This window comes from Loigolactobacillus rennini DSM 20253, assembly GCF_001436505.1.
Taxonomy (GTDB): Bacteria; Bacillota; Bacilli; order Lactobacillales; family Lactobacillaceae; genus Loigolactobacillus; species Loigolactobacillus rennini.
In genome coordinates this window covers 1-57,671 of record NZ_AYYI01000103.1, presented here as the reverse complement: position 1 = coordinate 57,671, position 57,671 = coordinate 1, and the positions used below count along the sequence as shown (strand labels likewise).

At 40.7% G+C, this 57,671-nt stretch carries 57 protein-coding genes, 2 tRNA genes, 1 pseudogene and 1 other annotated feature (1 of these 61 running past the window's edge); of the genes and pseudogenes, 47 read left to right on the top strand and 13 right to left on the bottom strand.

What is annotated here, in order from left to right; all coding sequences use genetic code 11:
• From FC24_RS10665 to FC24_RS10650, 4 genes are all read left to right on the top strand, one after another.
• Positions 1–1,243, top strand: partial view of a putative polysaccharide biosynthesis protein gene (locus tag FC24_RS10665; protein ID WP_057874838.1) — the 3' portion only. It extends 389 nt beyond the left edge of the window; the window shows 1,243 of its 1,632 coding nt (coding positions 390–1,632); its start codon lies off the left edge, out of view; the stop codon is at positions 1,241–1,243.
• Complete coding sequence (locus FC24_RS10660; protein ID WP_057874837.1) at positions 1,243–1,977, top strand: pseudouridine synthase; 735 nt, start codon at positions 1,243–1,245, stop codon at positions 1,975–1,977. Before FC24_RS10665 ends, FC24_RS10660 begins: the two co-directional genes overlap by 1 nt.
• Before the next feature lie 21 nt (positions 1,978–1,998).
• Positions 1,999–3,315, top strand: coding sequence for an MATE family efflux transporter (locus FC24_RS10655; RefSeq protein ID WP_057874848.1), 1,317 nt, complete (start codon positions 1,999–2,001; stop codon positions 3,313–3,315).
• Positions 3,316–3,464: 149 nt separating this feature from the next.
• Positions 3,465–4,238, top strand: a complete 774-nt coding sequence (locus FC24_RS10650) for a trypsin-like serine peptidase (protein ID WP_057874836.1) — start codon at positions 3,465–3,467, stop codon at positions 4,236–4,238.
• 239 nt (positions 4,239–4,477) lie between these two features.
• Here the strand turns inward: FC24_RS10650 and FC24_RS10645 are convergent.
• Positions 4,478–4,548: transfer RNA gene (locus tag FC24_RS10645), tRNA-Gly, on the bottom strand.
• A gap of 169 nt (positions 4,549–4,717) precedes the next feature.
• On the opposite strand from FC24_RS10645, the gene FC24_RS10640 reads away from it, so the two are divergent.
• The gene (locus FC24_RS10640; protein ID WP_057874835.1) at positions 4,718–5,164 is read left to right on the top strand and encodes a universal stress protein; all 447 of its coding nucleotides are present in this window, start codon (positions 4,718–4,720) and stop codon (positions 5,162–5,164) included.
• 65 nt (positions 5,165–5,229) lie between these two features.
• Here FC24_RS10640 and FC24_RS10635 read toward each other — a convergent pair whose 3' ends face one another.
• The 5 genes from FC24_RS10635 to FC24_RS10620 all read right to left on the bottom strand — a co-directional run bounded on the left by FC24_RS10635 (position 5,230) and on the right by FC24_RS10620 (position 8,053).
• Complete coding sequence (locus FC24_RS10635; protein ID WP_057874834.1) at positions 5,230–5,712, bottom strand: TspO/MBR family protein; 483 nt, start codon at positions 5,710–5,712, stop codon at positions 5,230–5,232.
• A 106-nt stretch (positions 5,713–5,818) separates the two neighbouring features.
• Positions 5,819–6,463, bottom strand: coding sequence for a hypothetical protein (locus FC24_RS10630; protein WP_057874833.1), 645 nt, complete (start codon positions 6,461–6,463; stop codon positions 5,819–5,821).
• A 20-nt stretch (positions 6,464–6,483) separates the two neighbouring features.
• Complete coding sequence (locus FC24_RS10625; protein ID WP_057874832.1) at positions 6,484–7,413, bottom strand: serine hydrolase; 930 nt, start codon at positions 7,411–7,413, stop codon at positions 6,484–6,486.
• Between the two features lie 123 nt (positions 7,414–7,536).
• Positions 7,537–7,695: a hypothetical protein gene (locus FC24_RS11545; protein ID WP_157059130.1), complete on the bottom strand. Its 159-nt coding sequence runs from the start codon at positions 7,693–7,695 to the stop codon at positions 7,537–7,539.
• 274 nt (positions 7,696–7,969) lie between these two features.
• Positions 7,970–8,053 (bottom strand) — tRNA-Leu (locus tag FC24_RS10620).
• Between the two features lie 105 nt (positions 8,054–8,158).
• Between FC24_RS10620 and FC24_RS10615 the strand changes: the two genes are divergently transcribed.
• The 3 genes and pseudogenes from FC24_RS10615 to FC24_RS10605 all read left to right on the top strand — a co-directional run bounded on the left by FC24_RS10615 (position 8,159) and on the right by FC24_RS10605 (position 11,994).
• Complete coding sequence (locus FC24_RS10615; RefSeq protein WP_057874831.1) at positions 8,159–8,992, top strand: NAD(P)H-hydrate dehydratase; 834 nt, start codon at positions 8,159–8,161, stop codon at positions 8,990–8,992.
• A 227-nt stretch (positions 8,993–9,219) separates the two neighbouring features.
• A pseudogene (gene abc-f, locus FC24_RS10610) lies at positions 9,220–10,710 on the top strand (ribosomal protection-like ABC-F family protein).
• A gap of 126 nt (positions 10,711–10,836) precedes the next feature.
• A complete protein-coding gene (locus tag FC24_RS10605; RefSeq protein WP_057874830.1) occupies positions 10,837–11,994 on the top strand; it encodes a pyridoxal phosphate-dependent aminotransferase in 1,158 nt (385 codons plus the stop codon).
• Positions 11,995–12,073: 79 nt separating this feature from the next.
• Here FC24_RS10605 and FC24_RS10600 read toward each other — a convergent pair whose 3' ends face one another.
• Together FC24_RS10600 and FC24_RS10595 are read right to left on the bottom strand one after the other, a co-directional pair.
• Positions 12,074–12,667: a TVP38/TMEM64 family protein gene (locus FC24_RS10600; RefSeq protein WP_057874829.1), complete on the bottom strand. Its 594-nt coding sequence runs from the start codon at positions 12,665–12,667 to the stop codon at positions 12,074–12,076.
• Positions 12,668–12,877: 210 nt separating this feature from the next.
• On the bottom strand, positions 12,878–13,537 hold the full coding sequence (locus FC24_RS10595) for an endonuclease III domain-containing protein (RefSeq protein ID WP_057874828.1): 660 nt from the start codon (positions 13,535–13,537) through the stop codon (positions 12,878–12,880).
• Positions 13,538–13,747: 210 nt separating this feature from the next.
• Between FC24_RS10595 and FC24_RS10590 the strand changes: the two genes are divergently transcribed.
• From FC24_RS10590 to argR, 4 genes are all read left to right on the top strand, one after another.
• Entirely contained in the window at positions 13,748–14,611 is an 864-nt protein-coding gene (locus tag FC24_RS10590) for a ParA family protein (RefSeq protein WP_057874827.1), read from the top strand.
• A 439-nt stretch (positions 14,612–15,050) separates the two neighbouring features.
• On the top strand, positions 15,051–15,761 hold the full coding sequence (locus tag FC24_RS10585) for a VIT1/CCC1 transporter family protein (protein ID WP_057874826.1): 711 nt from the start codon (positions 15,051–15,053) through the stop codon (positions 15,759–15,761).
• Positions 15,762–16,042: 281 nt separating this feature from the next.
• Positions 16,043–17,734, top strand: a complete 1,692-nt coding sequence (gene argS, locus FC24_RS10580) for an arginine--tRNA ligase (protein ID WP_057874825.1) — start codon at positions 16,043–16,045, stop codon at positions 17,732–17,734.
• Positions 17,735–17,947: 213 nt separating this feature from the next.
• Positions 17,948–18,406 carry an arginine repressor gene (gene argR, locus FC24_RS10575; protein ID WP_057874824.1) on the top strand — a complete coding sequence of 153 codons (459 nt, stop codon included), beginning with the start codon at positions 17,948–17,950 and terminating at the stop codon, positions 18,404–18,406.
• Positions 18,407–18,446: 40 nt separating this feature from the next.
• On the opposite strand, the gene FC24_RS10570 is transcribed toward argR, so the two are convergent.
• Entirely contained in the window at positions 18,447–19,349 is a 903-nt protein-coding gene (locus FC24_RS10570) for an RluA family pseudouridine synthase (protein WP_057874823.1), read from the bottom strand.
• Between the two features lie 177 nt (positions 19,350–19,526).
• On the opposite strand from FC24_RS10570, the gene FC24_RS10565 reads away from it, so the two are divergent.
• The 5 genes from FC24_RS10565 (at position 19,527) to FC24_RS10545 (ending at position 27,233) form a co-directional block, all read left to right on the top strand.
• The gene (locus FC24_RS10565) at positions 19,527–21,668 is read left to right on the top strand and encodes a PBP1A family penicillin-binding protein (RefSeq protein WP_083485696.1); all 2,142 of its coding nucleotides are present in this window, start codon (positions 19,527–19,529) and stop codon (positions 21,666–21,668) included.
• Between the two features lie 101 nt (positions 21,669–21,769).
• Positions 21,770–22,114, top strand: a complete 345-nt coding sequence (locus tag FC24_RS10560; RefSeq protein WP_057874822.1) for a YlbF/YmcA family competence regulator — start codon at positions 21,770–21,772, stop codon at positions 22,112–22,114.
• 208 nt (positions 22,115–22,322) lie between these two features.
• Positions 22,323–23,540 (top strand): metallophosphoesterase family protein, encoded by a 1,218-nt coding sequence (locus FC24_RS10555; protein WP_057874821.1) that lies wholly within the window; start codon positions 22,323–22,325, stop codon positions 23,538–23,540.
• Positions 23,530–26,205: an ATP-binding protein gene (locus tag FC24_RS10550; protein ID WP_057874820.1), complete on the top strand. Its 2,676-nt coding sequence runs from the start codon at positions 23,530–23,532 to the stop codon at positions 26,203–26,205. Before FC24_RS10555 ends, FC24_RS10550 begins: the two co-directional genes overlap by 11 nt.
• A gap of 77 nt (positions 26,206–26,282) precedes the next feature.
• Positions 26,283–27,233: a 3'-5' exoribonuclease YhaM family protein gene (locus FC24_RS10545; RefSeq protein WP_057874819.1), complete on the top strand. Its 951-nt coding sequence runs from the start codon at positions 26,283–26,285 to the stop codon at positions 27,231–27,233.
• 60 nt (positions 27,234–27,293) lie between these two features.
• Here the strand turns inward: FC24_RS10545 and FC24_RS10540 are convergent, their stop codons facing one another.
• From FC24_RS10540 to FC24_RS10530, 3 genes are all read right to left on the bottom strand, one after another.
• Positions 27,294–28,220: a peptidylprolyl isomerase PrsA gene (locus tag FC24_RS10540; RefSeq protein ID WP_057874818.1), complete on the bottom strand. Its 927-nt coding sequence runs from the start codon at positions 28,218–28,220 to the stop codon at positions 27,294–27,296.
• Between the two features lie 119 nt (positions 28,221–28,339).
• A complete protein-coding gene (locus tag FC24_RS10535) occupies positions 28,340–28,690 on the bottom strand; it encodes a YtxH domain-containing protein (RefSeq protein ID WP_057874817.1) in 351 nt (116 codons plus the stop codon).
• Between the two features lie 12 nt (positions 28,691–28,702).
• The gene (locus FC24_RS10530; RefSeq protein WP_057874816.1) at positions 28,703–29,143 is read right to left on the bottom strand and encodes an HIT family protein; all 441 of its coding nucleotides are present in this window, start codon (positions 29,141–29,143) and stop codon (positions 28,703–28,705) included.
• Positions 29,144–29,360: 217 nt separating this feature from the next.
• Between FC24_RS10530 and FC24_RS10525 the strand changes: the two genes are divergently transcribed.
• From FC24_RS10525 to trmB, 4 genes are all read left to right on the top strand, one after another.
• The gene (locus tag FC24_RS10525; protein ID WP_057874815.1) at positions 29,361–30,095 is read left to right on the top strand and encodes an ABC transporter ATP-binding protein; all 735 of its coding nucleotides are present in this window, start codon (positions 29,361–29,363) and stop codon (positions 30,093–30,095) included.
• Positions 30,092–31,297 carry an ABC transporter permease gene (locus FC24_RS10520; protein ID WP_057874814.1) on the top strand — a complete coding sequence of 402 codons (1,206 nt, stop codon included), beginning with the start codon at positions 30,092–30,094 and terminating at the stop codon, positions 31,295–31,297. Before FC24_RS10525 ends, FC24_RS10520 begins: the two co-directional genes overlap by 4 nt.
• A 122-nt stretch (positions 31,298–31,419) precedes the next feature.
• Positions 31,420–32,208, top strand: coding sequence for a phosphotransferase family protein (locus FC24_RS10515; RefSeq protein WP_057874813.1), 789 nt, complete (start codon positions 31,420–31,422; stop codon positions 32,206–32,208).
• 222 nt (positions 32,209–32,430) lie between these two features.
• A complete protein-coding gene (gene trmB / locus FC24_RS10510) occupies positions 32,431–33,069 on the top strand; it encodes a tRNA (guanosine(46)-N7)-methyltransferase TrmB (protein WP_057874812.1) in 639 nt (212 codons plus the stop codon).
• A gap of 18 nt (positions 33,070–33,087) precedes the next feature.
• On the opposite strand, the gene FC24_RS10505 is transcribed toward trmB, so the two are convergent.
• Entirely contained in the window at positions 33,088–33,408 is a 321-nt protein-coding gene (locus tag FC24_RS10505; RefSeq protein ID WP_057874811.1) for a hypothetical protein, read from the bottom strand.
• A gap of 55 nt (positions 33,409–33,463) precedes the next feature.
• On the opposite strand from FC24_RS10505, the gene FC24_RS10500 reads away from it, so the two are divergent.
• The 26 genes from FC24_RS10500 to rpmF all read left to right on the top strand — a co-directional run bounded on the left by FC24_RS10500 (position 33,464) and on the right by rpmF (position 57,564).
• Positions 33,464–33,889 carry a universal stress protein gene (locus FC24_RS10500; RefSeq protein ID WP_057874810.1) on the top strand — a complete coding sequence of 142 codons (426 nt, stop codon included), beginning with the start codon at positions 33,464–33,466 and terminating at the stop codon, positions 33,887–33,889.
• Between the two features lie 14 nt (positions 33,890–33,903).
• Positions 33,904–34,563 carry a YtpR family tRNA-binding protein gene (gene ytpR, locus FC24_RS10495; protein ID WP_057874809.1) on the top strand — a complete coding sequence of 220 codons (660 nt, stop codon included), beginning with the start codon at positions 33,904–33,906 and terminating at the stop codon, positions 34,561–34,563.
• A 27-nt stretch (positions 34,564–34,590) separates the two neighbouring features.
• Positions 34,591–37,056: a DNA translocase FtsK gene (locus tag FC24_RS10490; protein ID WP_057874808.1), complete on the top strand. Its 2,466-nt coding sequence runs from the start codon at positions 34,591–34,593 to the stop codon at positions 37,054–37,056.
• A gap of 44 nt (positions 37,057–37,100) precedes the next feature.
• Positions 37,101–38,432: a UDP-N-acetylmuramate--L-alanine ligase gene (gene murC / locus FC24_RS10485; RefSeq protein WP_057874807.1), complete on the top strand. Its 1,332-nt coding sequence runs from the start codon at positions 37,101–37,103 to the stop codon at positions 38,430–38,432.
• Positions 38,433–38,523: 91 nt separating this feature from the next.
• The gene (locus tag FC24_RS10480; protein ID WP_057874806.1) at positions 38,524–38,958 is read left to right on the top strand and encodes a MaoC/PaaZ C-terminal domain-containing protein; all 435 of its coding nucleotides are present in this window, start codon (positions 38,524–38,526) and stop codon (positions 38,956–38,958) included.
• A 40-nt stretch (positions 38,959–38,998) separates the two neighbouring features.
• Complete coding sequence (locus tag FC24_RS10475; RefSeq protein ID WP_057874805.1) at positions 38,999–39,706, top strand: Bax inhibitor-1/YccA family protein; 708 nt, start codon at positions 38,999–39,001, stop codon at positions 39,704–39,706.
• A gap of 220 nt (positions 39,707–39,926) precedes the next feature.
• Entirely contained in the window at positions 39,927–42,596 is a 2,670-nt protein-coding gene (gene polA, locus FC24_RS10470) for a DNA polymerase I (protein ID WP_057874804.1), read from the top strand.
• A gap of 8 nt (positions 42,597–42,604) precedes the next feature.
• Positions 42,605–43,453 carry a DNA-formamidopyrimidine glycosylase gene (mutM, locus tag FC24_RS10465; protein ID WP_057874803.1) on the top strand — a complete coding sequence of 283 codons (849 nt, stop codon included), beginning with the start codon at positions 42,605–42,607 and terminating at the stop codon, positions 43,451–43,453.
• Positions 43,450–44,049, top strand: coding sequence for a dephospho-CoA kinase (gene coaE / locus FC24_RS10460; RefSeq protein ID WP_057874802.1), 600 nt, complete (start codon positions 43,450–43,452; stop codon positions 44,047–44,049). The genes mutM and coaE overlap by 4 nt, the downstream gene beginning before the upstream one ends.
• Positions 44,050–44,237: 188 nt before the next feature.
• On the top strand, positions 44,238–44,729 hold the full coding sequence (nrdR, locus tag FC24_RS10455) for a transcriptional regulator NrdR (RefSeq protein ID WP_057874801.1): 492 nt from the start codon (positions 44,238–44,240) through the stop codon (positions 44,727–44,729).
• 22 nt (positions 44,730–44,751) lie between these two features.
• Positions 44,752–46,113: a replication initiation and membrane attachment family protein gene (locus tag FC24_RS10450; RefSeq protein ID WP_057874800.1), complete on the top strand. Its 1,362-nt coding sequence runs from the start codon at positions 44,752–44,754 to the stop codon at positions 46,111–46,113.
• Positions 46,113–47,042: a primosomal protein DnaI gene (gene dnaI, locus FC24_RS10445; protein ID WP_057874799.1), complete on the top strand. Its 930-nt coding sequence runs from the start codon at positions 46,113–46,115 to the stop codon at positions 47,040–47,042. Before FC24_RS10450 ends, dnaI begins: the two co-directional genes overlap by 1 nt.
• A 331-nt stretch (positions 47,043–47,373) precedes the next feature.
• A complete protein-coding gene (gene thrS / locus FC24_RS10440) occupies positions 47,374–49,368 on the top strand; it encodes a threonine--tRNA ligase (protein ID WP_057874798.1) in 1,995 nt (664 codons plus the stop codon).
• A 20-nt stretch (positions 49,369–49,388) separates the two neighbouring features.
• Positions 49,389–49,520 (top strand) — a sequence feature (ribosomal protein L20 leader region).
• A gap of 24 nt (positions 49,521–49,544) precedes the next feature.
• Positions 49,545–50,069 (top strand): translation initiation factor IF-3, encoded by a 525-nt coding sequence (infC, locus tag FC24_RS10435; protein WP_083485695.1) that lies wholly within the window; start codon positions 49,545–49,547, stop codon positions 50,067–50,069.
• Positions 50,070–50,193: 124 nt separating this feature from the next.
• Positions 50,194–50,394, top strand: coding sequence for a 50S ribosomal protein L35 (gene rpmI / locus FC24_RS10430; RefSeq protein WP_057874796.1), 201 nt, complete (start codon positions 50,194–50,196; stop codon positions 50,392–50,394).
• Positions 50,395–50,485: 91 nt separating this feature from the next.
• On the top strand, positions 50,486–50,845 hold the full coding sequence (gene rplT, locus FC24_RS10425; protein WP_057874795.1) for a 50S ribosomal protein L20: 360 nt from the start codon (positions 50,486–50,488) through the stop codon (positions 50,843–50,845).
• A 187-nt stretch (positions 50,846–51,032) separates the two neighbouring features.
• Complete coding sequence (locus FC24_RS10420; protein WP_057874794.1) at positions 51,033–51,563, top strand: YqeG family HAD IIIA-type phosphatase; 531 nt, start codon at positions 51,033–51,035, stop codon at positions 51,561–51,563.
• The gene (gene yqeH / locus FC24_RS10415) at positions 51,556–52,677 is read left to right on the top strand and encodes a ribosome biogenesis GTPase YqeH (RefSeq protein WP_057874793.1); all 1,122 of its coding nucleotides are present in this window, start codon (positions 51,556–51,558) and stop codon (positions 52,675–52,677) included. The genes FC24_RS10420 and yqeH overlap by 8 nt, the downstream gene beginning before the upstream one ends.
• 12 nt (positions 52,678–52,689) lie before the next feature.
• Positions 52,690–53,007 carry a YhbY family RNA-binding protein gene (locus FC24_RS10410; protein WP_338037834.1) on the top strand — a complete coding sequence of 106 codons (318 nt, stop codon included), beginning with the start codon at positions 52,690–52,692 and terminating at the stop codon, positions 53,005–53,007.
• Between the two features lie 140 nt (positions 53,008–53,147).
• Positions 53,148–53,753, top strand: coding sequence for a nicotinate-nucleotide adenylyltransferase (locus FC24_RS10405; protein WP_057874846.1), 606 nt, complete (start codon positions 53,148–53,150; stop codon positions 53,751–53,753).
• Positions 53,754–53,775: 22 nt separating this feature from the next.
• The gene (gene yqeK / locus FC24_RS10400) at positions 53,776–54,336 is read left to right on the top strand and encodes a bis(5'-nucleosyl)-tetraphosphatase (symmetrical) YqeK (protein WP_057874845.1); all 561 of its coding nucleotides are present in this window, start codon (positions 53,776–53,778) and stop codon (positions 54,334–54,336) included.
• Between the two features lie 57 nt (positions 54,337–54,393).
• On the top strand, positions 54,394–54,753 hold the full coding sequence (gene rsfS, locus FC24_RS10395) for a ribosome silencing factor (protein ID WP_191980388.1): 360 nt from the start codon (positions 54,394–54,396) through the stop codon (positions 54,751–54,753).
• The gene (locus tag FC24_RS10390) at positions 54,750–55,487 is read left to right on the top strand and encodes a class I SAM-dependent DNA methyltransferase (protein WP_057874790.1); all 738 of its coding nucleotides are present in this window, start codon (positions 54,750–54,752) and stop codon (positions 55,485–55,487) included. Before rsfS ends, FC24_RS10390 begins: the two co-directional genes overlap by 4 nt.
• A 14-nt stretch (positions 55,488–55,501) precedes the next feature.
• Positions 55,502–56,659: a nucleotidyltransferase gene (locus FC24_RS10385; protein ID WP_057874789.1), complete on the top strand. Its 1,158-nt coding sequence runs from the start codon at positions 55,502–55,504 to the stop codon at positions 56,657–56,659.
• A 126-nt stretch (positions 56,660–56,785) separates the two neighbouring features.
• Positions 56,786–57,340, top strand: coding sequence for a YceD family protein (locus FC24_RS10380; RefSeq protein ID WP_057874788.1), 555 nt, complete (start codon positions 56,786–56,788; stop codon positions 57,338–57,340).
• A 38-nt stretch (positions 57,341–57,378) separates the two neighbouring features.
• Complete coding sequence (gene rpmF, locus FC24_RS11390) at positions 57,379–57,564, top strand: 50S ribosomal protein L32 (RefSeq protein ID WP_083485694.1); 186 nt, start codon at positions 57,379–57,381, stop codon at positions 57,562–57,564.
• The last annotated feature ends 107 nt before the right edge of the window (positions 57,565–57,671 follow it).

The window sequence follows — 57,671 nt, the reverse complement described above, 5'->3', positions numbered from 1 at the left end:
GATTCCAGTTATTCGTTCTTTGGCTTGGCCGTTATTGATTATTCCAGTGATGAGTCTATTTCGGGGCTTTTTCCAAGGGTACCAAAATATGGCGCCATCTGCAGTGTCTCAATTTGTTGAGCAGGTTGCCCGGGTTGTTTATTTATTAGCGGCGACTTATTGGATTATGAAGGTTATGCACGGCAGCTATGTAACAGCGGTAGCGCATTCGACTTTTGCGGCGTTTGTCGGCGCTTTAGCCAGTTTATTGGTGTTAGCTTGGTATTATTTACGTAAGCGTAAATATTGGGACCAATTAGCGGAAAATAGTGCTGCTGAATTGAACGTTTCTACGCGCGATATGCTGTTAGAAATGGTTTATCAAGCCATCCCGTTCATTATTTTAGATGCTGGGATCACTATTTTTCAATTAGTCGATCAGTACACCTTCTTCAGTATGATTGATGACTTTGTTATTGGCACACGGGCCACATTCAACGCGTTATATGCCTTATTTGCTTTTAATGCGAATAAATTAATTATGATTACTGTTTCATTAGCCTCTTCGATGGCAATCACCTCGATCCCATTACTATCTGAAGCCTACACAAAACACGACTTTCGCGATGTGCGAGATCAAGTTGATAGTACCATTGAATTGTTCTTTTTTATCATGATTCCATCAGCAGTGGGGATGGCGGCAGTTGCTAAGCCTTTGTACACAATTTTTTATGGTTATGATTTTACCGGTACTTTAGTACTGGAATTTTCTTCATACATGTCGATTGTCTTAGGATTATTTACTGTTGTTTCTGCCATGCTGCAAGGACTGTACCAAAATCGTTTAGCGATTGCTTACTTTATAGTGGGATTGTTAGTTAAAATTGGCGTGCAGTACCCGATGATTTATCTTTTTAAAGTGTTTGGACCATTAGTTGCAACTGCAATTGGGTTCATTGTCGCCAGCTATTTGATGCTGCATACTATGAATAATATGTTCCACCTTAAAGTGGCCGAGTTGGTTAAATTTTTCTCGGAAACATTATTGTTCGCGTTGATTATGTATGCTATTTGTGTTGCCTTACAACAAGGCCTGTACTTATTCTTGAATCCAGCTAATCGGTTGCACAGTATGTTAGTTTTAGTGTTAGTAGCCAGTGTGGGTGCCATTGTCTACGGCTACTTAATTTTAAAAAGCCGTGTTGGCGATCAATTATTAGGTAGCCGCATGGCCGGATTACGGCGCCGTTTGGGGATAAAATAATGCGATTGGATAAATTATTAGTTCACGCGGCTTATGGCAGCCGTAAACAAGTTCAACAATTAATTCGGCGCAAACAAGTACAAGTGAACGGCAAAGTTGCCGTAACTGGTAAGCTAAAAGTGACGCCACCCCAGGATCAAGTTACTGTCGCAGGTCAGTCAGTTCATTACCAACAATTTTATTATTACATGCTAAATAAGCCGGCAGGTACGTTATCCGCAACGACTGATAAACACCAAAAGACGGTCTTAGCTTTATTAAGCACTGCAGATTGGCGGCAAGATTTATTTCCAGTCGGTCGCTTGGATAAAGATACCACTGGGTTATTATTGCTAACTAATGATGGTCAAATGGCGCATCAATTACTCAGCCCGAAACGACAAGTGGCAAAAATTTATCAGGCAATCATTGCTGGGCTAGTGACAGCAACCGACCAGCAAACTTTTAAACAAGGCATCACGACTAAGGCGGGTTATCATTTTCAACCTGCTGAGTTAACCATTCTTAAAACTGACCCACAACAACAAAAAAGCTGGATTCAAATCACGTTACGTGAAGGAAAATACCATGAAGTTAAACGGTTATTTCAAGCAGTGGAAAAAGAAGTTCTGCAGCTTAAACGGTTGCAGATGGGGCCGTTAACCTTAGACCCGGCTTTAAAAGCTGGGGAATACCGACCATTGACGAGTTCTGAAATAGAAGCATTAAAAACATCATTGTGCAATTCAAAGTGATGTGGAGGCTCAATTGTGAAGATCGAACAATTATTTGAACATGAATCAATTCCTAAAGTTTACATGCAATTAGCCTTACCAGTAGTTTTGGGCATGGTTGCTAGTATGATATACAATTTGGCAGACACCTTTTTTGTTGCTAAAACTGGAAATGCTAATTTAGTAGCAGGAATTGCGCTAGGTACGCCATTATTTTCATTTATGTTAGCAGTGGGAGATATTTTTGGACTAGGTGGTAGTGCCATAATTTCCCAGTTACTGGGTAAAAAACAGCATTTAGACAGTGCGCATCTCAGCAGTTTTTGTTTTTACGCGGCCATTATTTTCAGTTTATTACTAACGGTTTTGATGTTAGTATTTGAGCGGCCACTACTGAAGCTTTTAGGTGTGACCGCGGCAACTTATCCTTATGCCGCGGGTTTTTACCGGATGATGGCGCTTGGTTCAGTTTTTATCATTGTATCATTGGTTCCAGGTAACATTATTCGTACAGAAGGGTTAGCCACTAAATCAATGGCAGCAACTTTAGCGGGAACGATTTTAACCATTTTGCTAGATCCGCTTTTTCTTTTTGTTTTTCATTGGGGTGCAACTGGTGTTGGCCTAGCTAATGTTATTGGGTATGCACTCAACACGAGTTTGCTAGTTTATTTTATGGTAAAAGATTGTCAAATTTTGACGCTATCACCGCATCAGTGGCGAGTGGCACCACCAGCTGTGCGAGCAGTTTTAAAAATCGGTATTCCGGCTTCACTAACAAATTTCATGCAAAGCTTTGGCGTGATGTTATTAAATAATTATTTAGCACGTTATGGGACCACTGCAGTTGCAGCAATGGGAATTGTGCTAAAAATCTACATGGTGGTCATGCTGATTATGGTTGGTTTTGCCTTTGGGGCTCAGCCTTTAATTGGTTATAATTATGGTGCTAAAAACAAAGCGCGTTTTCATGCCATTTTGCGGTTTGATTTTTTAATTGAAGTAGTTTATGCCTTGGGATGTGCATTAGTGCTGATGATTTTTGCGCCCCAGTTGGTTGCTTTATTTATGAATCAGGCTGCAATCGTGGCTTTAGGCACAAAAATGCTACGCTGGTTATTGATTACCGCCCCGTTTGTCGGTGCAATCTTGGTCTTTACCACAGTTTTCCAATCATTAGGTAAAGCTACTGGCGCTTTAATTATGGCGGTTTCACGGCAAGGCATCATTTTTGCTGCTGTCATTGTGTTGTTAGCTTGGTTGTTTGGCCTGCAAGGCGTTATTTTAGCGCAACCAGTTGCTGACATTTTGACATTTTTAATTGGGTTTGGGTTATACCGCCGTTTGGTCACACTTTAGCGCTATAAAAGTATTAAAAAACACAGCCGATGTACTGCCCTCAAAAAATTAGATTTTTTGGGGTCGGCACAAAAGGCTGTGTTTTTTTTGACAATTAAGTTGATTTTTTCGTAAACTGAAAAAATAACAAAATGAAAAGAGGCGAACCTATGCAAAAGAAACGTTTTTTACTCAACATCGTGGTGAGCGGTGCCTTATTGTTAGTTAGTAGTATTGGTCTATGTAGTTTGCCATCATTAGTTGCTGCAGAAACAGTGACTCAAAATAGATCGATTATTGATGAAGATAATCGAACTGAAGTAACAGAGACGACAACTGCACCATATGCGAGTATGACTTACATTAAAACTGGTAAGTCGTGGGGTAGTGGTGCTGTGATTGGGAAAAATACGGTTTTAACTGCTGGTCATATTGCGGATAATATTGTGGACGATTTCGCATCAGAAAATATTTACGTTGCACCAGGACGGAGCGGTGCTAAGTATCCATATGGTAAATTTAAAATTACGGCAATCCATTTTCCTGAAGAATATGCTGCTGATCCAAATTCTGATAGTGATTTGGCTGTGATCAATATTGCGCCTAATGCAGCAGGTGAAAGTATTGGTGATGTTGTGACGCCACTAGCTTTAAAAGTGACCAATCATGCTGAAATTGGCACACCGATTACGGTGACTGGCTATCCCCAAGACAAAGCTCATGCAACGATGTGGACGGATACTGGCAAAGTCGTCCAGCATATAGGTAAACGGTTATTTCATGATGCAGATACCATTGGTGGGCAATCAGGTTCGCCAATCTATAATAATCAACATGAAATTATTGCAGTTCACACCAATGGTAATGCGAATAATGATTATGGGAATTATGGGGCTATCATAAATGATGAGCATTATCAATTTATTCAAGCACATATGAAATAGTTAAGCTAAATAATTAGCAAGCACATGTTGTTTACTGGTACAACTTTAATCGGCCATTTGCTAACGTTAATTAAAATATTGTTAACTAGGCTAAAATTGATGTATATTGAGTGGAGTCAGCTAGCATTAAGAAGTTTGTGCAAGAAATTGTGCCAACAAGCGTGGTCGATTACTTGTTGATACGCAATTTAACAAAAAAGAACGGCGATAATTATCGCCGTTCTTTCTTAATCTAATGAAGCGGGTGACGGGAATCGGACCCGCGACGCGAGCTTGGGAAGCTCGAATTTTACCACTAAACTACACCCGCAAAATTTCAACTATTACAGTATAGCATATCCATTTTTATCATGCCAGCCTTAATTTAAGACGAATGTCATTTGTAAGTGCGCAGAATGTGAAATTCAATTAATTGCATATTTCTTGTGGAATGACTGTTAAATCAGCATACTTAACCATAAATTAAATGAGGTGATGCGATGTATCAACGAATCCTAGTGCCAGTTGACGGCAGTCATCAATCTGCTGTTGCTTTAGAAAAGGCCATTCAATTAGCACAACAATTTCAGGCGGAATTGTTTATTGCCACTGTAATTGACCAGCGTAATTTTTTTACTTATAATCGCCACGGCGTTTTATCAGCTGACTTTTATACTGGCGTTGCTTCTTATGCGCAACATTTATTAAATCAAGCTCAGATTAAAGCTAAAACTAATGGCGTACTGGCGACAACCATTTTAGCTAAAGGTATTCCTAAAAAAATTATTGCGCATGAATTACCGCACCAATATAATATTGATCTGGTAATTATTGGTAAAAGTCAGCGAGATGTTTTAGCTAAATTATTATCTAGCTCGACTTCAAATTATGTTATTCGTTACGGAAAGTCTAAAGTTTTAGTAGTTAATCACGAAAATTCCTATTGAGTTGCATAAAAAAGCCCCGACCAATTTTTGGTCGGGGCTTTACTAGTAGTCGTTTATTGCCAAAATTAATTTAAAAGTGCGACACCGACAGTGAGGTAAGTAGCGAATAATAACCAAATTAGATAAGGGACTAAAAGCCAAGCTGACCAGCGGCTATTTTTACTAAACTCACGTATACACGCAATCACGGCTAAATCAAGTACAATAATGATGATCAGGCCGAGCCAATACCAGTTGAAATGAAAGAAAATAATGCTCCAAATGAAGTTTAGCAGTAGCTGGCTTCCAAATAACGTGTAGCCCCACGTTTTACCATTTGCTTTGAAATAGAGATAGCCAGCGATAGCGATCATAAGGTAAAGTAGCGGCCAAACAATGCCGAATAGGCTAGCTGGTGGGGAAAATTGCGGTAGTGCGAAGTGTAAATAAGTTACTCTAATATTACCTGCTAAAAGTGCGGATAACATCCCTAATGCTTCGACAACAATAATAATGGCTAGAAGGTGCTTCCAATTAAATGCGCGCGGTGCGTGAGGTGACTTTGACATAGGACTCATCTCCTTAGTAAACTAATTTTAATTGATTTTTAGCTTACCATAGGCTAAGTTTAAAAAGGAATTTTAATGCTTTAAGTCACCAATAAATTGGAATTACTCAATTATAATCTGAGTGTCTAAATAGTGGCCAGTTTTGTAATTGTTTAAATTGCACCAAATATTGTGCCTGACAGAATTGTAGCCAAGCTTGGGCAAAAATAGTACTAGTGAGTAGCGTTGATACTGTAGCAGTTTTAGTTTTTAACAACGTGACAATCAGCCAAAAATTAACTATCCACAAACTAACTTTTAATACGCGCTGTTTATTAACTTGCCGAATTAGCGGTGATAGGGCAGTCATTAAGCAGCTACTGATGATCGTTAAAATGAGTACCCGCTGATTAATGATCGTGGTGGTAATTTGAAGCGGCAAGACTGTCATTGTTTTTTGGAGGAATAAACCAACTGCAGTGCCGCCCAGATAAGTTAATAAAACCCAAGCAGCAATGAGTTTGTGTTTAAATCCCCAAAGAAAAAACCATAAGATTAAGGCGTAAAACAACCCCATAGACCAGTGGCTGGCAAATAAACCTAATCGATTGAGCCAGCTAGGTAAAAGGATAAAAGTAGCAATTAGCTGGCCAATCTGGTTAATTAAGTGAAGTAGCGCTGATTGAAACTGCATAAGTGTGATTAAAATGAGTTCTACAAGCAACAAGATGATTAGGTTAAACTTGCGTTCTGGATTAATTGCAATGTACATTTAACCACCTTCTTTTCGTATTACTGTTTGCTGTAAACAATAGTTTGCACATGTTTTGTGATATTAGCAATCTTTTTGAAGCCACTGAAGTCGTGCTGGTGGTGTCCATGGGTGAAAATAACTAAGATGTAGTGCTGGCCATTGGGCAACGTGACAATGCCAGCATCATTATTGGTGTCTTTTAAAAAGCCAACTTTATCAGCGACGGTTGTACCAGCTGTTGCTTGAGCAGCACCTTTGGGAATCCCAGCACGGTATTTTTGCTGACGCATTAATTTCAATAACGTATTGCGATTAGCAGTATTAATAAAAGCACCGCGTCCTTTAACTAAATCCATGAGTAGCAATTGCAAACTATAGGTAGTAGTTTTAGAAATTTTTTCTGATTGAAAAACAGGAGCGTACCATTGCTGATCTTTAATGAATTGATTAATGGAATCCAACCCATAATGTTTTAACATGGCTTCTGGGAAATCATTTGCACTGTAGACAATCATTTCGCGAAAACCGGCTTTAAGCTCTGGGGTCCAAGTAAAATCTTGGTAGACTGCGCGTCTAAAAAGGTAAGCGGCAATAAATAATTTATAGGTGCTTGCTGCAGTTTTAGGTTGACGTGCATGGTATTCAGCTTGTAGCTTCCCAGGTTGATAGGTTGCCGCCAACTTACTTTTCGCAGCAGGACTGTTTTTTAACGGACCTAAATTATAGAAACTGACGCTGACAGTTTTATCCCGGGTAACCCTTTTTAAATAACGGTTTAAACGTAGTTGAATGTCTTGGCGCTTTTTCACGGCCTGGACGTTATTTGCCAGTGGTTGTGTTGCGTTAAAAAGCGAAGTGCGATGTTGTCCGTTACCAACTGCAAAATGGGCTAATAAAAGGACTAATTCAAGTATTATTAAAACAATAATGCAGATTTTCTTGAGAAATAATCGTTTATTAATCTTCATAATAAAACTCATTATATACCTGAAATTTAGTTTGGCGGTAGCTAGTTTGAAAAAGTTCAACCTGATTTAAATGAATTTGCACATATTTAAAAACCGTTTCAGCCGTTTTTCAGTAAATTAATGTCATGCTTTGTGTTGCTGCCTGGAGACGATGAAAAATAAGATAACAGCTAGATTGGCCAGCGCGCGAATAGTTTCAATCATGGGAATTTTAATTAAAAAGCCGATTAAACTGATAATTGCTAGTAAAAGTGCGACAATTGCCAAAATGTTGCGTATCATTAAAATGATCTCCTTTAAATTAGATAATTTTTAAATGCCATTACTTACTATTATAATTTAGCAGTATTAAAAGCACATGACTAAATATTAATCTTATAAAGAAATAGTAATTACTTTAAATTTAAGTTACTTAAAAAGTAGCGACCGTGCACCAACCGTGCACCATTTATTTATTTTTTGGTCCTTTTTAGTTCATTCTAAAAAAATAGAATCCCACTAAACGTTGGTTTAACAGGATTCTTAAAAACAAAATTTTCTTTTAATTCATTCTAAATGCCGCTGGCAGGGATCGAACCTGTACTTCCCGAAGGAAACAGCACCCTGAATGCTGCGCGTCTGCCAGTTCCGCCACAGCGGCAATGCACTATTAGCACCTAAATAGTGTAGCATTGTCGCACCAGTCTGGTCAAGGATATTTTGTTATACTGAACTTAGTGTTAATTGTGATAAAGGAGTGTTGAAGATGCAGCAAATTACCGAAGAAATTGTTCGCCACGTGATTCAGCCACGGCAACAGGAAAGTCATAAAGGGACCTTTGGCCGTGTGATGACCATTGGTGGCAATACACATTTTGGCGGGGCGATCATTATGAGTACCAGTGCAGCAGTTTATAGTGGTGCCGGGTTAGTGACCTGTGCCACTGCACCACAGAATTTTGTGAGTTTACATGCGCGGTTGCCTGAAGCCATGGTAGTGGATTATCAAGACTATGCCGCGGTTGCAGCGCTGATGCCACAGATGGATTGCATTGTGATTGGTCCTGGTCTGGGAACGGATGCTACTGCCTTAGCGGTTTTAAAATTTGTTTTTAGTCGGGTGCAACCCCAACAAAATTTAATTATCGATGGTTCTGCAATTACCTTAATTGCAACACATCAACTAGCTTTACCACATGCAAAATTGATTTTTACACCGCACCAAATGGAGTGGCAGCGTTTGTCTGGGATCAAATTACCTCAACAGACGCCAGCACAAAATCAGCGTGTCCAGCAGCAATTGGGAGCCGACGTTATTGTCAAAGCCCACCGGACTGAAATTTATTTGGCAAATTCAAGTACGGTTTGGCAGAATCCAGTGGGTTCAGCTGCAATGGCAACCGGCGGGATGGGTGATTGTTTGACTGGCATTTTAGCTGGCTTTTTAGCGCAATTTACCCAAAATCGGGGGCAAAGCATTTTAGCAGCAATTTACAGTCATAGTAAAATTAGCGACAATTTAGCAAAACAACAATATGTAACCCTGCCAACTCAAATTATCACGGCGCTGCCGCATTTTATGGCGCAGATGGCAGGTTAGGTTGCAATGTTAATTAGATCTGCTATAATAACGTTATTCACTTAAGGGAGGCATCTGTGCATTGAAAAACTAAGCTAAGCTGTTAATTTTGTCGTTATTCATCTCTTAGTTAAAGGGGATGAGTGCGCTTGTTTTCAGGATTGGCTTAGTGATTCAATGTGCAGGTGCTTTTTGCGTCCGCACTTTTTGAGCTGATTTTGAAAGCAGTTCATCAGTGAGGTGAGTGTATGTCTAAAATAGAAATTAAACGGTTAACATTTGCCTATCCCGGGCAAAAACCGTTATTTGAACAAGCTGATTTTAATTTGGATAGTCAGTGGCATTTAGGTTTAGTTGGTCGTAACGGTCGGGGCAAAACAACATTATTACGTTTATTGTTGGGACAATTACCTTATCAAGGCAGTATTGATCAGCAGCAACAGTTTAATTATTTTCCTCAAGCTATTTCTGATAAAATCCAATTGACCGACGATATTTTATTGGCGTTAACCCATGTGCCACAGTGGTAAATTGAACGGGAATTCCGGCAGTTGCAGTTGACACCTGATTTATTGTGGCAGCCATTTGTTACTTTATCGGGTGGTGAGCAGACTAAAGCGTTACTAGCGGCGTTATTTGTGGTTCCTGGACGTTTTCCGTTACTGGATGAACCTACCAATCATTTGGATCTTCGCAGTCGCCAGCAAGTTGCTGCTTACTTGCAACAAAAATATCAAGGCTTTATTGTTGTTAGTCACGATCAATCATTTTTAAATCAAGTGACTGACCACACACTAGCAATTGAAAAAAATAAAATTAGCTGTTATCAGGGGAATTTTGCCGTTTATCAAAAGGAGAAACAATTAAGCGATCAATTTGAACAAGCACAAAATGATAAACTTAAAAAAGAAATTTTGCGACTGCGGCAAACCGCAGCGAAAAAAGTGCAGTGGTCACAAAGTCGTGAGAAAGATAAGTATGGTCACCCACAGCAAAGAGGCAGTGGGGCAGTGATGGATACTGGGTTTATTGGTGCACGGGCAGCACGGACAATGAAGCGGGCAAAACAGTTACAACGACGCTTGTCCGTTGAAGTGGCGCAAAAACAACGGTTATTAAAAAACGTTGAACAAGTGGTGCCGTTGCAGATGAATTTTCAGCCTAGTCGTCACCAACAACTATTAAATGTCCAACAGCTTCGATTAGGTTATCAACAAAAATGGCTCTTTAAGCCAACATCCTTCACTTTGGAAAATAAACAACGTGTGGCATTAGTTGGACCAAATGGCAGTGGTAAAACATCATTAATTCAATATTTAAAGGGTCAATTTACTGGTCAGGTACAAGGTAATGTTCAACAGCCAGCCCAGCTGGCGATCAGTTATGTCAGTCAAAATTATGAAAAAAATAAGGGTAAACTAGCAGACTTTGCAATAGCACAAAAATTGGATTTACAAGCTTTTTTAAATAATCTGCATAAATTAGGATTGCCGCGAGCAGCATTTAATCTACGGATTGAAGATCTCAGTATGGGGCAGCGGAAAAAAGTGGAGTTGGCTAAATCATTATCTCAACCGGCAGCTTTATATGTTTGGGATGAGCCGTTAAATTATTTGGATATTTATAATCAAGAACAACTTGTCCAATTATTACACTCGATACGGCCCACTTTATTGTTAATCGAACATGACCAAAGTTTTATTAATCGGGTAGCGGCGCAAATTGTGTCGCTAAGGTAACTTTAAATTAGACGCTAGGTTAAGTATTCCCTTAACCTAGCGTTTTTAGTATTCACAAGCAGCAGGTAATCATTGTACAATGAAGGGTAATTAAGTGGCTAGGTCATCAGAAAGCAGGGGAAATCAATGCGAACAGATTTTAACCAAACAGTCAAAAAGATCGCAGTATCGGACATTCGCCAATTTGATGGGGAAGTTAGCCAGATTTCAGGGATGATTAAATTAACTTTAGGAGAACCGGATTTTAATACACCAGAACACATTAAACAAGCTGGAATCAATGCGATTAAAGCAAATCGTTCTCATTATACGCCAAATGCCGGGACACCAGAATTACGAGCAGCTGCGGCAGCCTATTATAACCAAAAATTTAATTGGCATTATCAAGCAAAAAACGTGATTGCTACAGTTGGTGCGACGGGAGGAATTGCGGCAGCTTTACAAACGTTAGTTAATCCAGATGATGTGATCTTGATTCCCACTCCGATTTTTCCAATTTATATTCCGGATACATTGTTAAATCACGGGCAAGTCGTTTTATTGGATACTAGTGCTGATCACTTTATGCTCACACCGCAACGACTTGAAGCAGCAATTAACGCACAGCAAGGTAAAACGGTCAAAGCAGTGGTGCTGAATTATCCCAATAATCCAACTGGTGTGACTTATAATCATGCTGAACTCGCTGGCTTAGCTAAAGTAATTGCAAAGCACCAACTATGGGTAATCAGTGATGAAATCTATGCTGAATTGTCTTACAGCCAGACACATGAATCATTAGCTAACTTTATTCCGGAGCAAGTCATTGTGATTAATGGTTTATCTAAATCACATGCGATGACAGGCTGGCGGATTGGTTTTTTGCTGGCTCCTGAGCTAGTAACTCAACAAATGATCAAAGCACACCAATACATGGTAACGGCACCGACAACTATGGTGCAAGATGCGGCGTTAGAAGCGCTGCAAAATGGGCAAGCAGACAGTCAACAAATGGCGCAAGCCTATATTCAACGACGTGATTATTTGTTAAAAGCATTACGCCCGTTAGGATTTAAGGTGGCACGACCAGATGGGGCTTTTTATTTGTTTGCTAAAATTCCAATAAATTGCGCTCAGAATTCTTGGACGTTTGTCCGTGATTTAGCCAAAAAGCAAAAATTGGCGTTGATTCCTGGGGCTTCATTTGGTCCTGGTGGTGATGGCTATGTGCGGATTAGCTATGCGGCAAGTATGGCAACTTTACAGGAAGCCGTTCAGCGCTTACGTGCCTATGTTCAAAAATAGTTTAGTTAACTAAAAGAAGCAATTGTATCATCAATTATGACACAACTGCTTCTTTTTAATGCTATCAAGTCAATGTTTATCATAACAACTGGCTTAAAAAGGTACCGCCGTAGACTAATGCATAACTATAAAGAAAAATAGTTGCCGGTTTAGCTAACAAAATGATTAGCGTGAAAGTTTTAAAAGACATTTTAGTTAATCCGGCCAATAAACACAAGACATCATCTGGTGCAACGGGTAAAAAGATCGCTAAAGCAAATAATTTGGTGAATCGGTTTTGATTATCTAGCCAGCCAATATAACGTTCATAAGTTTTTTGACTAATCAAATGATGAATTAATGGTTTACCAAAGCGCCGGCCTAAAATGAAGGCTAACATTGAGCCTAAAACAATCCCGATATAGTTATACATAAAACCCGTGATGGGTCCAAAGATCAGTACACCGGCAGCTAGGCTAATTCCACCGGGAATAATTGGGACGACGACTTGCACAATTTGTAAGGCGATAAATAATAATGGGCCAAAAAAGGCAGCTTGTTGGACTAAACTTTGCAAAATAGTTGTATCGTGAAAAACGCCTAAATGGAAGCAATAGACGATAAACCAAATTGAAACTCCTAGTCCAGCTAAGGAGATTAAGTTAAGTAAACGGCGTGACGTAACTGTCTTCATCGGCAACCCCTCCGTAAAATTGTGCTTGATTGATAAGTTTATACCATATTCTAAACAATTTGCCTAGTAAAATACTTCAGTCAGAAGGCTGAATTTTAATTTACTTAAGGCGGATGGCTAAGCTATCGTTATTTTAAATTTAGCCATTATTATAGCGTAAAAAAACTTATCAGGGTTGATAAAAACCATTTTTTAAATAAATTTAATTTATTAAGTGGTTATCGGTGTTAATTTAATTGTCGCGTGCTGCTGTGCCAAAAAACTGGTTTGCCAAGCATTAGCAGACTGCAAATAGCGCTTGCCAAATTCATCGATTAAACCGTGAAATTCTTGGGCTTCTGCCGCACTAAAATCAGCTGGCAGTTTAACTTGCCGGGCTAATTGTTGATAAGTTGTACTAGTGATGCCTAAACAGTTGAATAACCGGCGGGCATAACTGTCTGCGATAAAAATGGGCACATCAAAAACGTAAACTAAGAAGACATCAGCCGTTTCCGCACCAATACCCCGGATGTTTAATAAAGCCGGCCTTAGTTTGGATCCCAATTTAGTTTTAATGTGGGTTAAGTCATAGTTATACTGGGCCAGCCAATTAAAAACCGCAGCGATTGCTTTACTTTTATTACGATAAAAACCACTTGAATGGATTAATGGCGCTAGTTGGTCAGCTGTTAACCCGTGTAGACGCTGTGGCGAAAAGGCGGTTTGCTGTTTCAACTGATCTAAGGCAGGAACAACATTGCGCCAATTTGTGTTTTGTACTAAGATGGCCCCTAAAATAATTTCCCATTTAGAATCAGCGGGCCACCAACCTTGAGGCCCCATTGTTTGATACATGGTGTCATAAAGTTGTCGGATTGTTAATTGCATTTAAAAACTTCCTTAATCAATCTCATCATTATCTAATTCTATCATACGCAAAATAAAGTGAGATTTCGACTGATCTGTTGTGGTATTGCTGTTGAATTAACAAAAAACTGAATTAAATGTAGGGCGGCTAATTAAATTTAAACCCGTAGTCGGTGTTTTTTTAAGTTATAATGGAAGTTGTAATGAGTATGAAGAATAGTAGGTGATTTTATGGGACAAGTGGTCATGTTTGCAGGCTCAAAAGCTGGGACTGGTAAAATAACTGCAAGTATTATGACGGCTTTAGTCGCGAATAAATTATTTAAACAACGTGTATTGGTGATTGACGCAACAACGGATTTAGTAGCAACGAAAACGCTGTTAGCGTTGTTTAAACAACGAACACAAGCTAAGCTAACAACCGGATTAACGGTCAAACAGTTAGGTACGGTAATCACCCCCTTGCGGCCGCAATTAGATTTAATCCCGGGCGCCCCGGAAATCGAAAGTTATTTTGAAACGGCAGTTGAAGCAGAGGCAACAACACAAACACAGCGGACAACTAGCTTAATGCCCCCTTTAGTTGCTGAGCTAAAACAGCAATATGATTATATTTTGATTGATACCGGGGCAACTTTTGCTTTGACGTTTAATAACTGCTTAGCCAGTACAGATTATGTTGTCGTCATGCAGCCGACTGGTTCTGCTGGATTTCATGCGACTGATCGGCTCTTCTATTATTTGAAGCAGTTAAAAGAAATTCAAACCAATGTTACTGCAGAAATTGTGGGGCACTTGTCATTAGATTTGACCAATCCCACACCTTTTTATGCAGCTGAGCCAGTTTCTTCTTTTGATGTTGCCGACTCTTTCCATACTGTGATTACTAAAAATGATTGGCTAGCTGCTAACGCACCATTTACAGCAGCAATGCAGAAAAAATATGCTGGTGCGTGCCAATTAGCTGGTGTGATGTATAGCGAAATCTTCAATGAGTTGCGGGCACGTATTGAGCTGCAACAAAAATTGGGTCAATTTGCAACGCCCGCAGGATTAACCGCTAAAGGCAAAGCGATTAAATTATTTTCTGAATGATGGATAAACTGTCAATATTATTGTGATCGTAAAGCAATCAGTTTTAGGGTCAAACGGTAATGCGACGTAAGCTACTTCAAGTGGGTTACGCCGTATTTTTTTACATTAGACCACCAGTACCGTTTCTTATTTAGTGAAAAGTTTTGCAAAGGTAGGCTGTACTTGATTAACATTTGATAGAAATAATGTAGTTAACAGCTTTTTATTAAAGATCAACACCTAGGGCTTTTAATGGTGGCTGACTGCAATCAATAAAAAATTATTATCACCCCTGTATTCGTTTTCAATTGCGTGCTATAATTGAGAAGGAATTTCAATTAGCTCAACATTAATTTGTACGGTGCTCTCATGTGAAATATCTCCTTAAGAGACATCCTCACAAATTAATTGCTACACATAGATTGCATGTCGTTGGAAACGACAGAAGGGACGATTTATTATGCTTGATTTACATCTTCATCGGTCACAGGCCAAGCCATCATTACGTTTATCCGAGTGGCTCAATGTTTTACGTGCTGGTGTTTTAGGGATGAACGACGGTATTATTTCAACCGCTGGGATCGTTCTGGGTGTCGCAGGCGCCCAACAGAGCTCGTTTGCTTTATTTATTGCTGGTGTTTCGGGCATGTTGGCTGGTGCATTTTCGATGGGTGGCGGCGAATATGTTTCAGTTAGCCAGCAACGCGATATGCAGGCCATGACAGCACACCGACAAAAACAAGCCATTGCAAAAAACTATCCCAAAGAATTAGCCGATTTAACGGCTGTTTATACCGCTAAGGGAATTTCAAAAGAATTAGCGCAACAAGTGGCCACAGAATTAATGCTAAAAGATGGTTTAGGGGCGACTTGTCGTGAGAAATATAATATTGAATTAGGTAATTATTTTAATCCTTGGCATGCGGCAATTTCTTCCTTTTGTTCTTTTTTTGCCGGCGCAATTTTACCATTATTAACCATTACGCTAGTACCAGCTAAGTGGAAGGTTTCGGTTACAATGTTGGCAGTTGCCTGTGCGCTATTATTAACTGGTTATGCCAGTGCGACTTTGGGAAAGACAAAACGCAAACGGGCCGTTTTGCGTAACCTTTTAGTAGGACTTTTAACCATGTTTGTTACTTATGCTGTAGGCCATTTATTTGCCATTTAGGTTGCATCTAGGCTTGAATTAACCTTTTAGATAAGGTATAGTAGCTACCGAAGTTGCTCCGATGAGAAAATTAATCAATGTCAATTAATGGCCAGCGAATCTAGATTTGGTGGAAGCTAGATGATTAACACATTGAGTCGCCCTTTCGAGGAGAAATTAAATATTGAGTGGATAATCATCAAAAAGGGTGGTACCGCGGGTTTGACTCGTTTCTTACAGTTATTTGGCTGTAGGAGATTTTTTATTTAGTTTAAGCATTAAATTGATAAAGGAGTATGATTATGAACGAACAAGAACTTGTTGTACAGGCTTTATTGCCAGTTTTAAAGGATCATTTAGATGCAGCGGCGATTGCTAAATTAATTGAAGTGCCAAAAACATCTGATTTAGGGGACTATGCTTTTCCGACATTTACCTTGGCAAAAATTTTTCGGCAGGCGCCACAGCAGATTGCTGCTGATCTTGCACCGAAAATCAATGCTGATAATTTCGAAAAAGTTCAAGCGGTCGGTCCCTACATTAATTTCTTTTTAGATAAGGCTCAGTTTAGTCATCAGTTGTTGCAGACTATTTTGCAACAAGCTGAGCATTATGGTGACGCTAATTTAGGTCAGCAAGGACAGGTGCCGATTGATATGTCCAGCCCTAATATTGCTAAGCCGATTTCAATGGGGCACCTACGGTCAACGGTGATTGGGAATTCATTGGCTAACATTTTGACTAAAGTTGGCTATAAGCCAGTTAAAATCAATCATTTAGGTGATTGGGGAACTCAGTTTGGTAAATTGATTGTTGGCTATAAAAAATGGGGTAGCGAGGCAGCTGTTAAAGCTGATCCCATCACGAATTTATTGAAGTATTACGTTAAATTTCATCAAGAAGATCAAGCACACCCAGAGTTAGATGATGAAGCCCGCGATTGGTTTGTTAAACTGGAAGCTGGCGACGATGAGGCAATCAAACTTTGGACTTGGTTCCGTAAAGTTTCGTTGCAAGAATTTATGAAAATTTATGACATGTTGGATATTCAATTCGATTCTTATAAAGGCGAAGCATTTTACAATGATAAAATGGCTGAAGTTGTGCAAATGCTAGAAGATAAAAAATTGCTTAAAAAGAGTCAAGGAGCAGAAATTGTTGATTTATCGGCCTATAATTTAAATCCGGCTTTGATTAAAAAAAGCGATGGTGCCACACTTTACATCACGCGTGATTTAGCTGCAGCGATTTATCGGAAACGGACTTACCATTTTGTGCAGTCGCTTTATGTTGTGGGTAATGAACAACGGGATCATTTTAAACAATTAAAAGCCGTTTTAAAAGAAATGGGCTTTGATTGGGCCGATGACATTCACCACATTCCATTTGGTTTGATTACTGAAAATGGTAAGAAATTGTCTACTCGGCAAGGTCGTGTGATTTTATTAGAAAATGTGTTAAACGATGCAGTGGATCTTGCTCACAAACAAATCGATGCGAAAAATCCAGATTTAGCAAATAAAGATCAAGTGGCCAATGATGTCGGAATTGGTGCCGTTGTGTTTCATGATTTAAAAAATGAGCGGTTAAATAATTTTGATTTTAATTTAGAAGATGTTGTTCGTTTTGAAGGTGAAACCGGACCTTACGTTCAGTACACCAATGCTCGGGCACAAAGTATTTTGCGTAAGGCTGGTGTTGATTTAAAGCAACAAACTGATTATACGTTAGCTGACCGTTCAGCTTGGGATGTTTTAAAGCAATTAGCTGAATTTCCTGACATGATTATTCGTGCTAGCAAGGAATATGAGCCATCCGTTATAGCAAAATATGCATTACGTTTAGCCAAGAACTTTAACAAGTATTATGCCAATACTAAAGTGCTGGTTGCAGATGCAGAAAAACCAGCTCGCTTAGCGATGGTTGCAAGTGTCAGCCAAGTTCTTACTCAAAGTTTAGCGTTATTAGGTGTTCACGCCCCAAAAGAAATGTAAGTTGAAAAACGACTAGTAAAAAACGTCACTGGATTTCTCCAGTGACGTTTTTATATAAATAAATGAATGATTATTCGCAGAATTGGGTAATTTTACCTGAATTTGGTATAATCAAGCTAATTAGATACTGAAGGGCTAATAATTTATAAACCAATCGTTGTGTTCATTTCAAGGTCCGCCGGTAAATTTTAACTTTGGTTGAGGTGACTATTTTTGAAAAAAAACAAGCGCCAAGCAAAAATTGAACAAATTATTCAACAACAAACAATCGGAACACAGGAAAAGCTGCTTGCAGCGTTAGAGGCCGAGGGCATTCATGCCACACAGGCAACCGTTTCGCGTGACATTCGTGAAATGCAAATTGTGAAAGAACGTGATTCACAAGGACAATTACGGTATACAATTTATCATAATGGTGAAAAAACAGTCGCTGAGCGCTTAGATGACACAATTGCTGAGGTGGTCGTGTCAATCCAGCAAGTTGAATTTGTTAATGTGGTGACAACAGCACCTGGTAATGGCAATTCGTTAGCAGCAATCATTGATGAACTCACTTTTCCACAAATTGCAGGTACTATTGCGGGTCATGATACGATTCTAATTATTAGCCCAGATCGGCAAAGCGCACGTGACATTCATGATTATTTTACTCAAAGGTTATTGGTTGAATAATGTTTTGGTAAGCGAATCAAGTTAAACCACGATAATTTAGTTATCGTGGTTTATTGTCATTGATTGACAGCGGATAAAAATCAGTCGGTGTCGGTGCTTTAATATTGATGGGCTGCAGACTAAAGGGTAGCAGTAGATGCATTTTAGCCGAATGTAACAATAAACGTGAAAATTGCAGCGCTTTGGGATCATATAAAGGATCACCAATTAACGGGTGATCATAATAACTGAAATGAACGCGAATTTGATGCGTGCGGCCGGTTTCCAGCCAAACTGCTAACAATGTGGCGGTCGGGGTTTGTTTAATACTTTGGTAGTGGGTGACGGCGTTAACCGCTTGAATACCGGCGACTTGGCGTTTTCGTTTATCTGCAATATCGCGGCCAATCGCTAAATTGATGGTTCCTTGGCTCGGTAGATGGCCGTGTACCCAAGCAAAATATTGGCGGGTAATTTTCTTTTGACTTAACAAACGATTCAAAATAGGTACAACTACTGGATTTTTCGCCACTAAAATAGCGCCACTAGTGGCCATATCTAAGCGATGCACAATGTAAGGCGCTTGTGCTAGATAAGCTGTTAAATAGTTCATCAATGTACCAGTTTCATAAGGTTGATTGGGGTGAGTTTTGATCCCCGCTGGTTTATTAGCCACTAATAAATCTTTATTTTCATATAATATGGGAATTTGGCGCGTATTATCAGGAACATAATGGGGCTGTCGCTTGTTAAAATCTGCGGCAGTGAAAGTTAGATTAATTTTGTCACCAGTATGGACCACGTTATTCACCGACTGGTAATGTCCGTTTAACGTCATTGCACGTTGAACGCGTAACGCATGATAGATTGTTTTAGGAATTAAAATGTCATTGCGCATGTATTGACGTAAAGTATGACCGTTTTGTGATGCGTTAATGATTGTTTGATAATGCCAGCTTTGCATGAGCAACTCCCTTTGCAATGTTCTAGTAAGGTTAGTGCCAATTGACTGAGTTATTTTTGCGACTAAAGTCGGTGGTTGAGGGCACTAGCTTTGTTTAAACTTAAAACAGGCTTAATTTTTTACCTATGCTAAGTATGCTACAATAAAATAGCAATTTACCAGTAAACGAGGATTTTTATGCAAAAATTTTTAACAATTATGCGCCAAATGTTTGGGGCAATCAAGCGTTTTTTAGCGCCAGTTGGGCATTTTATCGGTCCCTACTGGTTGGCTTTTTGGCATTGGTTACGGCGGATTTGGCGGCGCTATTTATTGACGCGTTGGTTAATTTTAATTTTACTAACGTTATTTTTATTTGTCAGTGCTTACCTCACATTTTTGGCTAAAACGGCAGATGTTGAGCATTTAAAGGCAAATTTGCAAGCGACCACGACAGTTTACGACCATAAAAAACAAAAAGCGGGTTCCTTGTATGCACAAAAAGGAACCTATATCAGTTTTGATAAAATTTCACCACAGATTCAAAATGCTGTGATTTCAACTGAAGACCGCTCGTTTTGGTCTAATCCAGGCTTTAGTATCAAAGGGACAGCCCGGGCTGCGGTCAGCTATATCATTCATCGTGGCCAGATCAATGGTGGTGGGAGTACCATTACGCAGCAATTGGCTAAAAATGCGTTATTAACGCAGCAGCAAACCTTTCGTCGCAAAGCAGAAGAACTCTTTTTAGCCATTGAAATCAATAAAGTCTACACTAAGAAAGACATTATGACCATGTACTTGAATAATGCCTATTTTGGTAATGGTGTTTGGGGCGTTCAAGATGCTTCAGAAAAATATTTTGGCAAAAACGCTAGTGAACTAGATGCAGCTGAAGCCGCTAGTATTGCGGCAATGTTACGGAGTCCAAGCTTTTATAACCCGATTGAACATCCGAAAAATAATTTATCCCGGCGAAATTTAATTTTAGGGTTGATGACGGATAATCAAAAGTTAACGTCTAGTCAGGAAACAACAGCTAAACAAAAACCATTGAATCTTCAAGATAATTATACGCAATCCAACGGGTATCGCTATCCTTATTATTTTGATGCTGTGGTAAATGAGGCCATTAATCGTTATGGCTTATCTGAAGAAAACATTATGAACAAGGGTTATAAAATTTATACGTCATTGAACCAAACTTACCAACAGAAAATGTCGCAGGCGTTTCGTTCAGATTGGGCTTTTCCAGCTAATGCTAGCGATGGGACACAAGTTGAAGCAGGTTCGGTCGCATTAGATCCACAAACAGGTGGCGTTGCTGCAGTGGTTGGTGGTCGAAATGAGTCACCTGCTTTTCGGAGTTATAATCGGGCTACACAAATTAAGCGGCAACCAGGTTCAACCATGAAGCCTTTAGCTGTTTATACGCCTGCGTTAGAAAATGGCTATCACTATGATTCGCAATTGACGGATAAAAAACTGTCTTATGGCTCTAATCACTATACGCCAACGGATTATGGCGATAATTATAAGGGTAAAGTTCCGATGTACACAGCCTTAGCGCAAAGCCTTAATGCACCAGCAGTGTGGTTATTGGACCAAATCGGTGTGCAAAAAGGTGTTTCCACAGTGAAAAAATTTGGCATTAAACTGCCAAAAAGCGATCAGAACTTAGCAATGGCGCTAGGTGGATTAAATGTTGGTGTTTCACCATACCAGATGGCTGGCGCCTACACTGCTTTTGCTAATCAGGGTGAAAAACCAGAAAGCCATTTTATTACTAAGATTGTTGATGCTAGTGGCAATGTGATTGTTGATAATACGCAAACAAAACATCAGCGAATCATGTCGGCTAAAACTGCTAAAGAGATGACTAGCATGATGCTGGGTGTATTTGATCATGGTACGGGTACTTCTGCCAAACCTAGTGGCTATGATGTTGCAGGAAAAACTGGTAGTACGGAAGTGCCGGACAGCTATGGCTATGGCACTAAAGATCAGTGGATTGTGGGTTATACGCCAGATGTAGTGGTTGCCACTTGGATTGGCTTTGATAATACGGATAGCAATCACTTTTTGCAAGGCATCAGTGAAGAAGGCGTCGCAGGAATTTGGAAATTAGAAATGGAAAATATTTTGCCAAACACACCAGGGACGAAATTTACGACTCAAGATGCGCAAAAACGAGCTAGTGCAGAACAAAAAACAAATTCTTCAGACGTTTGGAATAAAGTGCAAGATGGTGCTAACAAGGCTAAAGAAAATCTAGATTCAGCAGCAGGTAAAGCAAAAAATTGGTTTAATTCAGTGAAAGGGTTATTAGGTGGCAATTAGTATTAGGAACACATGTTCGCAAACCACTAGGAAAAACACTTGAAACATGCTATACTGAGAAATATATGCTAGGGCATAAACTATATTAACGGAGGCACAACATGGCAGTAAATGTGTACGATACAGCAAACCAATTAGAAGGCGAACTACGGCAAACCGATGAGTACATGGCGCTTCAGGCAGCGTATGGTAAAATGAAACAAAACGAACTTGCTTATACAATGTTTAAGAAATTCCAAAAACTCAACATTGAACTGCAACAAAAACAAATGCAGGGTCAAGAATTAAAAGATGATGAACTCAAAAATGCTCATGACTTAGCTGAAAAAGTGGGTCAATTCAAAGAAGTTCAAGAATTGATGGAAAAAGAAAAAGGCATGAGCCAAATGATGGATGATTTAAACCAAATAATTACAAAACCAGTGCAGGAATTATACACTGATTAATTGAAGTATTGGGTAACGTTAAGTTCATAACGCCTAAGCATGCAATGCATTACCCTTAAGCTTTTAGCCGTAAGCGATTAACGGTCAACATTATTTAGAAAAAGTAACAAGTCGGTCCGCGCGGGACGATGGTCGGAGCAGTATACTGACGATTAACCGCGTACCGACTTTTTTACGTCACAGCGATAGGAAGGATACGGATCCCATCATGAAATTTATTCATGCGGCTGATTTACATTTAGATACGCCATTTCTTGGTTTGAAAACGGCGCCTGCTGATTTATGGGAGCAAATTTATCAGTCAACGTTTACTGCTTTTGCTAAAATTATCGACGCGGCACTACAAGAAAAAGTTGATTTTGTTTGTTTAGTTGGTGACCTCTATGACCGGGCTGAACGAAGCATTCAGGCACAATTGTTTCTACAAAAACAATTGCAACGATTAGCGGATGCGAATATTCCAGTTTATTTAAGTTATGGCAACCATGATTATGTTCAAGATACAACTGCTGAATTACCATTGCCGACTAATGTTCATGTTTTTCCTAGTGCAGGGGCCACATTTACCTTAATTACGCATGACCAGCAAAAAGTGGCTTTAAGTGGGTTTAGTTACGCCCAGCGGTGGGTAGAAAAGGATATGACGCCGATTTATCCAGTAAAGGCAGCGGCTGATTTTCACATTGGTTTATTACACGGTAGTCAAAGCGGTGTGAACAGTCCGCATGCCGTTTATGCGCCCTTTAGTTTAACTGAATTAAACCAAAAACATTATGATTATTGGGCATTAGGTCATATTCATCAACATCAATTATTACAAAAACAGCCACCGATTGTTTATGCGGGCAATCCGCAAGGGCGAAATCCCAACGAAGCTGGTGAACGGGGGTATTACCTAGTCCGGCAAAATGGCCACCAATTACAGCCAGAATTTCGCTCAGTAGCGCCACTACAATGGCAAACTTGTTTTGTATCTGTAGCTGGTGCTTCACGGCTGACAACGATCATTAATGCGATAACCAAAGCATTGGCGGCGTTTAAACAACCGCAATCCTTATTATTAAAAGTCGTTTTAACGCACAGTCAACAATTAAGTCCAGCACTGGTTCAGCGAATCGAAAACGGTGAATTACTAGACTATTTTCAAAAGCAGCCGCAACATCAACCCTTTCGCTGGCTTTATGCTTTAGCATTAGCGCATGATGATGGCGTGGCTTTTAGCCAGTTAGATCAAGCATATTGGCAAAAAAGTGCAGTGGAAGTATTTAACGCAAAAAATGTTCAGACTGCGGCTCAACCGCTAGCTCAGGCTAACTTTTTGGCTGAAGCATTAAAACAGGAGTCGTTGCCGGCGGATTTACAAGCACAAGCCATCAATTTACTACGGGAAAATAAAGCAATAACGGGTGATGAGCATGCAGATTGAACAAGTAAACATTTTTGGTTTTGGTAAATGGACCGATCAGCAATTTGCATTAGATTCACATTTTCAGGTGTTCTACGGTCAAAATGAGGCTGGGAAATCAACCTTGAGCGCTTTTATTGATGGTGTCTTATTTGGTTTTGCAACCAAAAAGCAACCTTACGCCCAGTACATCCCAAAAACTGGTCATAGTTATGGGGGTGAGCTGACACTTGTACAAGGTCAGCAACGCTACCTGATTAGGCGAGTCGCGGGTACGGCTGGTGGAACGGTGACTGTCACGACAGCTAATGGGACACAGCATGGTGAAAAGCTTTTACAAAATTTACTCGCACCCATTGATAAAACCTTATTTCGGCAAATTTTTCGTTTTGATCAGCAAGATTTAACCTCAATTTTTCAACTACGTAAGGCGGCATTAGAGCGCCATTTACTGACTGTGGGTGCTGCTGGTAGTCATGATTGGCTGACACTGGCGCAAAAATATCGGCGTGAAGCTGCTCGCCTATATAAACCTCGTGGTCGTGTCTGGCCGCTAAATCAAGCTTTTACGAAATTAAAGGATCTTAATGCAAAATTGGCTGCTGCCCAAGCCACTTTACCGGCTTACTTGGCTAAACAGGAAAAGGTTACGCGACAAAAAGCGATGGTAGCGACATTGACTACTAAAGTAACTTCTGTACGACAGCAGTTAACGGAATTGGAACGTTTGCAAGCTGCTTGGCCAAATTATCAGACTTTGCAAGCTTTAGAACAAAAATTAGCCCAACAACCGCAAGCTTTAGCAACTGAGCTTTACCAAGACTATCAGCAATTACAACAACAGCGTCAAAGTAAGGCCACTGAATTGCAACAACTGTCGACTAAGCTAAATGCTGCAACCGGTGGTCAGGAATTAGCACCGGCATTGGTATTTTATCAGCAGCATCAGGCTGAATTTGAACACCAACTGGCTAGTACTGCGCAAGTTCAAGCTATGATACAAGAAAAACAGCAATTGCAAGAGCAACAGCAAGCTTTAATCAAAGAAAGCCAGCAATTACAGCAAACCTTAGGGGTTACAGCACCAGTACCACCTTTAAGCGATTTAGATTTGAAACAGGCACAGGCTAACTACAAACACAGGCAAACATTGCAGCAACAACAAGTACAGTTACAAGCTACACAGCAACAACAGCAACGACAAATTGAGCAATTGACCCAGGAGGTGACCACGTTAGAGCAACAGCTTCAACAGCCGCCATCACGAACTCAGCGGCATCAGCAGCAGTCACATTATTTAGTTTGGGGCTTGGTTATCATCATCGGATTGTTACTGCCCAGCTGGGGGAAACTATTAACTTTAGTCGGTGCTGGCGGTTTAATTTGGCAATTTTTCAATAATCAGTCAGTCGGACAGACATCACCGCTCCAGCAACAATGGCAGCAAGCACTAGCGCAATTAGATCAGCAGCAAGAAAAGGCAGTGCAGCTTAAACAGCAGTTAACGGCTGTTCAGGGCAGTTTAGCAGCGCAAAATGCCGCCTGGGAAACTTTGAAAGCCCGTTATGATTACCAAACGTTGCCGACGGATGTGATTTTGAATCATCAGCATGATTTTAAACGGTTGCTAGCTTGTCAGCAGCAAATTAAGCAGTTAAAGCAACGACAGACCACTTTACAGGTGCAATTAGATCAGTGGGTAGCTGGGTTTAAATTCGCCCAGTCCTGGGTACCTTTAGCTGCTGCCACGCCAGCACAAGTATTGCAGCGTGCAAAAGATTTTGCAACGGCACAAGCGGCTAAATTAAAAGCGTTGCGCGATCAAAATCAAAATTACGCCTATTATCAACAACAAGCTACTCGTGTGCAGCAGCAACTTGCCCAGTTGGATCAAAAACAACATCAGTTATTGGCAGATCATCAGTTAGTCAGTGAACATGAGTTGCAAAAGCACCAGCAAGCGGATCAAAAGCGCCGACAATTACAGGAGCGTTGGCAAGTTTTGCATAATCAATTGCAGCCTGATTTACCGGCATTAAAACAATATGCTGATTCAATGGCGCTACAGACTAAGGTCACAACTTGCAAGCAAACCTTAAAACAGCAACAACGGCAACTGACAGTTGCTCAGCAACAATTGACCAAATTGCAAACTCAGCTGGCACAATTGGCTAGTGATGGCAGCTACCGAGTGCTACGTCAGCAGGTTGCGCAACAGCAAACAGAAATCACGCAATTGGCTCAAAAATGGCTGACTTACCAGTTAACTGCTCAATGGATTGAAACCACACTTACCCAAGCGTCGCAACGCCGTTTGCCACAAATGCTAGCTGCTGCCCAGCAAAATTTTGCCATTTTAACACAGCAGCGCTATGTTAAAATAATTCTAACGGCAAAAACAATTAAAGTAGTCCGTTTTGATCAGCAACAATTTTTAGTTGGCGAACTATCACAAGGCACTGCGGAACAGCTCTATGTTGCACTGCGATTGGCATTTGCACAAACTGTCAGTGATGTTCAACGAATGCCGTTAGTCATTGATGATAGCTTTGTCAATTTTGATAGCCCACGACGGCAACAAGTATTAAACTTGTTAGCTAAACTGAGTCGGACAACCCAGGTTATCTATTTCACAGCACACCCGGTTAAAATGTCAGTGGGTCAGCAAACAAATTTAGCAGATTGATCGGCTGAACAATATGGTTGTGGATTAGGATTGACTATTTACTTGTTGTCAGTGGTGATTGAAGGAGGTTGAGTGACGTGGCAGATAAAAAGCTATATGATTATCAAAATAATGAAACCGTCGCCTTGTTTGTTTTGGTTAAAACGGCGGATGTTCGCTTAGCAAAAAATGGGAAAAAATTTATTGCGTTTACGTTTCAAGACACTTCTGGTGAAATTACCGGGAAATTTTGGGATGCCAGCGATAATGATATTCAGTTGTACCAAGCAGGTAAAATAATTTATCTCAGTGGTAAGCGGGAACTTTATCATGGCAAACCACAGATTAAAATTTATAAAATTCGTTTGGCAACTACAGCTGAAAACCAGCAAGTTGCAGCTTTTTTACCTCAAGCACCAGTAAGTGAACGCCAGTTACGTGATGAGTTAAACCAAATAATGTTTGATATTACCAATGCCAGTTGGAATCGGGTCGTACGTTGGATTTTGCAGCGGCATCAGACTGCTTTTTTTACTTATCCAGCAGCTAAAACTAATCATCATGCCTTTAAAGGGGGATTAGCTTACCATACGCTGACCATTTTGCATTTAGCTAAGTCGGTTTGTCATGAATATACGACTTTAAAGCGGCCATTGCTTTATGCTGGCGCCATTTTACATGATATGGGGAAAACACTTGAGCTTTCCGGCCCTGTTGCGACACAGTACACGACTACGGGGAATTTGTTAGGCCATATTGTGCTAGTTGACGAAGAAATTGTCCGTGCCTGTACAGCGTTGAAGATTGATCCAGCTAGTGAAGATATGCTGCTGTTACGCCATGTTGTTTTAGCGCACCATGGGTTACGGGAATATGGTTCACCAGTTGAACCGGAGATTCCTGAAGCAGAAGTATTACACCGGTTGGATGATTTAGATGCATCTATGCAGATGATGACGACTGCATTACGGCATACTGATCCCGGTCAGTTTTCTGAGCCAATTTTTGGGATGGCAAATCGTCATTTTTACCGTTCTGAAATGAAATAAGCGATAGTTGCACATAAAAAAAGCCTGCGGCGCTTTGCCACAGGCTTTTTAACTTTGAAATTATTTAGCAGAGCTAACACTGGATTCGCTAGTTGTAGCTGCTTTGCTATTTTTGCTGGTGTAGCCAGATAAGACATCTTTCAAATCATCATCTTTAATTTGAACGTTGCCTTTTTTCAGTACTTTAGAAATCACATTGTGCAAGACTGTGCTGTTTTGCATATCTGCAGCGATGATTTGACTCTTCAACGTTGCTTCATGTGCTTTCATTGACCCTTTACCTGGGTTTTTAACCATCCGAATGACGTGGTAACCATACTGAGTCTTAACTGGTGTTTTAGTGTATTCATTAGTCTTTAATTTAAAAGCAGCTTTCTTAAAGCTGGAATCTAAACTAGTATCTGTTGAATCAAAGGCAGGTAACTTACCGCCATCTGCTTTTGTGCTAGTATCAGTTGAGTATTTCTTAGCTAATTTCTTGAAGTTAGCAGCTGAATTATCGGCATCTAGTTGTTTAATGATGTCTTTAGCAGTGTCTTCTTTTGTAACTAAGATGTGTTGCACTTTAACCTTAGGTTGATAGGATTTCCACTGCTTCTTCAAATCAGCTTGCGTAATTTTAGTGTTGTCCTTAACGGCAGCTTCTAGAAGTAAGTTAGAGCGCAAGTTCTTCTTAAAGCTTGATGCGGTCATCCCATTTTGTGAAAGGACCGAATCAAATGAAGAACCATATTGGCTCTTATAAGTATTAAACTGTTTATTAACTTTATCTTTAGAAACTTTGTCGCCATATTGTTTTTCTAAGACTTTGTTTAGAATCATTTGTTGCAAAACTTGCTTACCGCTGGAAGATTTCTTCATTTCGTTGTAATAATCTTCTTGACTGATATTACCGCCTGAGGTGGTTGCAACTGTTTTGTTGCCACAGCCAACAAGGGTAACGGCTAATAAAACACCCACAAGGGATAATAGCCATTTTTTCCGCATACATAGCACATCCTTATCATTAATTTCTGAAACGCACATTGCCTAATATACCATAACCAATCTTGAATTTAAATCACTGTTAGCTTTCTTCATGAAAACTTCAACAAATCACACTTGATTTAGTTTTGAGTGTGATTAGTGGTATTATCAGGGTCTAAATCTTTTTGTAACTTTTCACTAGCATCTTTAACGCGTTTGATTCGTGGTTGAGTTTGAAAATTAAAATCGTTCAATAATTGCTGCAATTCTTGGATGGTGGCAGTCGCGTTGTGACTACCTTCGTCTGCTAATACCTTTGCAGCCTGACGCAACTTAGTGAGGCTGGCGTTGACGGCCAAAATATCAGTAGTTAGCGCATCAAACTGGGATTTTAATTGTTTCCGTGCAGTTTGACCACTATGTTTAGCGGTCATTAATCCGTAAGCACCACCAATGAAAGTACCAGCTAATAGCCCGGTAGAAAATTTCATGTGAACGCCCCCTTAGTCTGCAGAAAATTGCTGGTGAATCTGTGTTGCAATTTTTTGTAGTTTTTCTGGTGTATAGTGAGCGCTATTATCAGTAAACCGCATGCCAAAACCATCTTTTGCACTGTAACGGGGAATTAGATGGATGTGGGAGTGAAAAACGGATTGATAGGCGACTTTACCATTATTGTTTAAGATGTTCATCCCTTTGATGGCTGGATCACTGGCTTTGATCGCCCGGGCAATTTTAGGGATCCGGCTGAATACTGCTGCTGCTAAATCAGCGTCGTAAGCAAAAATATCCGGTACGTGGGTTTTAGGAATCACTAAAGTGTGTCCCGGTGTTCCTTGAGTAATGTCTAAAAAAGCTTTGACGACGTTATCTTCATAAACCACAGTGTTAGGAATTTCGTTACGAATAATTTTACAAAAAATGCAATCTTGATCTAATGCCATCATGAAAACCTTCTTTCTGTATTTACCATTATGCTAGCATATTGCCGGCTTAAAATGAACTAAAGTCGCTAAAACTACTATGTTATAATTGATGAAGATTTATAAGAAATAACCTAGGTCAGGAGCTTATTTTTGACTTTAGCTAACGTAACACCAAAATAAATGAACTTTAAGTGTTTTTTAAATGATGAGTAGTTAATAAAGGAGTCATTGGACCATGAGTTTAGAAGTTGACCATTTGACGGGTGGTTACACCCAAATACCCGTGTTAAAAGATTTAACGTTTACTGTCCCTGATCAAACAGTGGTGGGCTTGATCGGTTTGAACGGTGCCGGTAAATCCACCACAATTAAACATATTATTGGGATTTTAACACCACAAAAAGGACAAATTCGACTAAATCAAGTAACGTTGGAACAAGCACCAGAAACTTACCGGAAGGCTTTAGCATTTGTGCCGGAAACACCAATTCTTTATCCCACCCTCACTTTACGTGAACACATTGAATTGACGATTATGGCTTATGATCTTGATACTAAACAAGCTTGGCAAAAAGCCGGCGACTTGTTAGCTCGTTTTCGGTTAGCAAAACGTTTGGATTGGTTTCCAGCTAATTTTTCTAAAGGAATGCAGCAAAAGGTCATGATTGTCTGTGCTTTTATTGTGCCAGCGCAATTATATATTATTGATGAACCATTCACAGGGCTAGATCCTCTAGCAATCCGAGATTTATTAGCGGTGATTAAACAACAAAAAGCACGTGGGGCGTCTGTGTTAATGTCCACTCATGTTTTGGCCACTGCACAACAATATGCGGACCAATTTATTTTATTAAATGCGGGTAAAATTCAAGCTCAAGGGACTTTAACGCAATTGGCACAGCAATTTAACGTTGAAAATGGTTCATTAGACCAAATTTACTTCAAAATGATCGGTGAGGCGCAATCATGAAACAACTTTGGCAGCAACGCTTACAACAACATCATCGAGAAATGCTAAAATATTCACGCTATGTCTTCAACGAATTCTTCACCTTAGCTTTATTCATTTTTTTAGGCGCTCTTGCTTACGGCTATTCAGGCTTGCTTGAGACTTTAAATGGACAATTATGGTGGGCTAAACCACTGATGCTGGTTTTATTTTTATGTTTACTGTCTTTTGGCCGTTTAGCGACATTATTGCAACAAGCGGATACGCTGTTTTTATTGCCCAAAGAATCAGCATTGCTGCCATATTTATTAGCAGCTCGGCGTTATAGCCTGTGGGTACCATTAGTAGTAGACGTTTTATTTTTCGGTGTGCTTTTACCATTTCAAGTCGTAGCAACTAATTTATCAGCAAGTTCGGGTTTGCTTTTATGTCTTAGTTTAATTTGTCTAAAAGATGGTCAATTGTGGTTACAGTTGTTAAATGTTTATACAGTGTCACTGCAAAAGCAGCGACAGCGGGGCTGGTTATTTTATGGCTTAGCAGCATTGATTTTGTCCTTTGGGCTGTGGTTACCTTGGTTAGGTTTGGGCTTAGCGGTAGTGGCAGTCACTGCTTTGCGGCTGTATTTACCGCACTTTTTAGCTGGTGCACGGTTTCAATGGCAGGCAGCAGTCAATAATGAAGATTCCCGCATGTTACAATTATACCGACTGATTAATTTATTCACTGATGTGCCACAAGTGCGTGGTAAAGTGCACCGCCGCGTTTACTTTGATCCAGTGTTGAAATTAATTAAAAAGCGTCAGCGTCAAACGTTTAGTTATCTTTACTTAAGGGCCTTCTTACGCGGTACTGAATATTTTGGCCTTTATTCACGTTTGTTAATTGTTGGTGCTTTGGTTTTGTGGGCAATACCTACTTGGTGGCTAGTTCTAGTTTTAGGTGGGCTTTTCTTATATTTAGTGGGTTTCCAATTGCTGCCTTTTTACCATATTTTCGATGAAAATTTATTTGTGTATCTTTACCCAGTTTCTATTAAGCAACGTGTTAAGTCATTTAGGCAACTTGTACAAAGCTTATTATTAGTTCAAGCGCTTATTTTTGCCTTGGTGACTTTTTGGACCCTCAGTTTGACCCATTGGGTGCTTTTTATCGGTTTAGAATTGGTGCTCACCTGGTGGTTATCTAGATCACGTTTCATGCGCCAGTTACCTAACCGTTAGTATCTTGACGTAGGTTTTTCAGACCAGTAGAATGAGAGTGGATATTTAAACAGACGTCAGATGTAATCTTGTCAGTGAACACCAGAATTTGCGGTGTTCGTATTAATTTAGGGGGTGTGGCGATGGATTTCGATTTGGATGCTGGTTGGCAAATTCGACCAGCTGGCGGCAATACCGGAGCCGCTTTTGTTGGGACGCGTGCGCAGGAGAAAATTTTTCTTAAGCGTAATACGTCGCCATTTCTAGCTGCTTTATCGATGGAAGGGATAACCCCCCGGTTGATTTGGACTAAGCGAATCTCAAGTGGTGATGTATTAACAGCACAAGAATGGCTAAATGGACGGACGTTAACCCGCTCTGAAATGGGCAACGCACAAGTGGCTAAATTGTTGGCTCGGATTCATCATTCTAAGTTGTTAAAACGGATGTTAAGGCGCGTTGGTGGCCTGACGGTAACTTCAAATCATTTTTTACGTCAATATTATTTAAATTTATCCTCGGATCTACGTGGTCATCCTTTATTAAAGCAGGTGTTCACTTATTTGATCCAGAACAAGCCAGTGTTTGATCCGGAACAACTGGAAGTCTGCCATGGGGATTTAAATCATAAAAATTGGCTATTGTCTGACCAGAAACGGTTGTACTTGGTTGATTGGGATGACGCAATGTTTGCGGATGCTGCTTTTGATTTAAGCACTATTTTGTGTCAATATCTGCCACGTGCAAAGTGGGCAAATTGGCTGCATGAATACGGTGTTGATAGTGATCCTAACATGATACAACGAATTGAGTGGTATGGCTTTTTGAATTTACTGTTAGGTATTAAACGCTTTCATGGTGAGCAACGTTATTACGAAATGAATCAGGCATTGCTTCAGTTACGTGAATTATTTACAACGCGTTCAAAATAAGTTATTGTGTCAATAATAAAGATTTGTATTAAAAATAAACGTGGGTCATAGGGCAGCATCTTCCAATTAAGGTTGCTAACCGCCTTATGGCCCACATTTTGTTTGAACAAGCATTTAAATTTGTCTAATTTAGTGTTAAGTCTGTGGAATCTTGCCTAATGTTGCTTTTAGGTTAGGCTGAATTATAGTATAGTAATTGATGAAGGAAAACGAGGTTGAACAATGCGTTTAAGAAAAAAACCGCGTGCTGCTGGTGAGATTGCGGCACACCCAGAATACATCACCATTACGCCAGCTGCATTTAAAGGGCAGTGGCAAGAAAAATTTGCCAAAAAGCAACCTTTACACGTTGAAATTGGTTCAGGTAAGGGCCGGTTTATTATTGAAATGGCAAAGGCCCATCCAGAGTGTAATTTTATTGGATTGGAAATTCAATCTTCGGTGATCATTATGATCCTTGAAAAACAATTAGTAACCCAGTTACCTAATTTGTATTTGGTTCAAGCAAATGGGAATGCGCTAACAGATTACTTTGCGCCTAATGAAGTAGCGCAGCTTTATTTGAATTTTTCGGATCCTTGGCCTAAAAATCGGCATGCTAAACGGCGGTTAACTTACCCAACATTTTTAAAGATGTACCGCCAAGTGCTGCAACCAGCGGGAAATTTGCAATTTAAAACTGATAACCGCGGGTTATTTGAATATTCTTTATTGAGTTTCAATCAATTTGGTACAAAATTTATTGAGCTGTCGTTAGATTTACATCAAAATAAGCAACGGGAAAACATTGAAACTGAGTATGAACAGCGTTTTAGCCGTTTAGGACACCCAATTTATTGGATTAAATTGCAGTTTAAATAACGAGTAATATACTGTTGATTAGTGGTTGCTAAAAGGTTGGTGGCTTAATTTAACCAGTTGTCCACTTAAATTTAGTGCGAAATAGGCAATTTGTTGCTTTTGGCGGTCCTGAAGGGCCAGCCCACCGAAATAAACAGTCTGACCTTGAAATTGTTGCGGTTGCCACTCAATCCATGATCCGGTTACTTTAACTGCATGTGCTACACGTTTGCGTAACTGCGCTAACAATGCGGCTGGTTTTTGCGCGTTATAGTGCTGCCATAAGTAATGACTGCAGTAGCTGCCTAGTAGCAACAAAAAACCACCAAAATAAAATTGGCGGGTCTGTTTTGTTAACATGTTAGTCCCTCCATGAATAAACGTTGCATTAAAGTATAGGCTGGAGATGACATCAGTGCAACCTTATAAAACAATTTTAGTTGGGCTCGACGCGAGCCAAGCGGCACAATTTGCGTTCAAAAAAGCGGTAAATTTTGCTCAAGCAGCAGCCGGGCAATTAGTTTTAGCCCATGTGATTGAAGCTAGTGCACAAGCGGATGTGCCGCAAGCTGTGATTGCACAAGCACAACTTGAAGAAAATCATGCCTTTCAGACTAAATTAGCTGCTTACCGGCAACAGGCTTTAGCTGCTGGGGTAGAACAAGTCAAGATACTTATCATGCGTGGAACCGCACGGGAATTACTTAAAAAACAACCAACTGATTTAATTTTAATTGGGCAAACGACACAGACTGCTTTAGATCGATTCATGTTAGGCTCATTTGCCACGGCGGTTGTCCGTGACGCCAACTGTGATGTTTTAGTCGTTAAAAATCATTAATGAAGGAGAAAAATATGTTAATTGCGAGTTTAAATCCAGCAGCATATGCTGACACGTTGATTTTAATTGTTGCGCCAGATACGAAGGCACCTCAAGTTGTTCAACAACAAGGGTACGTGGTTCGGATAGCGGATCAAAAAACGGGTAAAACACGTGGATACAATATTTTTAATGTTAAACACCACCTACCAGAACTAACTGGTAGCGGTCAGGTTTTTTTGAATGCACAGCAAGTCAGTCAATTAAACCAGTTGTTGATTAAAAATGGTTTTGAAGCTGAATTAGCACCTGATTTAACACCTAAATTTGTCATTGGTGCCGTTAAAACGTTGGAAAAACATCCTGATTCTGACCATTTGCATATTGCGCAGGTTCAGGTTGATAACCAGCAGGAATTGCAAATTGTTTGTGGTGCACCTAATGTCGCACAAGATCAAAAAGTTGTGGTCGCCAAAGTTGGTGCAATGATGCCAAATGGGCAAATCATTTGGCCAGGGAAATTACGCGGTGTTGCCAGTGACGGTATGCTTTGTGCGGCACGTGAGTTGGCTTTACCCAACGCGCCCCAAAAACGTGGAATTTTAATTATGCCAGCTGACATTCCAGCGGGGACTCCATTTGATTTTAAGAAGGGCAGCCAAGTGGTTGCAGCGCAAAATGCAGCACAAGATTAATGGTGCTTTGTTGAAGGAGGTAGTTTGATGGGACATTATGATGGCCCCGTTTTCTTACGACGGCAGCAAACAATGGCAACAGCTAAAAAAAAGGTCCACAGTGCACAAAATGCTGTGCCGGAGCCAGTTAAACACCGAGTGCAGTCTTCAACTCGTCACTCACAACCGTTGGTAAGACAACGTCATTTTACGCCCAAACACATTCCTAAATCGGTACAGCAAAATCAGCGGACTGATGAAGAAATTCGTTTGGCACGTTATGTACAGCAATTGAAAAAAGCTAAAACAAGTTTTTTACTGTTTGCCTCCCAAGCACCAGTGAATACCTCCTCAGCTAATTCAGCAGCAACGAACCTCAATTTTTTGCCAGCGGATGCTGTCAGTGAAGCTGAAGTGCAAACTACTGAAACAGTGAATGAAGATTTTGCGTCATTACCCAAAAATAATCAAGTACCAGCATCTAGCGTTGCTAATGTGCCGGAATCTTCCGCTTCTAATGTCGCCATGACTCACGTGACTAGTAAAGCAAAGACAGCAACGTCACATGCGGCGGCGCAACCACTATCAAGTGCGGTGCATACTGACAATGTCAGTCAAGCTAACTCAGCCGATACTAGCGCAATGTCACAGGCAATAGCCGGCTCACAATCTTCAACAGCGGTTAATTCAGTTGGTTCAACGGCTGTTTCAAGTCAGCCAAAGTCATTATCAGCGGCTAGTTCGTCTGCTGTTCAGTCTAATCATGCAACCTCAATGCGTGAGCCAGCACACTCAGCCCAGGCAATAGCTGAATCAAGCACTGCAGCACAGGCAGATTCAGCCGCTGAGCGTTCTCAGTCGGTTGTAGCTAGTCAGAGCCAGACTGCTTCAACAGTACCAACTTGGCAAACAGTTGTCGCAGCGGTTAAAGCCAATGTACCTCAAGTTGATTCGGTTTCGCAATCTCTAGCTTCTGCCGAAGTCCCAGCACCGAAAGCAGTGGCGCAAACCACACCAAAGGCAAGTGAGGATTCAGCAAAAGCGAGTCTTACTTTGAAAAAGCAGGTACCATTAGATGATCAGCACTACCAAATGCCGCCACTTTCATTATTACCTAATCCGGTAAAAAATAACGATGAAGTAATGACTGGTTGGGTAGCTAAACAACGTCAAGTTTTGGATGAGACTTTAAAAGCTTTTAATGTGCACGCATCAGTTACTCGCTGGAGTATTGGTCCGGCCGTCACTCAGTTTGAAGTCAGTTTAGCCCGTGGCGTCAAAGTTAGCAAAATAACTAATTTAAGCGATGATTTAAAACTAGCACTGGCGGCAAAAGATATTCGGATTGAAGCGCCAATTCCCGGTAAAACAACGGTTGGCATTGAGATCCCTAATTTGAAATCACGGCCGGTAATGTTGTCGGAAGTTGTTAAATCAACACAATTTCAAGAAAGCCAGTCACCTTTAACTGTGGCATTAGGCGTAGACTTATTTGGACAACCAATGATTACCAATGTTGCTAAAATGCCGCATGGTTTAATTGCTGGTGCGACTGGTTCAGGTAAAAGTGTCTTCATCAATAGTTTATTGTTATCTATTTTATTCAAAGCTAAGCCTACTGAGGTTAAGTTACTGTTGATTGATCCTAAAGCGGTGGAGTTAGCGCCGTATAATGGGTTGCCACATTTATTGTCACCAGTGATTTCTGATCCTAAAGCCGCAGCCGCTGCGCTAAAATGGGCGGTTGAAGAAATGGAGAACCGGTACCATAAATTAGCTGCTGCCGGGGTACGTAATTTAGCGCAATTTAATGAAAAAGCTGCTGCCCATGGTGACGATGGATTGAAATTGCCTTACATTATCATCATTATTGACGAATTAGCTGATTTAATGATGGTTGCGGCAAATGAGGTTCAAGATTATATTGTGCGGATTACACAAAAAGCTCGGGCTGCTGGGATCCATTTACTGGTTGCGACACAACGTCCAAGTGTCGATGTGATTACAGGGACCATTAAAAATAACATTCCAACACGGATTGCATTTATGGTTTCGAGTCAAATTGATTCGCGTACCATTATTGATCAAAGTGGGGCTGAACGTTTGCTAGGTCGAGGTGATATGCTGTACTTAGGCAATGGCCAGAGTCAACCGATTCGCATTCAAGGTACTTATGCTGAAAATGAGATTGATAAGGTGGTTGCTTTTGTTAAGAAACAATTGCCCGCACATTATTTGTTCGAGCCAGAAGGTTTATTGGAAAAAGTTGAAGAAACTGAAAACCAAGATGACTTGTTCCCGAAAGTCCTTGCTTACATTGCGGCGGAAAAACAAGTATCAACTTCTAAGCTACAGCGGGTCTTTTCGATTGGCTATAACCGGGCTGCTAATTTAATTGACACATTAGAACAGCGTCAATTAGTTTCACCGGCTAGCGGATCAAAGCCACGGGATGTTTATTTTACAAAAGATGATTTAGCACAGTACCAAAAACGCAGACATGAAGGCAATTAAAGTGTAAAAGCTTTGAATTTGCGCTGGAAAAGGGGATTTTTTGAGTGGATCACAATACAATTTATCATTTTGTTGGGATTAAGGGCTCAGGGATGAGCGCCTTGGCAATGATTTTGCATGATAAGGGCTATCGAGTTCAAGGCTCTGATATCAATCAGTATACTTTTACGCAACGTGGTTTAGAAAAGGCTGGCGTTAAAATTATGCCCTTTTCCCCGCAAAATATTCATGCTGGTTTAACCATTGTAGCTGGTAATGCTTTTTCTGATACACATCCAGAAATTAAAGCTGCTAAGGCATTACATTTAAAAGTGTTGCGCTATCCTGAATTATTAGGGGAACTTTTAGCGGGACATACTAGTATTGGTGTGGCTGGCGCGCATGGTAAAACCAGTACGACTGGTTTGTTAGCCCATGTTCTCAGCGGTATTGCACCCACTAGTTTTTTAGTCGGTGATGGCACAGGTAAAGGCATTAAAAACTCACAATTTTTTGTTTTTGAAGCTGACGAATACCGCCGGCATTTTTTGGCACAATCACCGGACTACATGATTATGACTAACATTGATTTTGATCACCCTGATTATTATCACGGCATTGAAGATGTTTTTTCAGCATTTCAAACGGAAGCTAACCAAGTTAAAAAAGGTATTTTTGCTTGGGGAGATGACCAAAACTTGCGGCGGTTACAAGCTAATGTGCCAATTTATTATTACGGTACAAGCGACCAGGATGATTTTCAGGCGCGCAATATCTTGCGGACAATCAATGGTTCTGAATTTGACGTTTATTTCCATGGTAAAGCGCTTGGTCATTATGTTATTCACCTATTTGGCGAGCACAACGTACTGAACAGTTTGGCAGTGATCGCTGTCAGCCATATGGAAAAAATTGCTCATGACGAGGTGGCACGGGAATTATTGAGCTTCCGCGGCGTTAAGCGGCGTTTTTCCGAACGTAAAATGGCCGATATGACAATCATCGATGATTACGCACACCATCCTTCTGAAATTAAAGCAACGCTGGATGCAGCGCGGCAGAAATATCCAAACCGTAAAATTATTGCTGTTTTCCAGCCACATACGTTTTCGCGGACCATTGCCTACATGGATGATTTTGCAAAAAGTCTAAGTTTAGCAGATGTAGTTTACCTAACGGATATTTTCAGCTCTGCTCGGGAACATAATGGCCGAGTTTCCAGTGCTGATTTAGGTGCAAAAATCAGTAAGGGTGGTCAAGTATTAAAACTTGATAATATGTCGCCATTGCTGGAATACCATCAAGCCGTGGTGGTCTTCATGGGTGCTGGTGATGTTCAAAAGTATGAAAAAGCTTATGAAAGTTTATTAAGTGCGACTAGTTTAAAAAATAACTAAGGCTAACTAAAACTAAGCAGAATTCAAACGACCTTTTAGTTGCCTAATAACTATAATTTGGTAAAATACGGACTAAAGGGGGATACTAGGCATGAGCGCAACGAATTATCAGCTGGGGAAAACTTTGAGTACCATTAAAGAAGGCGACAGCTTAACGGTCACACAGGCAATCGAAGAACGTGATATTTTTCTTTACCTAGGATTGACAAATGATAATAATCCGCTGTTTACACAGGCTGATTATGCGGCACAAACCGACTATCAGCACGCCATCGTTCCCCAAATTTTACTTACCGGAATTATTACCAGCGCTATTTCTAAACATTTACCGGGTCCTGGCAGTAATGTGGTCAACTTATCATTGAATTTCATGCAGCCGGTTTTTCATGGTGTGACATTAACATTTACGTTCAATGTTATTCGCGTGGATAAAGCGCGCGAATTGGTTACCATTGCGGTTACAGCTAAAGATGCTCACCAGACGAAGGTGTTGGATGCAGAAGTATTAGTAGCACCGCCTAAATAATGTTTAACTAGAATCCTTAATTTCAGAAAGGAAGTTTGTGATGCAGGAACAACCAAGAAATCTTGTGATCAATGAGGCCGGCTTAGGTCAATATTTAACCAAAGTTTACGGTTACATGACGCTGGGTGTTGCGATTTCAGCAATCGTTTCATTTTTAGCCTTAACAGTTTATCGGGTGCAGTTTGCGAGTTTACTCAGTGAACACCCATTTATGCTTTATGGTTTAATTATTTTAGAGTTGGGCTTTGTGATGGCGACAAGTTTTAAAGCCAGTCGTGGGGGAATTTTATCCTTCATGCTGTTTATGGCTTTTGCCGTTGTGAATGGGCTAACACTTGCACTGACGCTATCGTTTTATAGTGTTGCGAATATTACCACTGCTTTTGTTGCTGCTACTGCAACCTTTGGATCAATGGCGTTGTATGGTTCGTTAACTAAACGTAATTTAGCAGGAATGGGACAAATGGCTTTTGCCGCATTAATTGGTCTGCTAGTAGCGACAGTCGTCAATTTATTCTTACGTAATCCAATGGTTGACTATATCTTTTCGTTTATTGGCGTCATCATTTTCATTGGTTTAACCGCTTGGGATAGCCAACGGATTAAAATGATGTACCAACAATACGCTGGACAAATTGATACCAATGGCTTGGCAGTGATGGGTGCATTGCAACTTTACCTTGACTTCGTTAACTTATTCTTATTCTTCTTACGAATTTTTGGCATTGGCACAACTAGCGACGACTAAAGTTAAGGTAGCGTGTGTCAGCAATTATCTGCTGACAGACGTTCTTCGGATTACATTTATAATGAAAATAAATGGCTGTGACAAAAGGATTATTTTTGTTTCAGCCTTTTTTGTATCGCATTGGCCAGTGATAGCGAAGTTTTGTTTTTTAGACAGCAAGACATCGGTTTTTTTGTTAGAATATAAAGAGGATAAAAATCTAATTTTAGGGAGTTTCGTTATGGCCAGCGAAAAACATTTATTATTAATTGATGGCAATAGTGTGGCGTTTCGTGCTTTTTTTGCCTTGCACTCGCAGATTAATACCTTTATTAATCACAGTGGGCTGCATACTAACGCCATTTATGCTTTTAATACCATGTTGGATGTCGTTTTAAAAAAGTTTGCGCCCACCCACATTTTGGTGGCGTTTGATGCTGGTAAGACGACTTTCCGCACAAAAAAATACGATAATTATAAAGGCCAGCGGGCAAAAACCCCCAGTGAATTATCGGAACAACTGCCTTTTCTACATGATTTGTTAAAAGCTTATGGCATTTGTTCATATGAGTTGGTAAATTATGAAGCAGATGACATCATCGGCACACTGGCAAAAAGAGCGGTGGATAAGGGCTTTAAAAAAGTGGACATTGTTACGGGTGACCGTGATTTAACGCAATTAGCCACCGATCAAGTGACAGTTAATGTGACAGTTAAAGGGGTTAATCATTTAGAGGCATACACGCCAGAGCACATTGCTGAAAAATATCAACTGACACCACGTCAGATTATTGATATGAAGGGGTTAGCCGGGGATACATCGGATAATTATCCTGGCGTGACCAAGGTTGGCGAAAAAACGGCGATTAAATTGCTTAAAAAATACCATAGTGTAGAAGGTATTTATGAACATTTAGCGCAAATGAAGCCTAGCAAAATGAAAGAAAATTTGCAAAATGATAAGCAACAAGCTTTTTTAAGCAAAGATTTAGCGACGATTAAGCAAGATGCGCCTGTTACTGTCGAGCTAGAAGATCTGGCTTATCATGGGCAAGATATCGCTGCTTTACGGCGCTTTTATCAAGAAATGGACTTTAATTCATTTTTGAGTAAATTGGCCGATCCTGAAGCGGATAAAAAGCGGGAAAAAGTGAAATTTCAAAAACTAGTTCAAGCAGATATTCCGGCTGTTTTAGCTGGTTTTACTGGCCCAGTAACATTTTACTTAGAGATGTTGGCATCTAACTATCACGTCGCGCCATTTGCTGGATTCGTGATTGGTCAAAAGGGACAATGGTATGTCAGCACTGACGTTAAATTGTTACAACAGCCAGCTTTCACCGCTTTTTTTGCCGATGAAAAGCAAGAAAAGCTAGTGTTTGACGCAAAACGGACTTATGTTGGTTTAAATCGGCTGGGCATTAAATTAGCTGGCATTCGGTTTGATTTGTTGCTGGTTTCTTATTTACTCAATCCCAATGATAGCGGCAATGACTTAGGTAAAATCGCCCATTTACATCAATATCAAGATGTTGCTACTGATGAAGAAATTTATGGTAAAGGCGCAAAGCGCGCACTACCAGAAGACGTCCAGGTTTTATACCAGCATTTAGCGCAAAAAGCCCAGGCCATTGAACAATTACAAGCACCTTTAGATAAACGTTTAGAAGAAAATGAACAAGACGGGTTATTTAAAGAAATGGAATTACCATTGGCGATTGTTTTAGCACAAATGGAAATTGCAGGTATTCGTGTGGACAAAAAACAATTGAATCAATTACGCAAGCAATTTGCGCAGCGATTAGAAACGGTTAAACAAAAAATTTATGCTGAAGCTGAAGAAGAATTTAACATTAATTCATCAAAACAACTGGGCAAAATTTTATTTGAAAAAATGAATTTACCGGTTATTAAGAAAACTAAAACGGGTTACTCCACTGCAGTCGGTGTATTGGAACAATTACGGCCGATTGCGCCAATCGCTAGTGATGTTTTAGATTACCGTGGCTTAGCCAAATTACAATCCACCTATATTGACGGTTTATTAAAAGTCATTCATCCAGAGGATCAAAAAATTCATACCACTTATTTACAAACTTTGACGGCAACTGGCCGGCTTTCGTCAATTGATCCTAATTTGCAAAATATTCCGGTTCGTGATGAAGACGGCCGCCAAATTCGGCGCGCATTTGTGCCGCGACAAGCCGATTGGCAAATCTTTGCGGCAGATTATTCACAAATTGAATTGCGCGTTTTAGCGCACATTTCACACGATCATAATCTGCAGCAAGCCTTTATCAATGGCGAAGATATTCACGCCAGCACTGCTAGACGAATCTTCGGCTTAGATCAAAATGCTGAAGTTGATCCCAACATGCGTCGGCAAGCAAAAGCCGTTAATTTTGGGATTGTTTATGGTATCAGTGATTATGGTTTGTCGCAAAATTTAGGCATTTCGCGTAAGCAAGCAAAAAATTACATCGATAGTTATTTTCAAGAATATCCAAACGTTAAAAAATATATGAATGATATTGTCGCAATGGCGAAAAAATACGGTTATGTTGAGACCTTATTCCATCGGCGGCGCTATTTGCCGGACATTCATTCGAAGAATTTCAACCGGCGGTCGTTTGCTGAACGCACAGCGATGAACACACCAATTCAAGGGAGTGCGGCGGATATTATCAAAGTGGCCATGCTCAACATGCAACGTCAGTTAAAAGAACGTAATTTACAGGCCACAATGCTATTGCAAGTGCACGATGAGTTGATTTTTGAAGCACCAACCAAAGAATTGCCGCTTTTACAAAAATTAGTGCCACAAGTGATGGATGCAGCCGTTAAATTAGAAGTGCCGATGAAGGTTGGTTATGGCAGTGGGCCAACTTGGTATGACGTGAAAGAAAGTTAGGTGAGAACATGCCAGAATTACCCGAGGTGGAAACGGTCCGTCAAGGTTTACGCAATTTAATGTTGCACAAAACAATTGCGACGATTCAGGTGCGCTGGGATAAGATTATCAAAGGCGACACGGCTCAGTTTATTGCAGCACTAAAGGGACAAACTTTTGAGGAAATTGACCGGCGGGGAAAGTATTTACTCTTTCGGTTAAGCCACCAGCTGACGATTGTGTCCCATTTACGGATGGAAGGCAAATACCGGGTGGTTCCCCAAGATCAGCCATTAACCAAACACACTCACGTAATCTTTAATTTTACGGACGGCAGTGCGTTACGCTATTTAGACATGCGTAAATTTGGTCGGATGATGTTGATTAAAACTGGGAATGAAGCCCAAGTTCCAGGCTTAAATAAATTAGGGCCGGAGCCCACCGCAGCAGATTTTTCCGTTACGGACTTTACGCAGCAATTGCAGTGGCATAAAAAAGCGATTAAACCGACCTTGCTTGATCAAACTACGGTAGCTGGTTTAGGTAATATTTATGCAGATGAAGTGTTATGGATGAGTAAAATCAATCCTTTACAGCCAGCTAACACTTTGTCCGCTGCGCAAATCAAAGAATTACACGATAATATTATCAGCGAGCTCAAACGGGCAACGAAAGCAAAGGGGACAACAATTCGCAGTTATACAGATGCCTATGGCGCTACTGGTGGTTTTAAAATGGCATTATCAGTTTATGGCCGGGAAGGTACACCTTGCCCTCGTTGTGGGACTACGATTAAAAAAATTAAAGTGGGGCAACGTGGCACTCACTTTTGCCCGCAGTGCCAAGTTTTACCGGTAAAGCAGGAATCATTATCATGACTTTGGTTTTAGGTTTAACTGGCGGCATTGCCAGTGGTAAATCAACTGTTAGTCGTTGGTTGCATCAATATCATTTTCCAATCATTGATGCAGATAAAATTGCCCGCCAAGTGGTAGCACCGCAAACGCCTGGCTTGCAACAAATTGTCGCATTGTTTTCAACGGGAATTTTGACGGCAGCGGGCACATTAAACCGGCAAAAATTAGGGCAACTGGTTTTTGCGGATCAACATTTATTGGCACAATTAACGGCGATAACTGGACCGTTGATTCGCCAAACAATTCTGCAGCAATTGATCGATTATCGGCGAACAGCTGCTGCGTTAATTGTGTTGGACATTCCGTTGTTATTTGAAAGTCACTATCAACAATTAGCAGATTTAACGATGTTGGTAGACGTCAGTGAACCCATTCAGTTACAGCGATTGATGGCACGAAATCAGTTATCAACTCAAGCGGCAAAACAGCGGATTGCTAGTCAATGGCCTTTGAGTGCTAAACGGCAATTAGCCGATGTGATTATTGATAACAATCAGACACTTGCAGTTACTCAGCAACAAGTGCTAAAATTTTTAACGCAATATCAGTTAGTTTAAGTAAGGTGAGGCGCTGTCCTGACCTTATTTATTTAGTGACAGCACCATTTCTGTACGTTGACTGTAGTTGAATGGTATACTTTTGATAGATGAAATGAAATTTAGAAAACTTTTGGTGCCAAGTTAGTAACTTGCAAGCCAATCATTATAATTGAAACGGAAATGTCTAAAAATAAAGGGGTGTTATTATGCAATGTCCACGTTGTCATCACAACGGCTCTCGGGTAGTGGATTCACGGCCAACTGATGAAGGTCGCGTCATTCGTCGGCGCCGGGAATGCGAACATTGTCATTTTCGATTTACAACATTTGAGCGCATGGAACAAACACCGTTGTTAGTGATTAAGAAAAATGGCACACGGGAAGAATTTAACCGTGAAAAAATTTTACGGGGCGTTATTCGCTCAGCTGAAAAACGGCCAGTTACTATGGAACAAATGACACAAATTGTAGATGAAGTGGAAAACCGAATCCGCGCGTTAGGTGAAAATGAGGTTTCTTCGCAAGTGATCGGTGAATACGTCATGACACTGTTAGCTGACGTTGATGAGATTACTTATATCCGCTTTGCCAGTGTTTATCGGCAATTTAAAGATGTTAATGTTTTTTTGCGTGAACTAAATGAAGTGGTAGACCGTGATAAACAGGCGAAAAAAGGGGAGCACCATCAGTCATCTTAATTTTAAGAAAGGGGGCTAGTCAATGCAGGACGCGTTTTATCTATTAAACCCACGGGATGGTTTTGTGGTTACAGATGCCAATTATTTATCTGATTTTGACCGGCAAGTCTTGACTTATCTTTATCAGCCATTGATGGGAACTGCCGCATACAGTTTATACTTGTTGTTGTGGACACAATTGCAAACACCGGCGAAAACGCAACCTCACAGCACGTTGCTGGCCCTATTAAATGTGGATTTGCCAACGTTATATGACAGCCGTACGCGCTTGGAAGCATTGGGACTGATTAAATCATACCGGCAAGTTAAAGGAGATTTGCGGACTTTTATTTATGAGCTTTATGCGCCGCAAGCTCCAACAGCTTTTTTTAATGATGATTTATTGAGCCTGTCTTTGTATGATGCGGTGGGGGAAACTCGGTTTGATCAGTTAAAAGCACAATTCCGGTTACATCCAGTTAAATCAAAGCCGGGAGTTGAAGAAGTGAGCTTGAATTTTTTAGATGTCTTTCACGTTAATGCGCAAAAACTAGATCAATTACCCCATGCGATTGGCGAAGCAAAAGCAGCATTTAAAACACCTAAAAAACCGACACAGCCGCGGTTAGATCAGCGTGCAGCTGCTGATTTTGATTGGTCGTTTTTTAAGCAGCAATTACAGGCTAGTTTTGTGTCAGAACGTCAATTGGACCAAAATTACGATCAATTGTTAGTGTTGCACACTTTATATGGTTTGAATGAACTACAATTAGCGCAATATGTCAATGATAGTGTGAATGTCGCCACTAATAAATTAAACATGGCAGCCTTGAAACGTTTAATTGCTCGGCAAGCTCAAACAATTAAGTCAACGAAGCCAGCAGTTAAGCCGCAGGCGGCGCCAACTAATAGCGATTTATCCAAAAATGATCAACAATTGATCAAAGTCAGCCGTCAATTAGCACCCATCACTTTTTTAGATCAGTTAAAGCGACAGCAAGGTGGTTATGTCACTAATAGTGAGCGTCGTGTTTTGGAAGGTTTGTTGTCACGTCATCTATTTGCAGATACTAGTATTATCAACATTTTGAGTCATTACGTGATTAATGTGCGCCAAAAGCCGACGTTAACGCAAGCTTATGTGGATGGTGTGGCCAATGGCTGGTTGCAGCACCACGTTACAACGCCTGAAGCCGCGATGGCAGAAGTGAAGTCGTTTTATCAGCAGAAAAAGACTAAGCAAAAAGGCAAGCGGCGTAAACAACCAGTGCGGGAAGAAACGTTGCCGGATTGGGCGCAATCCGGTTATCAAGCACCCCAAACAAAAGTTTCAGCAAAACAGCGGGCAGCAGTGCGGAAACGGTTAGCTGCGTTGCAGGCAGATAAGGATGGTGAGTCGTCATAATGGAAAATATGGGCAGAAATTTACGGATTTTAATGAATAAGAAAGATTTAAACCAGCACTACGACGCCCTGATGGCTAAAGTTATGGCGGATCCAGAAGTACAGAAATTTATCCAGGCTCACCAGCAAGTCATTGATCAACCGATGATCGATCGCAGTGCAGCAAAGCTTTATGAATTTGTTACAGAAAAAAATAAATTTCAGGCGGAAAAAACTTCGTTAGCACCAGGCTATCAGCCGCGTTTAATTTTAAACCACCATTTTATTGATGTGACGTATGAACCCACTGCAGAATTAGTTGCCGCGGAAAAAGCGCGGACATTGCAGGCACGAGTACGTTCGATCAATATGCCCAAAAATATTCGCCAGGCGCGCTTAAGCCAATTTTATCAAGATGACGCCCGTTTTGCTGCTTTAGATGCAGCTACTTTGTTTTTGGATCACTATGCGAAAGCGCCAGATCAATTTCACCAAGGACTTTATTTGTATGGCAGTTTTGGTGTAGGAAAAACCTATTTACTAGGCGCGATGGCTCATGAGCTGGCGGTCCGTGGTTTTCAAACCACCTTAGTTCATTTTCCAACCTTTGCAGTGGAAATGAAAAATGCGATTGGCCAAAATGATTTGACACCTAAATTGGATGCCATTAAGCGGTCGCGGATTCTAATGATTGATGATATTGGTGCCGATTCCATGTCTAGTTGGATTCGTGATGATGTATTGGGAGTTATTTTACAATACCGAATGCAAGAAGAACTGGCGACTTTCTTTTCGTCTAATTTTTCGATGGCCCAATTGGAGCATGAGCATCTAAGTGTGACGCAGCGTGGAGAGCACGAGCCGCTAAAGGCCAAGCGGATTATGGAGCGGATTCGTTTTTTGAGCCGCGAAATTGAATTATTAGGTAAAAATCGTCGGCTACAACCTTAAATTAGGGGTGGCCCCTTGAATTTATGGATTAGTTGTGGTTCAATGAAATCATCGAAGCGGAAAGATAACAAGGTTAATCTAGCTTTTCAGAGAGGCAAGGGTGCTGGGACTTGCTAAGCGGATTAATGCTTGACCACTTTCCAAGATATCCTATGCAAAGTAGGATCGGTTCGTGACCGTTAACAACGCTAATAAGGAAGTACAAATTGTACTTTAAATTTGGGTGGAACCGCGATTAATCGTCCCTGAAGTCAGGAAACTGATTTCAGGGACTTTTTTATTGTGGGAATATCTTATTAGAGTGTGGCAAAATTTTAAGGAGGTTAAGGATATGGCAGAAGTAAAATTGACGTTTCCAGACGGTAAAGAAAAGAATTTTCCTGCAGGAACGAAAACCATTGATGTGGCAAAGTCAATTAGCACGAGTTTAGGCAAAAATGCCGTAGCTGGTAAGTTAAATGGTCAGTTAATCGATCTGATGGCACCTGTTAGTGATGGTAAGATTGAGTTGATCACCGCTAAAGATGACGCGGGTTTAAAGGTATTGTGGAATACAGCTAGTTTAGTGTTAGGGGCAGCTTTGCATGATCTATTTCCAGCCATGACCTTTGGTGAACGTGGTTTGACTGAACATGGATTTTACTATGATACTGATAATGCGGCTAAACCAGTCTCAATTGATGATTTGGCGGCGATCAATGATCATTTAGCAAAAATGATTGCGGATAAAATGGCCATTACGCGGCAGGTTGTTAAAAAAGGCGATGCTTTAGCTGAATTTAAAGCTGATCCGTATAAGACTAGCTTGTTAAATGCACTACCTGAAGATGCGCAGGTTGTATTGTATCGTATAGGCGATTACCTTGATTTTGGTGAACAAGGTGTTTTGCCAGACACGCATTTGTTGAAAGTCACAAAATTATTATCTGTTGCCGGTGCTTATTGGCAAGGTAAATCAAGCAACAAAATGTTGCAACGGGTATACGGCACTGCATTCTTCACGCAAAAACAAATGGATGCTGACGATGCGCGCCGGAAAGAAGCTCATGATCGGGACCATCGTGTGATCGGTAACCAATTGGACCTTTTCTTTGTTGATCCAAAAGTAGGGGCAGGTCTACCTTACTGGATGCCAAAAGGGGCCACAATTCGTCGGACCATTGAACGTTACATCATTGACAAAGAAGTTGCGCATGGGTACCAACATGTTTATACACCTGTTTTAATGAACTTAGATACTTATAAAACGTCCGGCCATTGGGAACATTACCGGGATGATATGTTTCCACCAATGGATATGGGTGACGGTGAAGAATTAGAATTGCGGCCGATGAATTGCCCGAGCCACATTCAAATTTATAACCACCACATCCGGAGTTACCGGGAATTACCATTGCGGCTTGCTGAATTAGGTATGATGCACCGTTATGAAAAATCCGGTGCATTATCTGGTTTACAGCGGGTTCGTGAAATGACCTTGAACGATGGGCACACCTTTGTGATGTTAGATCAAATTAAAGATGAATTTAAGAAAATCTTGAACTTAATGATTGAAGTTTATGCTGATTTTGATATTAGCGACTATTCCTTCCGTTTAAGTTATCGTGATCCTAATAACACGGAAAAGTATTTTGATGATGATGACATGTGGAACCGGGCCCAGACCATGTTAAAAGGGGCTATGGATGAATTAGGTTTGAAGTACACTGAAGCAGAAGGTGAAGCGGCCTTTTACGGTCCTAAGTTAGATGTTCAAACCAAGACCGCATTAGGTAACGAAGAGACGTTATCGACCATTCAGTTAGACTTCATGTTGCCAGAACGGTTTGATTTGAAATACGTCGGTCGTGACGGGGAAGAACACCGGCCAGTGATGATCCACAGGGGCTTAGTTTCAACTATGGAACGTTTCACTGCTTACTTGACAGAAATGTACAAAGGAGCGTTCCCGACTTGGTTGGCGCCAATCCAGGCTGTTATCATTCCGGTTAAAAACGACTTACATGGTGACTATGCACGTGAAGTTAAACGGCGGATGGCAGTGAATGGTCTCCGGGTTAAAATCGATGACCGTAATGAAAAAATGGGTTACAAGATTCGGGAAGCACAAACACAAAAAATCCCATATACATTAGTCATTGGTGATCAAGAAATGGGTCATGCCAGTGTATCTGTTCGGCATTATGGTGAAGACAAAGCCATTACCGAAGATACAAATATGTACATCGATGCTATGATCGCGGAAGTTCATAATTACAGTCGAACGGGTAAGCTAAGCGGAACAGAAGCAGATGTGACGCAACAGCTTGACAACCAAAAAAACTAACGGTATAATCAGTGCTATTGGGAATTAAGCAGAAGCAGCCCGCTTCTCGCCTAAGTTGACGTAATGTCTCTGGGCAGATAATGAACGGTTTAAATCAGGATATCTGATTTATAGCGGGGGTCTGCAATGCAGTCCTCCGCTTTTTTCTGCAAATTTCTCGAAATTTCTGGAGGTGAATAGCCATAGCAAAAGACATGATGGTCAATGATGGGATTCGTGCACGTGAGGTTCGTTTGATTTCTGAAAGTGGTAAACAATTAGGAGTCAAAAGTAAAACTGAAGCGCTGCGGATTGCAGACCAAGCTAATTTAGATGTTGTTCTGGTTGCACCGCGTGCAAAACCACCGGTAGCGCGGATTATGGATTACGGTAAGTACCGTTTTGAAATGCAAAAGAAGCAACGTGATGCTCGTAAGAAGCAGAAAGTTGTTAACGTTAAAGAAGTTCGCTTGAGCCCAACGATTGATCAAAATGATTTCAACACTAAGTTAAAAAATGCCCGTAAGTTCTTAGAAAAGGGTGATAAGGTTAAAGCATCGATCCGTTTCCGGGGTCGGGCCATCACCCATAAAGATATTGGGCGTGAAGTGCTTAATCGCTTGGCAGATGAAACGAAAGATGTTGCAACAGTCATCAACCGGCCGAAGATGGATGGTCGTAGTATGTCGATGATGTTGCAGCCAATTGCAGAAAAGAAGTAAGCAGCACCAATTGACAGTTAGTTTTACCGGCTGTTAATCCGGTCGTCAACGTGCAGCTCACAAATTGTTCGGTAAGCAGTACGTTAATGTTAAGATTGCTTGCTGTAGGGAGGAAAAATTAATTATGCCAAAACAAAAAACACATCGTGCATCAGCAAAACGTTTCAAGAAAACCGGAAGTGGTGGATTGTCACGTCGTCATGCTTTCACGAGTCACCGTTTCCATGGTAAAACCAAGAAGCAACGGCGCAACTTGGCAAAATCAGGCATGGTTTCCGCTAGTGATATGAAGCGGATCAAACAAATGATATCCCAAATGAAATAATGGGCATCATCTAACGAAATTAATTTTAGGCAATGTGCGGCAACTAATAGCAGTTAAATTGGTTTGTCGACGTATTTGAGGAGGAATTTGTATGCCACGTGTTAAAGGTGGAACAGTGACGCGCAAACGTCGTAAAAAAGTTTTAAAATTAGCTAAAGGCTATCGTGGTTCTAAGCACCGTTTATTTAGAACTGCACATACACAAGTAATGGTTTCATACCGTTATGCTTTCCGCGATCGGCGGCAAGTTAAGCGTAATTTCCGTAAGTTATGGATTGCGCGGATTAATGCAGCAGCACGTTTAAACGACATCAGTTATAGTCAATTGATGCATGGTTTAAAATTGGCTGGCATTAATATCAATCGTAAAATGCTAGCAGAACTTGCGGTTAGTGATAGTAAAGCTTTTGCAGACATTACCAAACAGGCAAAAGCTGCAATTGCAAAATAATCGCTAAAGCGTTGTGCATCAGCAGGAAGGCTGTGGCAAATATTGTCGCAGCCTTCTTTTTATTAAAACTAGCTTATCATTATTGATTAACCAGAGGTTTTTGTACCTAGCAGATGCAATTTAAGGGCGATTACCTTATAATGAAGTGATAGAATGCAGTAAAACTGATTAATGTTGAGAGGTTATTATGTTTTTAGATTACAAACCCACTTGGATGTTATCTAAAATTACCCAGTTAACGCCAGAAGATGCTAAGCAGCAGGGAATTAAAGCGATTTTAACTGATTTGGATAACACGATTATTGCCTGGGACAATCCAACTGGAACCCGTCAACTGCACGATTGGATTACAAAAATGCAAACTAGCGGGATTCCTGTCGTTGTGGTTTCTAATAATAGTGCGGCACGCGTTAGCCGTGCAGTGGCAAATTTAGGTCTGCCTTTTATTTCCCGCGCGTTAAAACCATTAACATTTGGTATTCGCCAAGCAAAGAAGCGGCTTGGCCTAACTAGTGGAGAACTGGTTATGGTTGGGGACCAATTACTGACGGATGTGATTGCTGCCAACCATAGTCACGTCCGGACAATTTTAGTGCAGCCATTGATTGAAACGGATGCTTGGAATACTAGAATTAATCGGTTTTTTGAAAAATTTTTAATGCGGCGCTTATTGCGGCGTCACCCAGAACTTAGATGGAAGGAGCGTTTGAATGACTGAAGAAACAGTGACACCACATTACTGTATTGGTTGTGGTGCCCAGATCCAAACAGTAGATAAAACTGCAGCTGGTTACATTCCAGCCTCTGCCTTAAAAAAGAATCTAGCGGCGGAGGATGTGTACTGTCAACGTTGCTTTCGTTTACGGCACTATAATGAGATTTCAGATGTCCGTTTAAGTGATGATGATTTCTTACGTTTACTAACGCAGCTTAGTGAAGCAGATGCGTTGATTGTCAATGTGATAGACATTTTTGATTTTAATGGCAGTTTAATTCCTGGCTTACACCGTTTTGTTGGTGATAATCCTGTCTTATTAGTTGGAAATAAAGTGGATGTTTTGCCAAAATCAGTTAAGCGGGGCAAAGTCAAACAGTGGTTGCAACAACAAGCGCATGCAGCAGGCTTACGGCCGGTTGATGTACTGTTGACCAGTGCTAAAAACGGCTATCAATTAGATGAATTATTACAAGCCATTGATCATTATCGGGCTGGTCGTGATGTTTACGTTGTGGGAGTAACCAATGTCGGTAAATCGACTTTGATTAATCGGATTATTAAGCAGGCAACAGGCACACAAAATTTAATCACGACATCAAGGTTTCCAGGAACAACTTTGGATAAAATTGAAATTCCACTGGCAGATGGTCAACAATTAATTGACACTCCGGGAATCATCCATCATCAGCAAATGGCGCACTACCTAGGCCAGCGCGATTTGAAACTGGTTACGCCTAAAAAGCCAATCAAACCGCGTACTTATCAGCTTGATAGTGGCCAAACCCTATTTTTAGGTGGGGTGGGTCGCTTTGATTATGAGCAAGGACCGCATAGTGGATTTACGTTATATTTTGATAACAATCTCTACATTCATCGAACAAAATTAAGCAATGCGACGGATTTTTACAGCCGGCAGTTGGGTAAATTATTACAACCGCCGCGGCCAAAAGAAGTAGCAACGTTACCGGCTTTAAAACGAATTCAATTTACACCAGAAGAAAAAAGTGACGTGGTGTTTGCCGGGTTAGGCTGGATTACCGTACCAGCAGGCGCTACGGTTAGCGGTTGGGCACCAAAAGGTGTTGCAGTTACGCTACGTACGGCATTAATTTAGTGAAGGGAGTTTATGATGGCATTAACAGGTAAACAAAAACGGTTTTTACGTGCGCGGGCTAATCGGTTGCAGCCCGAATTTCATATCGGCAAAAATGGACTTAATGCGTCGTTTTTAAGTCAGCTGGATGATAATTTAGCGCGGCATGAATTAGTTAAAATTAATTTGCTGCAAAATGCGGATTTAGCACCTAAAGAAGTGGCAACCGCGTTGCGAGAGCAATTACCCGGCGTACAAATTCCACAAATTATTGGTCGTGTATTATTATTGTACCGACCAGCTTCAAAAGAAAAATATCGGCGGCTTTCTTTAAAAGTTAAAGCATTATAAACATGCCAACAGGCTAATGGCGGCGCTTAGCAACTTTGCAAATCAGCAAGTCTGAGCGATCAATAGTTAGCCAAATGGTAAGTTGAAGAGGTGACATTTTAACGGTGAGGACATTGACACAACCTGTGATCACAGTCGAAATGAAAGAAGAAATTTTAGGGGATAAACATAAAAAGCAAGTTGGTATTATGGGCGGAACCTTTAATCCACCTCATTTAGGACATTTGATTATTGCCGAATCAGTGGGGTCACAACTAGGCTTGGACAAAATTTTATTTATGCCAGATGCGACACCACCGCACCAAACACCTAAAACGGCAATTGCGGCTAAGCACCGTGTCGCAATGGTACAGCGGGCGATTACCGGTAATGAGCACTTTGCATTAGAAACTGCTGAAGTGAAACGTGGCGGAATTAGCTACTCGTATGATACAATGATGACCTTAAAGCAGCAGCATCCTGATACTGATTATTATTTTATTATCGGGGCAGATATGGTAGCAGACTTACCAAACTGGCATCGGATCGATGAACTGACTAAAATGGTTCAATTTGTTGGGGTTAAGCGTCCTGGTTATTCCGTTCAAAGCCGCTACCCAATTTTATGGGTCGATGCACCATTGATGGCAATCAGTTCGACTATGATTCGGCGGCGGGTGCAAATGGGGTGCTCGATTCGCTATTTAGTGCCTGAAGCTGTCATCGATTATATTGAAAAAGAAGGTTTGTACCGTGATCAAAAGTGAAGATGGAAAAGTTTTAGTCCCGATGTCCCGTTCAGAGTTGCTGGACAAGATTGGTATGCAATTAAGTGCAAGTCGTTTTGCGCACGTCCAGCGGGTAGCTAAAGTAGCAGTTGAATTGGCGCATCAATACGGCGGAGACGTTCAGCGTGCTGATGTTGCAGGATTGGTACATGATTATGCTAAACAACGGCCTGATGCGGAGTTTAAACAACTCATTCAGCAAGAAAAACTGGATCCACTGCTGTTACAGGCTAATAATGGTATTTGGCACGGTGTTGTCGGTGCAGAAATTATTAAACGCGAATTAGGCATTCATGACGCAGCTATTTTAAATGCTGTTCGGCGGCATACAATCGGTGACGTTAACATGACCACTTTGGATAAAATTATTTTTATTGCGGATTTTATTGAACCGGGTCGTGATTTTCCAGGTGTCGATCAAGCACGGGCAGCTGCAGCGCAAAGCTTAGATGCTGGGGTTAGTTTTGAAGTCGTTCATACGTTAGAATTCTTACTCAGTAAGCGTGCTCGTATTTACCCGAAAACAATTGATACTTATAATGCTTGGGCGGCAAAGCCTTAGTCTTTTATCGGTGTCAAATGAGCTAGTAATCAGTATCACAATTAGAAAAGGAGCGCTATTTTGAACAGTCAGGATATTTTAGAAATTGCAGTCCGCGCAGCAGATAGTAAACGGGCAGAGGATATTGTGGCATTAGATGTCCATGAAGTCAGCCTGTTAGCAGATTATTTTGTGATTATGCAAGGTAGTTCTAAGCGGCAGTTAGGTGCGATCGCAGAAGCAATCGCAGAAAAAGAAGAAGCGGCAGACGTTAAAATTGAACGTATAGAGGGTAAAAACTCGGATAAATGGGTTTTAATGGATTTAGGTGATGTGGTCGTTAACATTTTTGCTCCGCAAGTACGTGCGTACTATAACTTAGAAAAATTATGGGCTAATGCAGCTAAAGTTGACGTTAGTGACTGGATTAAGGCATGATCTATCAGACATTTGCAACCCTTTATGACCATCTGATGGCACCAGAACTGTATGATCGTTGGTGTCAATTTGTTAAGCAAGAAGCAGGTCAAAAGGGACAACGAACACTGGAATTAGCTTGTGGAACTGGTGTTTTAGCGGTAAAACTGGCAGCTGCTGGCTATCAAGTGACGGGCCTGGATCTATCCGCTGATATGCTGACTTTAGCGCAGCAACACATTACAGCTGCGCAAGTATCAGTTCCGTTAGTACAAGGTGATGTCCGTGAGTTAGGTGACTTAGGGACTTATGAGCTAGTGACTTGCTTTGATGATTCGTTGTGCTACATGCCGAATTTAGCTGCCTTAAGTCAAGTATTTCAACAGGTAGCAGCACATTTAACGGCAGATGGTCTGTTTTTATTTGATATGCATTCATTACACCAAATGGATGATTGTTTTCCAGGGTACATGTATAACTATAAAAACGAAACCACTGCTTTTATGTGGCATAGTTATGTTGGGGATTACCCCCATTCAGTTGAACATGACTTAACTTTTTTTGTATGGGATGCTAGTTTAGGCGGTTATCAAGTTTTGAATGAATTGCACCGGGAACGAACTTATCCGTTGGTTCAAGTGACACAGGCATTAGCGCAAGCGGGATTTAAAAAAGTAGCAGTTAGTGCAGATTTTGGTCAGCAAGCAGTGGCGCCAGACAGTGTCCGCTGGTTTTTTACGGCTAAAAAAAGTTAATTGAGGTGACAAGGTTGCGGGCAGTAGGTGTCATTGTTGAATACAATCCCTTGCACAATGGACATTTATATCATTTAAAAATGGCCAGAAAACGCTCAGGTGCTGATGTTGTGATTGCAGTAATGAGTGGCAACTTTTTACAACGCGGTGAGCCAGCAATATTAGATAAGTGGCACCGAGCAGAAGTTGCTTTACGTCACGGGGCGGATTTGGTGGTCGAGCTGCCATTTGCGTATGCTGTTGAACCAGCAGATCGTTTTGCGGCCGGTGCCTTAAAGCTTTTAGCCGCTTTAAAGTGTGATAGTTTGGCCTTTGGAACAGAAAATGCAGCATTAGATTATCAGAAAATTGGCCACCGTTTAGCCGCTTTACCCAATTTGCACTATTATTTTCGTGATTACCAACAAACTTATGCCACACAATTAAATCAATTTTACCAAGCAACATTGCAATTGAATATTGATCACCCCAATCAATTACTAGGTTTAAGCTATGCAGCGGCTAATGCTCACTTAGGTCAGCCATTGCAATTATTGCCAATTACTCGTCATTATGCACAGTATCAAGATCAAGAGCTCAATGGCACCAACATTGCCAGTGCGCGTGCCATTCGCCGGTTAGTGTTACATCAAGCTAAGGTGCCTGCGGAAATTGCTGCTGTGGTTCCGCCGGAAACATTACAAGCGTTACAGCAGAATCAATTATTGTCTTGGCAAAATTTTTATCCTTTTTTACGTTATCGTATTTTAAGTACACCGACAGCTGAATTAGCGCAAACTTATCAAATGACGGAAGGCTTAGAGTACCGTTTTCACCGCGCAATTAAAACGGCGACTAATTTCACTAGTTTATTACGCGGTTTAAAAACAAAGCGTTACACTTATACGCGCTTGCAGCGGCTTTGTTTATATGTCTTGTTAAATGTTAAACCAGCTGCTATTCGGCAAATGGAAACACACCCGTATTTTCATTTATTAGGTTTTACAGCTCAAGGGCAAGCCTATTTACATCAAATTAAAGCTGATTTACCATTCCCGTTAATTTCTCGAGTTAGTCAAAAAATTGGCAGTGAAAAGGGACCGTTAAGTTTAGAAATTCAAACGGATGCGGTTTATAGTTTAGTTAATGGTCGAGAACAAAATTTTAACCGGCCACCATTACGAATTGAGTAAAACTGATGGTCCATAAGTTGTGTCATGATAGGCTTAACGGTAAAATCTTTCCTGTAAAGTAAATCAGGTTGACAAAGATTTTAGGGGAAGTTATAATTATTCTCGTTGCATTAGGAGGAAACTTCAATGAAATGGTCTTTACTGGAATTAAAAAAGTATCAGCAAGAACCACTTAAATTGGCGGAAACGCTTGACCTGAAGGCAGCTTTGCAAGATCGGGATCCACAGATTATCGATGTAAGCCCGTTAAAAATTTCTGGGTTTTTGACAGTAGATGAAACTGCGGTTACTGCTTATGTGAAGGTGCAAGGCAAGTTGGTCTTACCGTCAACGCGTTCGTTGAAACCCACTGAATTAGCATTGGATTTTGCTTTTACTGAAGTTTACGTTCCAGCAGGGCAGCAAACATCCATGGAACAGGATCAAAAAGTTACGGTTATTGTCTTAAAAAATGATACCTTAGACTTAGATCATGCCATCGTGGACAATATTTTGCTACAGATTCCAATGCAAGTATTGACGCCACACGAAAAAGCAGGTGCGGCGGCAATGCCTAAAGGTGATGGTTGGCAAGTTGTATCAGAAGATCATTACCAGCAATCACTGGAAGCACACAAACAACAAGGCGATCCACGTTTTGCGAAACTGAAAGGTTTATTCAACGAGTCAACCGATAAGTAATGTAAAACGGTTTAAATCATTTAAGGAGGTGGCATTTAATGGCTGTACCAGCAAGAAAAACTTCCAAGACGAAGAAACGTATGCGTCGGGGACACATTAAATTAACAACACCCAATTTAAGCCCATGTCCAAACTGTGGTGAGTTACGCGCATCACACCGAGTTTGCCCAAATTGTGGTTTTTATAATGGGAAACAAATTATCAACACAGGTAACAATAACTAGGTAATACCTGATAAACCGTCTTAGCGACCATGGCGCTAAGACGGTTTTTTGTGGAAGTTTGTCAAATGGTGTTGAAGGATAGTTTCTATCCTTTGGAGATCTCCTCG

What these genes read in the sequence shown, in the direction of transcription:
- FC24_RS10660 (WP_057874837.1), top strand. Translation starts at nt 1,243, where the DNA reads ATGCGATTGGATAAATTATTAGTTCACGCGGCTTATGGCAGCCGTAAA.
- FC24_RS10650 (WP_057874836.1), top strand. Translation starts at nt 3,465, where the DNA reads ATGCAAAAGAAACGTTTTTTACTCAACATCGTGGTGAGCGGTGCCTTA.
- FC24_RS10640 (WP_057874835.1), top strand. Translation starts at nt 4,718, where the DNA reads ATGTATCAACGAATCCTAGTGCCAGTTGACGGCAGTCATCAATCTGCT.
- FC24_RS10635 (WP_057874834.1), bottom strand. Translation starts at nt 5,712, where the DNA reads ATGTCAAAGTCACCTCACGCACCGCGCGCATTTAATTGGAAGCACCTT.
- FC24_RS10630 (WP_057874833.1), bottom strand. Translation starts at nt 6,463, where the DNA reads ATGTACATTGCAATTAATCCAGAACGCAAGTTTAACCTAATCATCTTG.
- FC24_RS10625 (WP_057874832.1), bottom strand. Translation starts at nt 7,413, where the DNA reads ATGAAGATTAATAAACGATTATTTCTCAAGAAAATCTGCATTATTGTT.
- FC24_RS11545 (WP_157059130.1), bottom strand. Translation starts at nt 7,695, where the DNA reads ATGATACGCAACATTTTGGCAATTGTCGCACTTTTACTAGCAATTATC.
- FC24_RS10615 (WP_057874831.1), top strand. Translation starts at nt 8,159, where the DNA reads ATGCAGCAAATTACCGAAGAAATTGTTCGCCACGTGATTCAGCCACGG.
- FC24_RS10605 (WP_057874830.1), top strand. Translation starts at nt 10,837, where the DNA reads ATGCGAACAGATTTTAACCAAACAGTCAAAAAGATCGCAGTATCGGAC.
- FC24_RS10600 (WP_057874829.1), bottom strand. Translation starts at nt 12,667, where the DNA reads ATGAAGACAGTTACGTCACGCCGTTTACTTAACTTAATCTCCTTAGCT.
- FC24_RS10595 (WP_057874828.1), bottom strand. Translation starts at nt 13,537, where the DNA reads ATGCAATTAACAATCCGACAACTTTATGACACCATGTATCAAACAATG.
- FC24_RS10590 (WP_057874827.1), top strand. Translation starts at nt 13,748, where the DNA reads ATGGGACAAGTGGTCATGTTTGCAGGCTCAAAAGCTGGGACTGGTAAA.
- FC24_RS10585 (WP_057874826.1), top strand. Translation starts at nt 15,051, where the DNA reads ATGCTTGATTTACATCTTCATCGGTCACAGGCCAAGCCATCATTACGT.
- argS (WP_057874825.1), top strand. Translation starts at nt 16,043, where the DNA reads ATGAACGAACAAGAACTTGTTGTACAGGCTTTATTGCCAGTTTTAAAG.
- FC24_RS10570 (WP_057874823.1), bottom strand. Translation starts at nt 19,349, where the DNA reads ATGCAAAGCTGGCATTATCAAACAATCATTAACGCATCACAAAACGGT.
- FC24_RS10565 (WP_083485696.1), top strand. Translation starts at nt 19,527, where the DNA reads ATGCAAAAATTTTTAACAATTATGCGCCAAATGTTTGGGGCAATCAAG.
- FC24_RS10560 (WP_057874822.1), top strand. Translation starts at nt 21,770, where the DNA reads ATGGCAGTAAATGTGTACGATACAGCAAACCAATTAGAAGGCGAACTA.
- FC24_RS10555 (WP_057874821.1), top strand. Translation starts at nt 22,323, where the DNA reads ATGAAATTTATTCATGCGGCTGATTTACATTTAGATACGCCATTTCTT.
- FC24_RS10550 (WP_057874820.1), top strand. Translation starts at nt 23,530, where the DNA reads ATGCAGATTGAACAAGTAAACATTTTTGGTTTTGGTAAATGGACCGAT.
- FC24_RS10540 (WP_057874818.1), bottom strand. Translation starts at nt 28,220, where the DNA reads ATGCGGAAAAAATGGCTATTATCCCTTGTGGGTGTTTTATTAGCCGTT.
- FC24_RS10535 (WP_057874817.1), bottom strand. Translation starts at nt 28,690, where the DNA reads ATGAAATTTTCTACCGGGCTATTAGCTGGTACTTTCATTGGTGGTGCT.
- FC24_RS10530 (WP_057874816.1), bottom strand. Translation starts at nt 29,143, where the DNA reads ATGGCATTAGATCAAGATTGCATTTTTTGTAAAATTATTCGTAACGAA.
- FC24_RS10525 (WP_057874815.1), top strand. Translation starts at nt 29,361, where the DNA reads ATGAGTTTAGAAGTTGACCATTTGACGGGTGGTTACACCCAAATACCC.
- FC24_RS10520 (WP_057874814.1), top strand. Translation starts at nt 30,092, where the DNA reads ATGAAACAACTTTGGCAGCAACGCTTACAACAACATCATCGAGAAATG.
- FC24_RS10515 (WP_057874813.1), top strand. Translation starts at nt 31,420, where the DNA reads ATGGATTTCGATTTGGATGCTGGTTGGCAAATTCGACCAGCTGGCGGC.
- trmB (WP_057874812.1), top strand. Translation starts at nt 32,431, where the DNA reads ATGCGTTTAAGAAAAAAACCGCGTGCTGCTGGTGAGATTGCGGCACAC.
- FC24_RS10505 (WP_057874811.1), bottom strand. Translation starts at nt 33,408, where the DNA reads ATGTTAACAAAACAGACCCGCCAATTTTATTTTGGTGGTTTTTTGTTG.
- ytpR (WP_057874809.1), top strand. Translation starts at nt 33,904, where the DNA reads ATGTTAATTGCGAGTTTAAATCCAGCAGCATATGCTGACACGTTGATT.
- FC24_RS10490 (WP_057874808.1), top strand. Translation starts at nt 34,591, where the DNA reads ATGGGACATTATGATGGCCCCGTTTTCTTACGACGGCAGCAAACAATG.
- FC24_RS10480 (WP_057874806.1), top strand. Translation starts at nt 38,524, where the DNA reads ATGAGCGCAACGAATTATCAGCTGGGGAAAACTTTGAGTACCATTAAA.
- FC24_RS10475 (WP_057874805.1), top strand. Translation starts at nt 38,999, where the DNA reads ATGCAGGAACAACCAAGAAATCTTGTGATCAATGAGGCCGGCTTAGGT.
- polA (WP_057874804.1), top strand. Translation starts at nt 39,927, where the DNA reads ATGGCCAGCGAAAAACATTTATTATTAATTGATGGCAATAGTGTGGCG.
- mutM (WP_057874803.1), top strand. Translation starts at nt 42,605, where the DNA reads ATGCCAGAATTACCCGAGGTGGAAACGGTCCGTCAAGGTTTACGCAAT.
- coaE (WP_057874802.1), top strand. Translation starts at nt 43,450, where the DNA reads ATGACTTTGGTTTTAGGTTTAACTGGCGGCATTGCCAGTGGTAAATCA.
- nrdR (WP_057874801.1), top strand. Translation starts at nt 44,238, where the DNA reads ATGCAATGTCCACGTTGTCATCACAACGGCTCTCGGGTAGTGGATTCA.
- FC24_RS10450 (WP_057874800.1), top strand. Translation starts at nt 44,752, where the DNA reads ATGCAGGACGCGTTTTATCTATTAAACCCACGGGATGGTTTTGTGGTT.
- dnaI (WP_057874799.1), top strand. Translation starts at nt 46,113, where the DNA reads ATGGAAAATATGGGCAGAAATTTACGGATTTTAATGAATAAGAAAGAT.
- thrS (WP_057874798.1), top strand. Translation starts at nt 47,374, where the DNA reads ATGGCAGAAGTAAAATTGACGTTTCCAGACGGTAAAGAAAAGAATTTT.
- rpmI (WP_057874796.1), top strand. Translation starts at nt 50,194, where the DNA reads ATGCCAAAACAAAAAACACATCGTGCATCAGCAAAACGTTTCAAGAAA.
- rplT (WP_057874795.1), top strand. Translation starts at nt 50,486, where the DNA reads ATGCCACGTGTTAAAGGTGGAACAGTGACGCGCAAACGTCGTAAAAAA.
- FC24_RS10420 (WP_057874794.1), top strand. Translation starts at nt 51,033, where the DNA reads ATGTTTTTAGATTACAAACCCACTTGGATGTTATCTAAAATTACCCAG.
- yqeH (WP_057874793.1), top strand. Translation starts at nt 51,556, where the DNA reads ATGACTGAAGAAACAGTGACACCACATTACTGTATTGGTTGTGGTGCC.
- FC24_RS10410 (WP_338037834.1), top strand. Translation starts at nt 52,690, where the DNA reads ATGATGGCATTAACAGGTAAACAAAAACGGTTTTTACGTGCGCGGGCT.
- FC24_RS10405 (WP_057874846.1), top strand. Translation starts at nt 53,148, where the DNA reads ATGAAAGAAGAAATTTTAGGGGATAAACATAAAAAGCAAGTTGGTATT.
- yqeK (WP_057874845.1), top strand. Translation starts at nt 53,776, where the DNA reads ATGTCCCGTTCAGAGTTGCTGGACAAGATTGGTATGCAATTAAGTGCA.
- FC24_RS10390 (WP_057874790.1), top strand. Translation starts at nt 54,750, where the DNA reads ATGATCTATCAGACATTTGCAACCCTTTATGACCATCTGATGGCACCA.
- FC24_RS10380 (WP_057874788.1), top strand. Translation starts at nt 56,786, where the DNA reads ATGAAATGGTCTTTACTGGAATTAAAAAAGTATCAGCAAGAACCACTT.
- rpmF (WP_083485694.1), top strand. Translation starts at nt 57,379, where the DNA reads ATGGCTGTACCAGCAAGAAAAACTTCCAAGACGAAGAAACGTATGCGT.